A 46,244-nucleotide genomic window follows, 5' to 3' on the forward strand; every position below is an offset into this window, starting at 1 on the left:
ATCTACTACTGGTTCGCTATACTTTATCCCATCCTTTTTGGTATATACATATTGCAGCTTTGACGATTTAATGTCATCTTTATCAATTAGATTAAAGCTCGTATATTTGTCACATGCACTCCATCCCGGAAGATGTCCCAGTCCATATTCAACCTTAATTTTTTCATCAATGATATCTTGAACTATCCATTCTGTCGGAATGCTTGGTAAGTCTGTATCATATCCGACAATATACTCAATATAAAAAATATCCGAAAGACTCTGTTCATCAATTTTCATATACATTATGTCGTTTCGTTTAATGAATCCAGACAGTTGTTTTTCAAGTCTTCTGGTTGATAAATAGCTCTTCCCACAATTTATTGCCACATTATGATTCCAATCAATCTTCTCTTTCTCACAAGAATAGTTATAAAAATTCCCTTTGTATTTTGCTATCATCATCATTTCTAATCTTCCTTCTTAATTAAGGACCATAAAATGACCTTCTATATCGTCCCAGCAACCAATCATTATTTCTTTTCCGGAAGGTTCGATTCTAAAAATCGCTCCTCCGGATATTTCAATCCCAAGTTGATTAAGTGTCTCATCATATTTCATAGAGCAATTAAATTCCGGAATTAAATGCTCGCTACTTGCGGTGAATCCTGTTCCTGTACATGGAGGTTTATTATATTCATTAACCTTTGAATACATGTTATTAGTAAAAGATGCGTAGGTCGTAAACCTCAACACATACAAATCCTCGCCTTTCTCAATGGCCTTAACATAATCATTTCCATCATATGCCCCCGGTAAACTTTTGTTCTCTACATAGTAATCCAGTCTGACATTTTTAAAAGCCTCTTCCAGATTATTTGCAAAAGGAGCCAAATCAGCTGCCCTGTACACATCCCCCGTAACATTGGTTTTTCCTCTATAAAGGTATTCCTCAACTTGGTACGGTGATAAGACTTTTTGTAGAATTGTTTTACCATCAATCATTGGTATTGTTTTTCTGAAATTATATATTTTTTCACTAAGGCTTTGTTGATTCAAAGAATTATCAATATCCATTACATGTACCCCGCTTACTTTGGCTATTTAAAAAGACCTAAATTCATATGGAACAACTAAATATTATCCCTTAAATAATGATTATAAATACTAATCATTTCCTCTATATCAACCGCTCTTTCTTCTACATATGGTTCTTTAAGCATGTTTCCGTTCTTCTTGGTGTAAATAAACCTCACCTTTGGTGAAGATACTTCGTCTTTACCAAGTAGTTTACTGCACACATACTGATCAACACCATTCCACCCCGGCAACAACCCTAATCCATATTCAATTTCGATTTTTCCATCTATAATGTTATTTACTAGCCACTCGGTTGGAATTTTAGCCAATCCGGTGTCATAGTTTATAAAGCAGTTAACATAAAAAATATCGCTTAGCTCTTCTTCTGCTATTTTTTTTCCCATTTCCCCAAAGCTATCTGGTAGAAAATCTTCCTTACTTTTTCTTGCGTCGTTGGTAACTATTCGACTGAAATCAGCATGTTCAGCTCTGTAATACCTCCAATCTTGAGCAAATTTTAGATATTTACAGGTATAGCTGTATTCAACTCCCCTGTATATGGCTATCATATTCATTTTTCACCTTCTCCTTATGAAATAAGCTTAAAAGCCTTCTCTCCGCGGGACATATATCCCAGTAACGTTTCTGTCCCGTCCGGACTTATCTTATAGATAGCCCCTTCCGAAATCATCTGGCCAGCTGAATTATACGATAAATCAGGATTCATCGAAAGTGTATACTCTGGTATTATGTGTTCATTACTGCCAAGAACTCCAGTTCCGGTACACGGGTGACCGCTATGTATATCCTGTCTTACGTACATATCACTTGTCGGAGGATTATCTGTTTTAAATCTTATCACATACATATCCTCTCCATTTTCGATGGCCTCCATAAAATTATTACCATCATATATATCTGGGCTACCTGCGCAATAATCTAACCTTGCGCTCTCTACCGCCTGTTCAAGGTTATTACTATAAGGTGTGATATCCGCTGCTCGTGACACACAGCCTGTAACGTTTGTCTTTCCATCGTATAAATAATTATCCTTCTGCTTCGGATTTATTATCTTTTGCCAAACCGTGTCCGCATCCGTTTCTATTCCACTTCTTTGCTCTGCAAGGTCAGCAAGTATTTGTTTCTGTTCATATGAATTTGTATTATATCTTATGTCATCATATGCTATAGATCCATCTAAGTTTTCTTTAAACTTACATGTTGTTGCGCTGTTGGCTTTTAAATAGGCAGCACGCTCGTCTGCTGTAAATTGTCCCTCAAAACTATCCTTAGCAAGAAAATTGTCACCTCTGTAAATACTATTTATTTCTTGCGCTTCAGTTTCTAACTCCGCGCCGGATGAACTAAGCTCTGTATTATGAATAAATGTTCTGTTTGAATCACCAAGTGCTTTTGCGTCTTCAATTCTTCTCGCTTGGATAAGTGCTGCTCTATCTTCTCTAGCCATATCACCAAGAACATTTTGAGCATCCGATGTCTCCATCTTAAGAAGAATTTGTGCCGACTCGGTCAGGTCTCCTTCCGCGCTTCTTGGCAAGGATTTTACAAACCAATTTTTTATGACACTTTCTTGCTTAGCCACAGGCAAAGAATCATATACTTTTTCAGCCACACTATAGTCAAACCTTGACATAACTTCTGCAGCTTCGTCAGCATCCAATCCTTTTACCAGCAATTTTAATTCTTTTTCATCCAGATTCTTAAGATACATTGAAGTATCTTCAACCTCTCTAAACGCCCTGGCCATATCATCTGCCTGGCTGGACATCCTTGCCCCTTTACCAAGGTTATATAGTCTGGCAACCTCTCCCCTTCCTGATGCTGTAAGAAGCGTTTTTCCTGCCCTAAATCCGCATGAGAACAAAAGGTTTAGTCCAAACTCTTTTCCGGCCTCTTTCATGACATCTTCAAATGACATGCCATTAAGATAGTTTTCTGCTGCGTTGGGAATAATAAATAGTACTGTGGGCAGCACTTGCTCCATACTTATCTCTGCTATTGTTGTACCTATCTTGGTCGATATTTCATAAGCTACAAGTTCATCGCCAACGCACTGGGCAACAACAGGTGTTAGCTCCGAAGCTATTCCGTCAGCCATAGCTCCCGTAGCTCCTGCCGCTTCAAGCAACTCTCCGCCAACCCACATAAGAACCAGATCCATTCCGATCTTTCCCATGAGGTATCCGCCTTCAGAGAATCCCTCTGCCTGTGTATACTCTCTTGAAGTGTAACTGTGCTTGTAATCAATATACTCCTGATACGTTTCATCGCCCCAGTTAATCTTCTTTTCTATGATATATCCAATATCTCCAAACGCCTTAAATATGCTGGCCGCACCATGATATACTGCATCTAAAGTATGCAGTTCATTACTCCATGTCGACTGGTCAAGAACATATGCTGTATTCTTAGCTTCTTTTGCGGCTATATATAGCATGTCCTCTTCGTTTCCACGCTTGAAGGCTGCATAGTCAATATCCATGTTCTGATGTCTTGCACCGACTATATATGAAGTATTCTCATAGTATTTAATATAACACTTGGAAACCTCTGAAAGAGCTTCATATTCTTCCTGTGTCATTACCTGATTATAACAGTTTCTGGTTATATATTTCTGAACCTTTTGTTTCTCTTCTTCCGTGAGAGATTCATAAGCTTCTTTTCTGCCCTCAAAGAAATGGTCATCATCATATTTCTTTAGCTTGTCAGATATTCTGACCATTTCTTCATTAAAGCCTGTTGCTTCATCTATATAGTAGCTGGCTTCAGCCATGTTGGCTTCGCCAACCCTACCTATCATGTAGTTTCTATGGTCTTCATCAAGAACTATATTCAGCTTTCCGTATGACATATGCTGATCTTTACTCATATCCTGCCAATCAGCATAAAACAGATCGGGATGCTTTGCCTGCATGACCATTAAATAAGCCAACTGATGCTTCTCATCTTTAAACCATGCCTCCCTAACGCTGGAAGGAATAGAATTAGATCCATCCGCCATCTTCTCCGCCATATATAGATCGCTTTCGAAAGCGGGATCATAATCTTCGCTGTTCTGATATGAATAATAAAGAACTTTAGTAGAAAGCTCTTCCAGCGCATCTTCGCACAGAGGCCAGTATCCTGCAAGCATTTTTGAGTTTCCGGAGCCAAATGACGAATAGAGATTGATAAGCTCATTCATACATGCTGCATTACAAGGATTATATGCACTGTCAGCTTTTTTCTTAACCAGATCCACATACTCTTTGACATTATCTTTTGCATCTTGAGACAACAGATTAACATCAACAGAAAAAGCTCTATTATAATCACCATATGATGAAATCGTCTCATCAAGACATTCCATGTCATGAGTGTTCTTTGCATCACAAAGAAAAAGAGCAAGTCTTGCATGGCTCATGCCGAGCTCTTCCTGATGCTTATATAAACATGGATTCATCTCAGCGTTTTTATCTATATAATTAAGACACCTTTTATAATCAACCAGATATGCAAATGACTGTCCGGATACATACTCATTTATTGCATCAAACGAATCTTTATACTGGTCATAATAGTTTTGGTAACTCTTGGTCTGCTTTTCGTCTTTACCTTTAGCGCATGCTAAATTTAGCGACATCGAGGTCGCCGCTCTGTCATGCTCTACTCTTACTTTAAAATAGACTCCACTCTCTCGTGTCCCGTATACGAACTCAAAATCCTTGTTACCGTTCGGAGTATGGTTATCTGCAAGATCGTACAATTCATAGTTCATGCATGATAATCCAGAAATCATTTTTCCGGCATAGCTATCACTGCCCATCATCTTCTTCAGTTCTTTTCCTGCAGCCGACAATGTAAGCGTTCTTGTTCCCTTATCGTCCGGATTCTGTGTATCCATACTGGTGGCAACAGCCGCCCTATCTTCAATCGCAATACAACCGGTCAGTCCTCTCTCTACATGATCTCTGTACTGTCTAGCAAGGGGGCTTAAGTCGTCATCATAATATTCTTCCCAATGCCTCGCATTGTATTCTATAATATGCTTTACTGCCCACTTTTCATCATCTGAAAGATTCTCCCAATCTTCCATCTTATCTTCATATACGTATCTATCGGCAGCATCGCTATATACAGTAAATTCCCTTAAAAGAGTATCTTTAGTTGCATCTCCGGTAAAAAAGAAATCATCCTCTTCTCCAAACTCTGTTTTCCAGAGCCAGTCACATAGATGCTGAGGATCTGCTATGTTATACGGAAGATCAAACGGGGTTCCGAGATATGTGATGTTTAAGTCCGCATGATCTTTCATGCTCGTACTGAGAGCCTGAAGTTTTTGATAAAACGGCCTGTCTATATGCACCGCTACATCTTCTTGTACTGTTGATGTAAAGTCAACGAGGTTAGTTCTCCTTTCCTCCATATCTGTTACATCTGCTTCTGTATATGCCTTGTCTATATGCCCCAGATCAAGAAAATCTATACCTGAGCTGTCTATGTCATCATTTGCTTCGTCCACGATCTCCAAGATCCTATTGTAATAATCGTCAAGTCTCTGCATCCAATAGTTGTCATAGGCTTCGTTTCTTGTTGTCCACTCGTCTCTATGAGATTTAAAGATCTGAGATTCACATTCAATGGCAGCTGTGCTGGTACTACTTGTATATCCACCACTCTGGTATCCACTTCCATTATATCCACCGGGATGATATCCGGTTGCATATCCATTTCTTGAATGTCCTCCACCTACATCTGTTCCTTCTATATTCCCCATTGCATCTCCTTTTCCATGCTTCTTCTTTCTTAATGCCTAACATATATACATGAGCCATTTCTCACCCCATAGTCTTTTACTTGCTTCTCTCCGCGCAAAAGGACTATAGGGTTCTCAACTCTTAAAAAACATTCCTTTGGATCATCCATATTTATTCCCAGATCAAATCCTTTATTCAATCCGTAGATAAGCTCATTAGCAGAGATATTAAGAGGAATCTCTACATCCAGCCCCTTATCTTCTCTATTTCTTTTTAATATTACTATTGCTTTTTCATCACTATTCATGATAATTCCAGGCCTCGCTTTTATAACACTGCTTCCGCTGTTTTTCTGTAATGCCCTAATTTTCTCAGTTTCTTCAGATCATATGTACGATCATACTTTACAGTTTCCGAAACCGCGACATCTTCATACTCATTTACTTTTTCATCTGAATCATTGTGATGTACAATTATTTTCTCGGTATCAAGGCCATCCAAAACAGATAAAAACTGCGTAATTCTTGTATCATTTGGTGCATCCTGCGTCACGATCACTACCCTTTGCTCAGTAGAAATACTTTGTACTATACTGCTATTTATAACCGGTTCATGCTCCAAAACGATATAATCATAACCACCTCTTGAAGCAATTACCGTAGCAAGTTTACATAGTTCTTCCGGTTCAACATGGTAATAAAACAAACTCTTTTCAAATGCCGGTAAATAATCAAACTCTCCATGTACAATTTGTTCATTTACATAATCGTATGTAGATGTCGTAAGATTAACAAGTGCCTCAGCAAGCTTCTTATCCGCATACTCTGCGGACTCAAATAATCCACCCAATCTCTCATAAAAATTCTGTGTGTTTTCAGCATCGATATACAATACTTTTCTGTGGAGTTGAGACAGTTTTAATGCTATTCCCAAAGCAGCAATTGTTTTCCCGCATCCTCCAAAAGGAGATACTACTCCGACTATTTTACATTGTCTTTTCTTTGAATCATCGTTACGCTTGAGCACCTCATCACCAAGCACATTGATAATCGCCGTCGTGCCTTCATATTTCCTGATCGCATTACCTTTATTGGATTCATCGGATATAATAAAACATTTGTCAGCAATTCTTTCAGACGGATATTTATCCTGCATCTGCTCATCTATTATCAAAGTATCAATTCGTCTGGGCTTGGTTATTGACTCTTGGTAATATTTTTCATCGGTTATAAATTCTAAAAAAACATCATCATTCACTGCCGCCGCAAGCCTTCCGGCAATTCTATTTATATATTCAATGTCCATACATACTATTTGAATAACTTTTTTGGCCATGTTTTTGCTCCACCTATTACTTTATCTCTACCGTAAATTCCATATCTGAAAACATTACCCTGTCCCCGTTTGTAAGCGGTTTTAATTCATCCGGCGAAAGCCTCTGCCCGTTTAAAAAAGTTCCATTCGTACTATTTGTATCTTTTATATAGAATGCTCCTTTTATCAAGGATATAAGGCAGTGTTCTCTACTTATGGAAGAGTTAAAAGAAATCGTTCCCTCAAGCTCATTGCTACTACCAATACGATATTCATTAGCGCTATCATAAAGGCTAAAATGTCCGTATGTCCCATTGTACCTAAGAACAAGCTCCGTTGCATCGGTTCCGATATCTGATGTTTCATTCGTAACCTCGTTTTCTCTGGAGCCCAGAAAATCGTATATATTGTCGGATTTTACTTTTCCCACATTTCCGGTCAATCGCTCTACGAATTCAATACATCGTTTCATCCATGTTACATTACGCTCAGCAGTTTCTTTTGCTGTTTTTGACTCAAACGGCGCTACTATAAACTTCGCACCATGCTCTTTTGCGCTATAATAGATATAATTCTCATCAAGTACTATATAATTTCTCTCCAAGAATTCGCTATTATCGACTATCCTCAGTACTTCACCCAATGCACTTAAAATGAGTTTCTTGTTTTCTTCCAGTCTGTTTTCATCTACTCCATCTGTTAGTATCAGCTCTTCTGAAGGGTAGATTATCTGATTCTTCCCGTTCATGCTCACCGATACCGGCTTTATTAGATTTGTAGTTTCCGCATTCTTAAGTGCCTTTATTCCAAGCGAAGATTCTCTTTCTCCTTCTTGAGGCAAAATAACAATATACGACTCATAGGATTCGATTTTCATCTTATGCTTCCTTCCATATAGGGGTTCTTATCTTCATTAGCTCGCCTTCTTTGTTAAGATAAGCCTCTCCCGGTTTAAGTGCTTTTCTGTTGGCTCTCTGGAACGCTACAGGCACTTCAACGACCTTGAGGTTGCCAAGATTTTCATACATGAGAATGTTCTTATATCCTGTAACCAACTTAACCAATTCAGGAGCACCAAACATTATAGGAGAATTTGAAAGATCAGTAAGAATAATGGCCACCTTCATCCTGCTATACTTATTTACAATATCTCTGTACTTCTGAATATGTACAGTGTCTGCATTAAGCTGTCCATAATATTCCGATGATCCTATCATCATAACGATCATTGGCTCTTTATCTATAGCCGCTGCTCCTCCGGACATAACTCTTGATGCTCTTTCTTCCAATTTCGAAGCAATCAGCTCAACAGATCGATTCATTTCTCCGGAATCAATAGTATATGTCATAACACTCTTTAGGCTATTGCATCCATCAAGAAGTCTTTCATATGTATCCAGAATATGAATCTCAACAGGTGCATTCTTGCTATTTGCATCAAGCGTTCTGACTATATAATTCAAATAATTCTTTCTTCCCGTATGTCTCTGCCTTCCTGCTATCGCAACCATGTTGTCGACCATAAGATTCATGTATACAGGATAAGTATCTGCATAATTTAGACCAAACAGCAAACTATACGGCTTGGGCTCGTGTCCCATATAATTTTCCCAGACAAACGTCTCTTCATACTCGTCAGGAACAACAGGTATTCCACGCGTTTTCTTTTCTCCGTATTTTCCATTAACTTCTGTAATAAACGCTTTTATTTTCTCAATTCTTTCAAGTTCTCTTTCAGCCTCAAACGGTTGATAAACCTGACATTCATAGTAATCGCGATCGACCAGCACAACTGCTCTTCCCGAATTTGAATCAGGACGAAGCTTACACTTGTTTATCATTATGCTGTAATCCATATCCTCGTTACTATTCATCGCAACTCTTCTTGAACATGACGACAGAATCTTCATTCCATATGCAAGAGCCTGCTGAGCTGTAACTATCACACATATGCCCATGGAATTACCTTCTCTGCATATGTCGACAAACAGATCAACATATTCACTATACATCTCTTTGAAAGCTGCATAGTTCTCAAGCATAAGCACAATCTGTGGAAGATCTCTTTTTCCGGATTCTCTGTAAGAACTGTATGAACTTACACCCATCTCTGATAAAAGCTCTTTTCTCTTATTTATCTCCATGTAGAGCATCTTGAGAAGATTCTTTATCTTTTCCGGTTCATCTGCCGTTGCAACTCCTCCAACATGTTTCAGGTTGGTGAAATTGATCATAACCATAGATGCAAGATCCATAATATAAAAGATTACATCTTCCGGTGAATAATTCTGTGCAACACTTTTGATAATAGTTTGAAGAAGCGTTGTCTTTCCACTCTGTGATGCGCCGGATATAGCAACGTTCTCCTGCGTCAAGTTAATATATGATTTAGGTTGAGACTGCTTCGCAGGATTATCCATAACACCGATATTTACAACAATATCGCTTGTTTCATTCTCATCATTTGATGTTTCCGGAAACGGAATGACTTCAGCTAACGGAGGAAGACAAACCGGCGACAATTTAGCGATTCCTCTTTCTTCGCAGTGCTCTTCTATTCTCTTTACAAGAGCATCTAGCTGTGTCTCTCCACTATCCTCAACATCATATCCCTGTCTGTAAACAATTGCTCTAGCACCGTCCAGACCAACCATCTCTATTGAATATTTTGCACTTTCATCCATTCCCTCAATCTGAGTATGCGCTCCACTATATCCGGACTGAAAAAGCTCAAATATTTCATTGTTTCCAACCTGAAGATATGCTCTTCCCGGTTCTTTTATTTCAGCTGCCAAAGGAGACTTTAACACCTCATTACTGTCTCTCTTTTCTTGCACCTTAAGACAAAGCTTAAACCTTGAGTTACTCCAAATCTGATCATTTACGACTCCGGCAGGTTTCTGTGTTGCAAGAATAAGATGTACTCCGAGGCTTCGACCAATTCTCGCAGTACTGATAAGCTCTTTCATAAATTCAGGCTGCTCACTCTTTAACTCTGCAAACTCATCGACGATCAGTATCAAATGAGGAAGCGGAATCTCCGCTACGTTGTCCTTATATAACTTTATGTATTCATCTATATGATTTACTTCATACTTCGCAAACAGCTCCTGTCTCTTCAAGAGCTCCGCCTTAATAGAACTAAGAGATCTGTTGATCTGCTTACCATCAATATTGGTAATTGTTCCATTCATATGAGGAAGATTCTTAAACTGATTGGCCATTCCTCCGCCCTTAAAGTCAATAATGATAAATCCGACTTCATAAGGGTGAAAAAGAGTAGAAAGTGACAATATATATGACTGAATAATCTCCGATTTACCTGAACCTGTAGTTCCCGCTACAAGTCCATGCGGTCCGTGGGCTTTTTCGTGAATATCCAATGATATTAGGGACCCATCACACTTTACTCCTAAAGGCGCCGCCATACTTTCGTATATTCGTGAATTATTCCATCTCTCTTCCAGATTAAGATCATAAGCATTAAAAATATCCAATATTTCGTAAAGGCTTATATTCTTAACAAGTCTGTTCTCAAGACTCATCTCATCTACATATACGCCCGCAATCTTCTCAGCTGCTTTTCTTACTCTGTTATCATCAAGTTCCGTATAGACAAAGGTTTGCTTCTCTGTACCGTCTTCTGCTTTTTGCAAAAAACCGCTATTATTATTGGCATCAAGAAATACTCTCTCATTACAATCATGATTGAGCATCTCCTCATTTTCTTCAAAAAACACAAAACAAGCACCCAAGTTGCGTGCTTTTTTAACGTAATCATTAATAGGATGTCCGCTGATCATTTCGGATCTGTAAACCATGATTACTATGTCACTAAATCTTGAGTTCTTATCTTCGTTTTGTTCTCTTCTCGAGATAAGATTATACAAATATTCCTGACCGGTTTTCTTACTGTCCTCATCATAGATAAACAATCTTTTTCCGGATGCTTCGTCATAAGTGTTCTTGAACCATCTGATCCAAGAAATTTTCTCTACATCTTCAGAATCGGCTATAACAAATATTTGCACGTCTTTATAGAAATGTTGCGCCGCCAAACTTATAACCAGGTTTTTCATAAATGAATATAACCTGTCTCTTTTTCCTATGACACCAACGGCATTATCATCCCTTAGATTTAGCATGACCGGTATGTCTTCTATATATTCATAAGCATTATGGATCTTCTCGGGATAGTTCATAAACTCATCTTCTGTTTCAAAACACTCATTCTGGTTATATCCCACTTGATTGAGTGACTTAACTGTCCCCTGTCCAATATTTACACACATATAATCTTCATGCCCAATTTCTTTTTCAAAAAGGCGAGCATCAAAATTCTCTATGCATTCGAGGGATTCTTCCGAAGACAATTCCATTTTATTCAGAATAATCTTCTCCTCGGTTCTTGCTTCTTCAATCTTTTTTATTTTCTCATCAATATAATTGTTATATTTCTCTTCTCTTTCTTTTATATCTTTCTTATATTTTTTGCGCGCATTTATAAATCTAATAATTGATACGATAACGCCACTAAACATAAAAAAGATCATATAATAAATATAAAAAGAGTTGCTCCTCATAACGAGCCTAAGCACCATCATTCCACCCATGCTTATAAACATAGGAAGCATACTTAAAATATATGATTTTGTAGGCTCATTTGGCTTCTTGCTTGGAGGGATTACCTTTAATTGATTATTAGGAACCTTGTATCGAACCCTCATGCTACGTATAAATCTGGGAAATTCAAAAACGTTGTTAGATTCCCTGATTGCGTATTTTCTTAGTTTGGATTCAATTTTATCGTTATCGGATGTATAAAGATTATCCCCGTCAATAAAAAAAACGTGATTGCAAATCGAAAAGAAATCTCCGTTTTTAAGCGCCACCTTGGATTCTTTTATAAACGCACCGTTGACACATATTCCATATCTTGAATTGGAAGCATCGATATCATACATACCTTTTCTAAGATGTGAAAAAACAATATGGTCCTCTCCTATCATCTCATCTTCAATATGTATATCCGCATTCGAAACGCCACCTATTACATAGTTCTTTCCGATTGGTGTTTCAATGCATTCCAAATAGTTTTCACTATTATTCTCAAATTCAAAAGAAAAGTCCAGAAACAAAAAAGGAGTTCCGGTACTCTTATAATGCACTATGACTCTCTCGCCAGGCACAAGCACCGTTACTTCCTCTTTGATTCCAGGATTATCATCACATGAAAAATAAACATCGCCATCACATGAAGCGATGTACTTTTCTCCGGACTGCTTTATATCAATTTTAAAATCTGAAAAAAAACCTCTTCGTTTAAGAAATATCTGACAATCTTTCAGGGTTCCGACAGATATTCCATTAAGTTTTTCATTTAAAACTACTTCCTTATTTATCTTGTTGCCATATATCGATAACTTATAATCCATCTTCACTATCAATTAACCTCTGCCACACCGCTTTTTGCATCATCAGATGCTGAAGTATCTGAACTTTTAAACGTCGATGTCATTCGTTGCGTAAAAAGATCCAACGCGTTATAGACATACGCAAGATTTTTAGAGGCGTTATCAAAATCCGAAAATGCACCATAGATCATATACGTCCAATGTCCATCATATACTTGTTCCGTAAGACATTCTTTCATATTACCCATACTTGTGGTTATGGATTCAATAGCGCTCTTGCTATCAGCAAACTCTCCTCCAAGAGTAGTCATATCATTTTCATTAATTACTATATTCCCGCTGTTTGCCATTTTTACCTCACAATCTTATGAAAGCTTTTGTACTGCAGTCGATTCATCAACAAAAGCATCTGTATTGGAAATCAGGTCTTTTACAGCACTGTTAAGATTCATATAATCAAGAGAATAGTTTGCAAGATATGAATCTACCTGTGAAAGAATCAATTTACTTGCCTCGTATGCACTACCTTCCCAAGTCCCTTTATTCATGGTGGTATTAGCAGTTGACTTATGTTCTTCCAATTCCAAAAGTTTTTCCATAATACTCTTATGCTCAGTATTATATGTTTCCAATTGTGTTTCATCTACTTTTACAAGTTCAAACATTTTTTATTTACCATCCCTAATGTTGATAATCCTCTGCGTCCATAACAGTATATTCTTCTTCTTCATAGTAATATAGTTCGTTTTCAATAAGATAGTCTATATGTTCAGAAAGCTTATCTATTATCTCTCCTATCTTCTCTACTATTGTTTCTGCTCCGCTGTGTAGAGATTCTATCTTTTCAAATTCAGTATCTCTGTATGGCAGATATCTATCTTCATAGTATATCCCGGATAAATTTTCTGTTTCTACACTAACAATTTCATAGCAATCATCACTGCTTAGACCTGCAGCATCTTTCAGATTAACTATGCTTGCTTGCTTTTTGCCAAGCTTCTCCATTAGATTCTGGCATTTTGTTATTTTTTCTCTTACACTGGCATGTTCTTTTTTTACTGTTCTAGTTTCTGTATGCATAATCTGTTCTCTTTTTTAATCTGCCCCGGATATTGTCCGGGGCAGTATTCTGAATCATTGAACCGGACTCTGTACCTGTACCAAATCTGAAGATGCCTCGCTGAGAGCTGCATCTGTCTTTCCTAATCTCTCTGCCATCACATAAAGATTGGCTGAAGCTTCGTTGAGTTTTGATGAGTATGACTGCATTGCTGCATATACGCCCTGCTGATCACCGCCACCATTCCACAAATTAAGAAGTGTTGTAGGCGCTTCCTCACCCTTAACTCCTGAAGAAGCAAGCATCTCTATCCAGCCGCCTAATGTGTCAATGTTATTCTTAAGACTTGTAGCAAGTCCTGTGTACTCATCGCCAATTCCGACGAGACCTTCTCGGGTATAAATTATATCTGCCATTTTTTCTCTCTCCTTTCCTTATTACACCCCTGCACTATATCCTGACCACAACTCAGAATTCTGAGTATCGGTATTAGCGTATGTAGTTTCTACAAGCTCTACCCACTCTTTGAATTTCTGAACACAAAGTGATAGTGCGTTGGCATCCTCCGCAAAATTATCGATCTCAAGTCTGTAGGTATTGAGCGAATCAGATTCCCACACTCCTGATGTTCTTTCTTTTACATCGAGTATACCGTTTACTGTTGCTGTTAGATCTCCTGATACAGTTTCGAATTGTTCCTTAATTGAATTAAGAACGCCTGCATCAAATCCATACTGTCCTTCTGTTGGCATTTTTACTTTCTCCTTTTATTTTTTTATTACTAAAAACGCACCTGCGCTTTATAGCCTTGTTTTATTCTTGATAATGCTGTTGAACTACATTATCAGATTCTATATTCAAACTCTTCATCAGCAAGAACTATAGTGTCCCCATCAGAAAGTTTTACTGGATTACCTTCTATTACTCTTTTTCCGTTAACGACTGTTCCATTAGTTGAATTACAATCATCTATGTAAACTCCGTCTACTTTGGAAATAATCTTTGCATGCATCCTACTTATTGCACCATTATCGTTAATACAAAAATCAACATGAAGTGCATCTTTTCCGATAATGAATGGCGATTTCGAGATCAATTCGTTCTTTTTATTTGATTTCCTTATCAGGGATCCGGATATTATATTTGCTTTATTCATCTCTCCCGATCCAAGAACGGTTGTACCATCGCCTCCAATTGCACCAAGGACACTTGTTCCCATGCTGCCTGACGTACTTTTCTTTTCCGGCGCATGTGCCATTTTGCCCGAAGCAAATGATCTGACTTGTTGCTTTTCGATCTCTTTTTCTTTTTTAGCTTTTGATTGATTATCATTAAGCTTCTTCTTGTCCAAAGTGGTCTTTACTATATATGCAATTACTACAATAAATAAAACAACACATAGGATAATGGGAATAATCAGCAATAAACTGATTTTCTTTTCAGGCTGCACTGTCGGAGGTGTTACCGGTTCTACTGAAATCGCGGTACTTGCTTCCTCTGTTGCCGCTAAATCATCCTTTGTCAACTTAATATACTCAAGTCCTAATGCATCAAGAACTTTAATAAGAACCGTTGAATCGATTGCGCATGAATATGTTCCGTCTTTCTCAAGGTTGTTCATACCGATGACATTTCCATCGGCATTCACAAGCGGGCCTCCGCAGTTATTGGTTCCTACTTCTGCATCGTGCTGTATTCTTTGTATATCATTTATTGATGTCAGGTTAACTATATCGCCTGTGGACATCGCAACTCTATCGTTGGAATAATACTTCTCATTATCCTTGTAGATTACTGCATCCGGAAGTCCCAATGCATATACCTTATCTGCGACTGCATAAGGAAGGTCTCCTGTTTTACCATCCGAAGAAGTGTATATTGCAAGTGGTGTCCTTGTATGAATCGGCTGAGAGAGTTTTATTACGGTAAGATCAAGTTCTGAGCTTGTAGTTAATATAGTTGCATCAACTGTGACATCGCTTTCCGCAACAACTTGTACTTCAAATTTGGCGTTTTCATATTCCCCGTCTTTTTTCTTCTTTATTCCGAGATATTTATACGCATTTGCTTTTTCATCTTTACCAAGTGTAATGTTGCTTGCACAAGTTATAACGTATTCAGTCTTATCTTCGTATCCGATAAGAAATCCTGTTCCGCCTTTTACTATGTGTACATCTTCGTTATCATCTATGTACACGTAATTGACCTGGACAACACCATTTCTGGCACCGTCAACATCGCTTACATTGGAGGTGGGAACCTCTTTATCTTCTTCCTCTTCCTCTTCTGAATCAGCTGAATTTCCACTGTCCGCCGACCCTTCCAAAACAGATTCGATATCAATTTCTTCTGTTTCTTCCTCCGAAGCAACTGCAATGATCGGATTTACGAAGATCATGAGTGCTAATGCAATTGGCAAAAGTTTCAATAGTTTTTTCATTGTTCTCTCCCAGCTTATTTATTTCTTTGCTGTTTTATATTATTAATACAACTCAAATCTCAATTTTGTTGCACATCAATTTATTATTTAACAATACTTCGACCTTCTATCTTTCCTGTCTCTGCATTTATCTCAAAACTCCTTCCATAAAAATCGGAAGCGTATATTTTATCTTCCTTAAGTCCCATCTGTTCGTATGGTAGAAGATTCTTTAATTCCGGATATTTACAAGCAATATCCTCTGATCGCCAATTCACCTTTGCTTCTGCGTCCAAACAATAGATATTATTAATCTCTTTGCTATTAAAAGGTATTGTCAGTAATACAATATAGTTTTCTTTGTATTGAATCACTGTTCTGATTTCAAATTCAAACTCATATACATTACCATTGATTTCAATATGATTCTTTTTGTGTTGATACATTTTGCTCTCCTTCAAACACAGCTAATCGATTATTCTCTTATATATTTTGGAAGTATTTTATCAGCAAACCACACTTTTTCATTGCCATAATAAAAATTACACTCCTTCATTCCATGCTTGCTCAGCATCAATTTCTATCAATAACTCTATATATGGTACGGAGCTTATGATCGTGTCCTCTTGTATATGTACTACTATTTAACTCTCTTCAAATTTTGAAATAAAATTCTCCAGCATCATTTTTTCAATATTTCCAGCTTTTTTTATCCTATCTTTTGCCATCTGAATAATATACGGATTTTGTTTAATAAATGAATGCCCTATTTCATTGTCATAAGAACGTAATGTATCAACACACATTTCAAACAGTTCTTCGTCTTGCACTTGCAATAATTTACAGATAACATTTAATTCTTTTTCAATTAATTGATTGTCTATGCAATATATTAGCTTCTTTTGCCATTCTTTATCTTTAGCTTGGATTTCTTTAGTAAGTAATTCCCAATCTTTATCCGTAAAATCATTCAAAATATCTTGTGCAAGTAAATAGCCATCATCATTCCATGCATCATCTGTCGTACTTTGACCTAACAATTCATCTAATTCCTCGTACATATCATCCCTTCTTTCTCTTAAAATCCGCTTGGATAAGGGGCGTTAACTTTTCCAGTTGGATATCCGCTCGTAACATTATCTCCAATTTTAATCACTTCAACTTCAACACCATTTATAATTTGTCGATGAAGTGTAGCCCCATCTCTCATCCTTGTTGCTAACACAGGTGAATCTCCCGTAACCCTGACTGCATCAATGATCTCAGAGTCAGTCCATGTATCCGGAAAAATCGTACTTCTTTTGATTTTTGAAATATTTCCATCGGGAAAGGCTTTTATAAATTTAATACTTTTTGTCCCATCAGCATTCACTGATAATACTTCTACAGCAAAAGAAGGATTGTCATTACTTATCTTGGGTGAATGTCCCCCAATAACCTTGTTCTTAGCTGGATCAGCCCTCTGTCCTTCGAGTATTTTTTCTTCCATCTCTTTTGAGATAATAGTTGTATTTCCATTACTCTGTACTTCCAGCAATCTTTCATTGGTAAAGTTTCCAACCCTTTGTCCCATAAGATCATACTGGGTTCCGCCTCCGGCGCCCCAGCCCTCTAAAGGATTAGCTTCACCAACTCTTAGATGAGTACCAGCTTCAAGCTCAACATCGCATATATATTTAGGAGTATTAGGTAATGCAAATTTCTCCTGTATCTGAAGAGGCGTCAATCCTTCAATGTCCTCGGCTCTCATTATCCAGCCGCCACGCATTCCTGAACCACCGGGCATATTGTCGTATACCCTTACAAAAGTTGTATCTTCTGCAAGTTCTATTTCTTCAACTAGTGTTCCCGGCTTATACGGAGGTTTATAATTAGGATCAACATTCTCTACAAACCATTGATTTGTATTTTCTGCTTCGTATAAACGAACATCTCTATAACTATAAAGTGACTTTTCACTCTCAGATAATAATTTTACATTATTTACTAATTCTCCAGTCTCTTGGTTGAAATAGTTGGGATTGTCGAAGATTTCTTTATTGTTCAGATACATTGCTTCACTCGGAGGATTTTCCCAATGTGATAACTTTTCTCCGTCCCTCAAATATCCTTTTATATCTTCAACGTATTGCTCGTACTCGGGTATTGTTTCATACTGGCTTTCGTATAATTTCTCATAGAAATCATCTGTGTCATCTAATATGTTATCTAAATCATCAACCACTCTTAATGCATCATCAGCTTCGCCAGCCAATGAAGCCTCTTTTTCAAGAATAACAAACTCATCCTCAGCCATATTACCGAATAGTTTAGCTTGTCCTGCTTTTAAGGTAGAAGACAAAATGATATTAAATGCCTCTTGTTTGAACGCCTCTAACAATACATCTTTTAGCGGCATTCCATTAAGGTAATTATTGACACCATTAGGAATGACATAAAGAATAGTAGGCATAACCTGTTCCATTGCTACCCCTGCCACAAAAGCCGCTGCATTTTCAGACAATCCCAGTGACATGAGTCCTTCTGTGGTCGCTGCAGTAGCTCCGGCTGCCTCAAGTGCAGTTCCACCTGCCCACATTAGCACAAGATCCATACCAAATTGTCCGGCTACATATCCTAAAGGACAGAACTCTTTAGCCTGTTCGTATTCTCGAGTTTCAAGAGAATGCTTATAATCTAAGTATTCTTCATATGTTTCACATTCCTGATACAGATCACTACCTTTATCATCAATATTTTCCTTGACGCTACCAATAACCTTTTTTTCTAAAGCGTAATCAATATCATCAAAGTTCTTTTTGAGATTTGTTGCGCCATGATATACCGCATCCAATGTATGTACCACTTTGCCTGCCATCGACTCATCATGAACATACGCTGTGTTTTTTGCCTCTTTGGATACCAGATACAAGACATCATCTTCGTCTCTTCTTTTAAAAGCCCGATACTCAAGATAATCATGATCAAAAAATATATTAACTGCCAACAACGGATTTTCTGAAAGCTGCTTTGATTCATATTCCTGTTGAATCCTTGAAGAAAACGTTGCAAGCATTTCATACTGATCCTGCGTCATGATCTGAACTGTACTATAACGTGTTATATAATTCTTGACTATCTCTAGTTCCTCTTCTGTCAAGTAATTTTCTAACGGAACTTGTGTTACTCCCACATCGGAATCATTTATTGTGTGTGCTTCAATTTTTCTATGTATTGCACTTGCCTTAGCATTAAACCCTGATGACTCACCATAATAGTAATAGGCTTCTGCCCTATATTCTGCATCAACACTAGCCAGCATACTAAAGCTAACCTCTTCATTGACTGATGCACATATCCTACCAAAATGTCCACGCTGTTCATCACTCATGTCTTTCCAGTACGGATTAAACATGTCGGGATTCTTAATCTGCAACATTGCAAGATATGCCTGCTGATGTTTCTCGTCAGCAAGCCATGCTTCTCTGGCTTCTGTAGGAATAGATGTCTTTCCATCTATAAGCAATTCAGCCATTCTCAGCGCTGAGGCAAAATCAGGATCATAACCCTCGCTATTTTCATTTCCATAGTAATTATATACAAGATCTGTTCCTACATCTGTAAGCAGGTCCTTACATATAGGCCAGTACCCAGTAACCGACCTTGCACTTCCTTCCTGGAAATATGCATATAATCGAGTAATCTCCTGTCCGCAAGCAAGGTTATTGGGATCATATGGGCTGTAGGCCTTATTTTTTACTAGTTCCACATATTTTTGAATCTGTTCTTTTCCGGAATCTGAAAGCTTGGTTGCATCAACAGAAAACGCACTGCCGTAATATCCATTTGACGATATCATCTCGTCAATACATTCCATGTCCTCATGATTCTCAGATTCGACAAGAAAAAGCGCAAGCCTAGCATGAGTCATACCAAGCGCTTCTCCCTGATGGCTATATTTACCTGGGTGCATCTCCGCATTTTTATCTATATAGTTTAAGCACCTTCTATAGTCAGTATAAAACTGTGCATAGTCTTCAGATAACTTTGCGTTTATCTTATCAAAAGAATCTTTATTATTCTCATAAAAGATCTTTGCATTATCAGCCCCTACGCTAACCGGAGTAACAGCTACAGTCATGGTTGTTGCTGCTCTATCATGATCAAAAGTTATCGTTATATCCGCTCCGCTAAATCTATCACCGTAAGTAGCTTCATAGTTCCAAGCGTCTTCAAGGTCAACCTCTTCAGCCAGAGCTTTCAAATCAATTCTTACCACGGACGCTTTGTTTAATAGTTCCCATTCGTAGCTGTCCTTGTCGCACATTTCCATGAGCTCTGTTCCACCATCAGAGAATCTTTTGATTCTTTTTGCTTCAGTTTTAGGACTCCCATCCGGATAATACTCGGCCTGAACATTTTCAACTACAAAGCATGCGTTGATTATTCTGTTTGTATGGTTCTTATATTCCTGTGCGTACTTACTTGTCTCATTTCCATAGTATTCTTCCCAATGGCCGGCATTATATGACAAAAGATGCTTTATCGCCCACTTTTCATCATCTGAGAGATTCTCCCAGTCTTCCATCTTATCTTCATAGACGTATCTGTCGGCAGCATCGCTATATACAGTAAATTCTCTTAAAATAGTGTCTTTGGTAGCGTCTCCGGTAAAAAGGAAATCATCCTCTTCTCCAAACTCTGTTTTCCAGAGCCAGTCGCATAGATGCTGAGGGTCTGCTATGTTATACGGAAGATCAAACGGGGTTCCGAGATATGTGATGTTTAATTCCGCATGGTCTTTCATGCTAGTACTAAGAGCTTGAAGCTTTTGATAAAAAGGTCTGTCAATATGCGCTGCTACATCTTCTTGGACTGTTGATGTAAAATCAACGAGGTTAGTTCTCCTTTCCTCCATATCCGTTACATCAGCCGTTGAATATGCCTTGTCTATATGTCCAAGATCAAGAAAGTCTATACCTGAGCTATCTATGGCGTCATTTGCTTCGTCCACGATCTCCAAGATCCTATTGTAATAATCGTCAAGTCTCTGCATCCAATAGGAGTCATAGGCTTCGTTTCTTGTTGTCCACTCGTCTCTATGCGATTTAAAGGTCTGCGATTCACATTCAATGGCAGCTGTGCTGGTACTACTTGTATATCCACCACTCTGATATCCACTTCCATTATATCCACCGGGGTGATATCCAGTTGCATATCCGTTTCTTGAATGTCCTCCGCCTACATCTGTTCCTTCAACATTCCCCATTTATTTTATTCCTTCTGCTTTCCTTTTTGATGTTATAATTAGTTCTTCGTCTCGGCTTTTTGGGGCCTTATACTACTAAAACATCTCGCATCCTGTTTGTGTTGCACGTTTGCAACTTTTTTGTACTTTTGTACTATTATCTAATCTTCCTTCTGTAAAGCAATACGCTTGCTCCGGCAACTGATGCTACGGACGCACCCGCAAGGATGATGAACAAGATTGTTCGCATTGTGTCAGCTACAGGCTTGTGTGTCTTACCTCCAAGTCCGTTGCCTCCTCCAATGCCTTTAACATCGATAGGCTTTGTTGATACCAAAACTCCCGAAATAACTTTTACTTCTTTATTTCCGGCAAAGTCTTCTGCGATCATTGTAATTGTTCTTGTTTCTTCCGACTCATCGAGTGTGAAGCTCATGTCCTCGCCGCTGTCGATTGCGAGCTGATCGTAGTTTCCGACTACTTTTCCGTCTACGTATACCAAAAGGCTTTCAACACCCATGTTGTCATTAACGTCAACATTAAAGCTGTGTGATGTCTCTTCGTATATACCATTTTCTTCGATACCTGCTGCTACTACGCTGGGTGAAGTCATATCTACAGCGAAAGTAACATCCGCATCTCTTGACTTGTTGTCCTGCTTATTGGAAGCTCTGTCCTGAGTACTGATTGATATTGAGTAAACACCGTCTCTTTCAAAGTTGCTTCTTTTTATTGTGTATGTGAATGTCTTCCAGGATTCGTCGTCACCCTGCTTGCTTACTGTGTAATTCTTGCCTTCCTTGAGACTTATAACATCACTGTTATCTCTTGAAACTGATACATTTTTAGCCGTAAGATCGTCGATATTAATCTCTGTGATCTTGACATCCACAGGCTCTTTTACGTAAAACATCTCATTGAGCGCTCTTGTTCCTTCGTCAACAACAAAGACTGAACCGTGTCTGTTTACAGAGAATACAAGTTCTTCTTCTGCTGCGTTTCCGGCCTTGTCATACACATACGCTTTAAGAGTGTACATGTCATCCATTGACTTATCATGAGCAAAATCGCTGTAGTTAACGATGAATCCGTCTTCGGTCGGTGTGATGCTGTTGCCGACACTTATTACACCGTTATTTGCTCCGGTAAGAACGACGTTTGATTTCTCAAGGTCAATGTACTTATCGCCGTACTTTACGCTGGGAGCAACTTCTGCGTTGTTTGCAGATTTATTCTCTACGCCTGAGAAGGTAACCTCAGGTACGGTCTTATCAATAATAAATACATCTGAAATGTAATTCTCTGCTTTATTACCCGCAAGGTCGGTACAGTTGATCACGTAACCGTAAGTTCCGTCCTCATCAAAGGTGATACTTGCTATGTTCTGGTCATCCGATGAGCTGAATCCGCCGGTTGCAGGAAGTGTTCCGCCCTCGCTAAGAGGCTGCGTCGTGATCTCAACGAGCTTGTCGTCAAAAGACATCTCTTTTATATTTACAGATGCTATTCTTGTATCTTTATAGAAGTTGCCGTTCGCAGCTTCTGCGCCGTTATAATTTACCTGTATCTGAGGCGCTGTCTTATCGATAACAAATTCAGGTTCTGATTTTTCTTCTGACTTGTTATGCGCTTTATCCTCACTCTGGCAAGAAAGCTCGTACTGTCCGTCCTTTTCAAAGGTTACCGTACATGTATATGTGAACGGTCCGGACTGAGTCCATCCGCCGATCTCGGCTGTTCCGTATTTCTCCTCTACCTTAAGACCCGCAAGCTCCTCTGAGAATGTGAAGTCGGTAACGGTTACCGTTGCTGTTCTGGTTTCGTTGTAGTACTTCTCGTTCATGGGATCATTCTTGTCAAAAGAGATCTCTACTTCAGGAGTGGTTGCATCAATTGTAAATTTTGCTCCCGTTTTCTCGGAATGATTTCCTGACATATCGTAAGCTTCTACATAAACGTTGTATATGCCATCACCGTCCGTAGTAAATGAGAGTGTATGCTCCTCATCACCAAGATCACCGCTGAAATCATTCATTATTCCCATGTCTGACTCTGCGCCATATTGATCAACTTTCTTCACTTTAACAACTGACTTTTCCTCATCAAGCCACTTGTCATTAATCTTAACCGTCACTCCGACATTAGAATTGTAGAAATTCTCTCCGCCCTCAGAAGGCTCTGACTTGTCATAAGAAATGTCTATTTCAGGAGCAGTGTTGTCGAGAATTAAGTATTTAAAGAAAGCGGTTGTTTCATGGTTGGTTGGATAAGTCGTATCCCTGGCATATGTTTTTACGATGTACTCGCCGTCTTCACTTGTATTAAATTCATAGGTTACCTTATAATCCTGTTCCTCTTCTTGTATTAGTTTAGGTGTAAGATAGGTATACCCATCCTCTATCTCATTTTTCTCAGGTACAAACTTGATAGACTCTTTATCGAGCTGTCTATCTCTAATGGTTACTGTTCCGGAAATCTCACCTGAATAGAATTTAAAATCTCCGGCTTCTCTCTTTTTCCCGCTTGACGAATAGACAATCTGTGGTGCGCCCTTGTCAACGGTAGCCATGCCTTCTACTTGTTGTGAATCATTTGCAGTGTTTCCTGCTGCATCAGAAATGCTATCGACAGTAATCTCATATTCTACCTCTTGTCCTTCTTCTGCTGTTAAAGTCTGACTGAATACAATAAATTCTTCATCACTATTTCTTCTATCTCTCTCATGAATATCTTTTTCAAAAACCTGAGGACTATCATTCTCTGATGTTTTCACAGTATAAACAATCTTGTAGAATCCACTTACATCCTTTCCTTCTGCTTCTCCGTCGCACTTTGCAGGAACTTTGATGAGCATATCCACATCCTCGTTATAGCTGTGGTGGCCATGCTTGTTACTGCCGTCTTGAACTCTATCATCCACCTCAATCTTAATCTCTGCCGAAGGAGCCGTGTTATCAATCCATGCTGTCTTAGAATCAATCTCTATGGGGTCTGTATCTCCGTAAAACAGAACACTTACCTTATATTCTGTTTTACCTTCTTTATTAGTTGGAACCGGGATGTTTTGATCTATCTCAAACTTAGTGTTTTTTAATTCAGACTGCGCTGCTGTATTTCCATCAATACCTGTAACTATAACCGATTGAATCTTTCTTGAAGTGCTTCCGGCAACATTAATCATTAACTGACCATCAATTACTTCTGAATGCCATTCCTCATCCTTTGATTCACCCTTTCCTGTTTGAAGAGATACATCCAGATCATCCATTTCATCTGCTTCGTAATAGCATAATGCTTTCGGAGAAAATTCTGAAAACTCTGCAGTATTACCCGCACGGTCTTCCGCAATGACCTTTTTTATCTTGTAGTTTCCGTGATGATTGGGATTCCAAGTATAGGTATCTTCTGTACCGAGGCTCATCTCAAACAACTCTTCTTCGTCGTCATAATCTGCCACAACATATACAGAATCTATGCCTTTATCATCAGTAGCCTTTGCTGTTACGCTAAGATTTGAACTGCTGGTTGAAAACGCAGTAAGGCCTGTTTCATCGCAAGTGTAAGTAGGGGTTCCTTCTGCTACAGTAACACTTTCAATTACCGGATCAACTTCATCTATCTTTTTAACTGTTATATTAAGTGTATAGTTGTTCTCGCCTTTCTTCAGATCTTCGAAGTGGCACACTATTTTTTCATATTCCGAACTCGGATTATGTTCTACTTCTTTTGCTCCGTCGCATGATACTGAAGAGACTTCATAGTCATCGTCTATATCATAATAGAAGGAAACTCGAGCAGTAACTTTATCATCTTCTTTTTCTACATGAGAAGTAGTGTATGACCCTCCTCCGGGATAATATCTTTCATTATCCTTAGGCTCATACCTTCCCTCAAATAGTTCAAATTTTGATTCATTATTATTGGGATCTGTGATCTCAAAAGAAATGATGACTTCTTCAGGCTCGTTCATGCCAACGTTATCGTTTGAATTCATATTCTTAGCCTGAATATTTTTAGGGAGCAAAATAGAAGGATCTATAGGATTTCCGTTCTCATCAAGAAGAACACCTTCGCCTTCTTCAGCGCCCTCGGGCTTCTCGCCGTCAGCAAGCTGCGCATCGGGATTTTCCTCGTTTGCAGGGTTGCCTTCTGCGGGCAGAGTTTCTTCGTTCTGAACGGGATTATCAGACTTATTGTCAGAATTCACTTCTTTATTATTATCAGGATTATTTACATCGTCGCTGCTCTGATCGTCAGCGCCGTCTTCCTTGTCCGAATCATCATTCTGATCGTTATCTTCTGTGGGCTCCTGCGTGGGCTCTTCATCTACAATTGCGGGCTCCTCGCCGGGTTCACCTGCGCTTACTTGCAGAGAATCAAAATTAGCGATCAATAATGATAAACTTAAGATGATAGGAAGTAGTCTCTTAAGAGCAAGAGACCAAAGGCTAGTCTTTTTCATGCACTTCTCCTCCAACAAATACTATTCGAAAAACTATTACATAACTATTTTTAAACTACCGACTCGTTCCCCTCAAAACTTATCGGTAATTCACATTATAGACACACTTAACAAATATTGCAATAGTTTTTAACAATTTTATTAAAGATTATCAAATATTTTTTTGACCGGTCGTCAGATTGTTAATTTTAGGATTCTTTGGGTCGCGCAAGAAGGTGCATGGTTATGGCAAAAAATAAAGGCTATAGCTGTGAAGTTCAGCTATAACCTTGCCTTTTATTACGGTGTCATTATTATTTGTTGAAATTATCGGGAACATGGGAGAACAGTCCGCCTGATGTAACAGATTGATCTGTATTATCGTCGGTTTTTGTGCTGTTTTCCGTGTTTTCAGTCTTGTCGGATGAAGGCGCCGCCTCATTTTTTTCGTTTTCGGAAACCAAATCTTCTTTTTTAGTTTCTTCCTTTGTCTTAACAGGAATGTCTTCTCCGACCTTTGCTGATTCAGGTCTCGTTGCATAGAGTCTTTTACTCTTATTGGCTTCCTTCTCTTCTTCCGTAGGTTCGGGAATATTCTCGGCCTCACGGTATATCTTCATGAATTCCGCACCTGTGATGGTTTCTTTTTCAATAAGGAACTGTGCAATCTTATCCATTGTATCAAGGTGCTGACTGAGAATTTCTTTTGCCTTGTCATAGGCCTTTGCCAAAATGTTCTTTACTTCTTCATCGATGAGTGTAGCTGTCTCATCACTGCACTGAAGAACTCTGTTTCCATCAAGATATCTGTTCTGGATTGATTCAAGCTGCATAAGTCCGAATCTCTCGCTCATACCGTAGAGTGTGATCATATTTCTGGCAGTGCTTGTTGCATCCTCAATATCCTGCATTGCACCTGTTGTAACGGTATTAAATATAAGTTCCTCTGCAGCACGTCCGCCCATCGCGATAATGATATCATCCATAAGCTCTTCTTTGGTCTTAAGATGATTCTCATCTTCGGGAAGCTGAAGAACATATCCAAGAGATCCTTTTGTTCTGGGAACAATTGTAATCTTCTGAACAGGCTCTGTGTTGTTGAGTACCGCGCTGACAAGAGCGTGACCGACTTCATGGTAGCTGACGCTCTTTCTTTCCTCTTTGCTGAGGATTGAGCTCTTCTTTTCTTTACCTGCAATAACCTGTTCAAAGGCTTCCATGAGGTCTTTCTGGTTAACGCACTCTCTTCCTGCCTTAACTGCGTTGATGGCAGCTTCATTGATCATGTTGGCAAGATCGGAACCTACGGCTCCGCCTGTTGCAAGTGCAAGTTCTTTAAGATCAACGGTCTCATCCATCTTGACGTCTTTGGAATGAACCTTAAGGATCTCTTCTCTACCCTTAAGATCGGGTCTGTCAACGATGATTCTTCTGTCGAAACGTCCGGGTCTAAGGAGCGCTTTATCAAGGATCTCGGGTCTGTTGGTCGCACCCAGGATAAGCACACCCTTGGATGAATCAAATCCGTCCATCTCGGAAAGGAGCTGGTTAAGTGTCTGCTCACGCTCTTCGTTACCGCCGCCGTACTTGCTGTCACGGCTACGTCCGATCGCGTCTATCTCATCTATGAAAATGATGCAAGGTGCATTCTTACTTGCTTCGTTAAAGAGGTCTCTTACACGGCTTGCTCCGACACCGACATAAAGCTCGATGAAATCAGAACCTGCAAGTGAATAGAAAGGAACATGTGCTTCTCCGGCAACAGCCTTGGCAAGAAGTGTCTTACCTGTTCCGGGAGGTCCCACAAGAAGCGCTCCCTTGGGGAGCTTCGCTCCGATCTTGACGTACTTGGAAGGGTTATGAAGGAAATCAACAACCTCTACCAAGGACTCTTTTGCCTCATCCTCACCTGCAACATCCTTGAATGTTACTCCGGTTTCTTTCTGTACGTAAACCTTGGCGTTGCTCTTACCGACGCTGAGCGGTCCGCCGCCTCTTCCCATTCTTCTGAAGATAATGGAAAGTATAAGCCACATAAGAAGGATCGGTACAACATACTGTAATATAACGGAAAGGATTATTCCGGAATTGTCCGGAACTTTGCTGCTGACTTCTACACCGGCCTTCAGCATTCTTTCCGTAAGGACGCTGTCTTCCTCCGCTTTACCTGTGTAGTAGGTAACGGTTGAATTACCTGTCCAATATGAATATCCTGCGCCAAGCTTATCCTCGTCTTTGGATTCCTTGGGATATATGTCTATCTTGTCATAATCAATGACGATCTTCTCCACCTTACCGTCATCAACCATTTGGATGAATTCGCTATAGGTTATTTCTTTGTTGGTATTATCTGAGAATGCCCTGAGGAAATAGGACATGCAGACCATCGTGACAAGAGCTGCCACCAAAAGAAGAATTATGTTCTGTCTTCTCGGTGAATTGGATCCGCCTCCGAGCGGATTGTTATTTCTTTGATTCTGATTATTATCCATTGTATTTATTCCTTATATTAATATGCTATACTATGTATTGTATAGTGTACAATTTGATATTTCAATTGCAGAACCTAAAAGTTTTATTAAATAATTTGGATTAGCATCTAGATTTTCACCCGTTAAATCTATATAATAATAACTTGTTTTTATATATAAATATTGTCTCGTCAAGAAATCAGGAGGAAGTTAAGAAATGGCTGTAAAGTATATTTTTGTGACAGGTGGTGTCGTATCAGGACTCGGTAAGGGAATCACCGCCGCATCACTCGGAAGATTGTTGAAGGCTCGTGGTTACAAGGTGACCATGCAGAAGTTTGACCCCTATATCAACATCGACCCCGGAACGATGAACCCCGTTCAGCACGGTGAGGTTTTCGTAACCGAAGACGGCACTGAAACTGACCTCGACCTTGGTCACTACGAAAGATTTATTGACGAGAATCTTGATAAAAATTCAAACGTTACAACCGGTAAGATTTACTGGTCTGTTCTTCAGAAGGAGCGTCGCGGCGACTATGGCGGACGCACTGTACAGGTTATCCCGCACATTACCAATGAGATAAAGAGTAAGTTCTACAGGAACTTTACAGATGATGAGACGCATATCGCGATCATCGAGGTCGGCGGAACAGTCGGAGATATCGAGAGCCAGCCTTTCCTTGAGGCGATCAGACAGTTCCAGCATGAAGTAGGACGCGAGAATGCAATGCTCATCCTCGTTTCACTTATCCCTTATCTTCGAGTTTCTCAGGAGATCAAGACCAAGCCCACACAGTCAGCTGTTAAGACTATGCAGGGAATGGGTCTTCAGCCCGATGTTATCGTATGTCGTTCCGAGATTGCTCTTGACCAGGATACCAAGGACAAGATTGCTCTTTTCTGTAACGTACCCAGCAATCACGTTCTTCAGAATCTCGATCTTGAGTACCTCTACGAGGCACCTCTTGCTATGGAAAAAGAGCGTTTGGCTCACGTTGCATGTGAATGCCTGAACCTTGATTGTCCCGAGCCCGATCTTACCGATTGGAAGGCAATGGTTGATACTCTTTACTCATTAAGTCATGAGGTTAAGATCGCACTTGTAGGTAAATACACTCAGCTCCACGATGCTTACATCAGTGTTGTTGAAGCTCTTAAGCACGGCGGTATTTCCAATCAGACTGCTGTTGATATTAAGTGGGTAGATTCAGAAGAGGTTACGGAAGAGAATGTTGCTTCCATTCTTTCGGATGTAGACGGTATCCTTGTTCCCGGTGGTTTCGGAGACCGCGGTATCGAGGGTATGATCCACGCCATCAAGTATGCCCGTGAGAACAATGTTCCTTACCTTGGTCTTTGCCTTGGTATGCAGCTTGCTATTATTGAATTTGCCAGAAATGTTATTGGTTACAAGGATGCTCATTCAATTGAGTTTGATCCCAACACAACACATCCTATGATAGCTCTTTTACCCGATCAGAACGGTGTTGAAGATATCGGCGGAACACTTCGTCTCGGTTCATATCCTTGCGTACTCGATAAGGATTCCAAGGCGTTTGAGCTCTTTGGTTCAACTGATATCACAGAGCGTCACCGTCACAGATATGAGGTTAACAACGACTACAGAAACGTACTTGTTTCAAACGGCATGAAGCTTTGCGGTATGTCACCCGACGGAAGGATCGTTGAGATGATCGAGCTTCCTTCCAACGATTTCCATATGGCAACACAGGCTCATCCGGAGCTTAAGTCTCGTCCCAACAGACCTCATCCTCTTTTCTCAGGATTTGTTAAGGCATCTCTTGAGCACGAGAAAAAGCGCTAATTGATTATTGCCTGCACGCCTTCATTCATTGCTGTAATGGCTTCATCGATGCCTGTTTCTTCATTCATAAGCAGATCGTGTTGCTTATTAAGAACCGCTTCGATCTCTGAGGATTTGTCGATCGCAGGCATTTCGAGATATGTGTGACTTGTTACAAGAGCTTCTTTTGAAGCTTCATCATTAGGAAAACCATCCATCCCTGCTATGAGTTCAGCGATTTTTTCGCCTCTCATCGCGGGGATGTTTCCTGTCCGGGCCATTATTTCTGCGCCCTTTTCTCCGCTTACAAATCTGACAAAATCCCAGGCTGCTTCTTTGTTGTCTGCTGCCTTTGGGATTGCGAGCGCGGTTATCGTAGACAGAGTCGAACCGGGCTCAACGCCTTCTGCGTGAGGATACTTCACTATTCCCCAGTTCGCGCACTGTGTATATTCTCCCTCTTTTATCTTATTAATAAGTGTTGATATGAACCAGGAACCCATATTCATCGTCGCAACATTCCCTTGCGCAAATGCCGCGGAATAATGAAGTCCTCTGGTTTTGAGCGTAGCGTAGTCCATGCAAACTTTGTCTTTTTGCTGCGAAAGGACCATCTCGTAATAGGGTTTTGTAAACTCGTAATGACCGTCTACAATAGTGTTTTTTCCGTCAAGAATCCCGTCAAGCTGTACCGTGGATCTCCATGTGTGATAATGAGCACCGTAAATCTGTCTTCCTTCGTAGGTTCCCGCCACCTTCCTGCAAAGCTTGTCGTACTGTTTCCAAGTCATATCGTTGGTCGGATACGGAACTCCGGCAAGGTCAAAAATATCCTTGTTGTAGTAGATTATCCATATATCTGAGCGAAACGGTAGCTCATAAAGCCAACCGTTCATCATAAGCTGATCTGTCACTCCGCTGTAACACGAAAGATCGATCCCGTCTTTTTCAATAAAACTATCCAACGGTTCGAGGACGCCCTTTTTTACAAGGGTCACATAGCCCGGAACGTCTTTTATCGTAACAACATCATAGTCCGCATTTTCTCCGGCAAGCTGAGTTCCTAGAGCAGTGCTGTAATCTGCAGATCCAAGGTCTACCATTTCTATGTTTACTTCGGGATGTTCATCCATAAACGCATCAGCAAGTACTTTATAGCACTCGTTGTTTGAAGCATCCCAAAGTGCCCACTTAAGTGTGATCTTATCTTCCGACTTGTTGTCACTTTCCTGCGCCGTATTATTAAGTTGTTCGGTGCTTTCGTTTGTACCCTTTGCGCCGGTACATCCCGTCATCTCGAGAATTATCAATGTAACAGTAAGCAATAACCCTAAGACTTTGTTTCTCATGTCTTGCCTCCACCCTCTAAGTTCCCCATAAACATGCTGCTTTAGATATCGCTTTTACTTCTTATGTATTCACGCGGGCTGTGTCCATCCACTTTTTTAAAGACTTTTGAAAAATAATAGGCTGATTCAAAACCAAGTGCATCGGCGACTTCGTAGATCTTCATGTCCCCCGAAAGAAGCATCTCTTTTGCCTTTTCAATCTTCTTAGTATATACATATTCGGAAAAGCCGGTCTCCATTGTCTTTTTAAAGAGCACCGACAGATATGCGGGCGAGAGCCCGAATGCTTCCGCAACTTCGTTTAGCTGCACTCTTCCGTTAAGATTATCATCGATGTATTCCTGGATTGTCTGAATGAGCTTATCTTTGCCGGATCTTCTGTTGTTTCCGACTATTATGTCATATCGGCTTATCGGTGTTTCTTCGTCTGCAGAAGAAAGAGCTGTCATCGCCTCATCACAAGATACCGCTATGTCGGTGACCTTCGAAACGGCAGATCCTATTCCGAAGGTCATTGCGCTCTTAAAGTAACCCGACACCATCGTCCTGGCGTTTTCAAGCGCATCTGCGATCTCGTCCATTGTAGTTGAGACATCAGTGTCTTCCGCAAAAAAGAAAACGACAACAAAATGTCTTAGATCAACCGATACCACTCGGCATTGGTTATTATATTTTGAAAGAATCTCTTTTGCCATGTTTAGACTTGAAGTATAAATATCCAAGGTGTCGGTCGAAGCCTCTCCCTGCGCAGCGTCTACCGCTATCTCACCGTAAACAACTGTGTATTTTTTAAATTCCAGATCGACTCCGAGCTCTTTAGCTTCTTTTTTGATATCATCTTCCCCAAGATGAGAGCTGTTAAATATAAGTCTTAAAAGAAACTTCTGCCTGAGGTCGTCGAGCGAAGATGTCGCTCCAACGTCAGCTCTTTTGGGCGCAGGCGCAGAGCCTTCTATTCTCTTTATTGCTTTGGAAAGAGCTGCGTTTAGTGTCTTGGGTGTAAGTTCTATTTTGACAAGATAGTCTACCGCATCTCCCGACAGCGCTTCTCTTACCATGTCGAATTCTTCATATGCGGTAAGGATGATAAATGCCGGAATGTTCCCGAATTTCTCGTATGATTTTTGAAGCAGCTCAAGACCTGTCATGACGGGCATTCTTATATCCGCTATGACAATATCGGGTTTTTCTTTTTCAATTATCTCCCATGCTTCCTTGCCGTTGGACGCCGTCGCGATTATCTCGATGTCATTTGAATGCTCTTTTGAAAGCATTGTTTTAAGTCCTATCTGCACGAGCGGTTCATCGTCCACTATCAGTAATCTGTACATTTATCGCATCTCCTTCGAAACGATAGTTACTTTTTATCCTCTTCGTAGTCCATGGGAAGTACGAATCTCATTGTCGTGTATTCCCCAAGCTTACTGGTTATTTCTATTCCATACTCTTCACCGAAGGTGTACTTGATCCTTTGGTTAACGTTATAGGTTCCCACCTGTTTAAAGAATTCCGTCGAAGTATTGCTCTCGCCGTTTAAGACGGATTTTATGGCTTCTTCACTCATTCCGACTCCGTTGTCGGTCACCTCGATAATGAGCTTATCTTCTTTTTGATAGGTATGGATCACGATCTTTCCCGAAGTTCCCTTGGGCTCTATACCATGAAATATCGCATTCTCAACTATGGGCTGAAGTGAGAATCTATTGATCTTTTTATCTAAAAGAGCTTCATCATCAGTTATGTATTCCAGTGATATCGTTCCGCCGTATCTGTATTTCATGATGGTAAAATAGTCATCTACAAGCGCAAATTCATCCCTTAGTGTAATGAGATTCTCCGTGCCCTTTGCTATGTTTTTCATTAGTCTTGAAAGCGCGGTCGACATGTCTGCGATTCCGTCTGAACCTTGTATTGTCGCCATCCATTTGATGGTATTAAGCGTGTTATAAAGAAAGTGCGGATTGATCTGAGATTGCAGAACTCTGTATTCCAGATCCTGTTTGGCCTTCTCATCGAGGAGTCTTTTTTCCATGAGTGCGGAAACATTGGCGGCGAGATTATTGATTCCCGTTCCTATATCACCAAGCTCATTGTCCCACTCTATCTTTTCATCTCTGGAAAAATCTCCGGCGCCGATCAGATCAAGTCTGTCTACAATCTGTGAAACGGGTCCCGTTATTGTCTTGTGAAGGATGACCGAGAGCAACGCTCCTGCAAGCACAATGATCTGCACGATCATAAAGATCACAAGACCGTAATAATTCATTCTATTTTGGAGCGCTTTCGCTGACGGAAGATAAGATATTTCCCATCCGGAGTTTGGAAGAATATAAGAGATCACATCTCCCTGTTTGTCTGCTCTGACAAGGTTTTCGCCGTCAAATTTAAAAGTGTTTCCTTCGCTAAAGGTGATAAAAAGAGCTTCATCTTCTTCCATGTTAAAGCTCTTAATCTTAGAAGTTAAGCGGCTTACCGGAATATCCATATAGATCCATCCGATCATCTCATATGATGAAGCGCTCTGCACACTCTTTATGATTGGAATAATAAGCTCGTTTCCGCTTTTCATAAGCGGGTTCTGTATCGGACCGATCCATGTATAGCCTTTTCCGTTTAACAGTTCCGAGAAATGTTCGGATTCCATTATCTTGTGGCTTATATCCGCTACACTCTGAGTATCGCCTCCCGATAAGGACTGCAGATACTGATCTCCGCTTGGCGTTGACACAATAACTCTGTTGACGATATCTCTTATTCCTACGATATTGTATTCGTTGTTAAGGTGATCCCATGTTGTGACAGAGAGCCTACGACCGGCCTGTTCGTTGGTATTGTAGTAGTTCTCAACATTTTGAAGATATCCTCCGAGCGTAGTATCCAGACAGATCCAGTTGGTAAAAGTCATTGCCGTTTTGATCTCATCGTCTATCTCGCTTCCGAGGAGCTGTATATTTGTCATGGCGGATTGATGCTGATTACGTTTAAGATAACGAAAAGAAAGGCTGAAACTAGCCGCAGCAACAGCCAGCGCAAGAATCAGCGCGAATCCAAGTGCCCATATAATTATCTTATTTCTAAGTGTATGTTTTTTCGTGCGCATATAAGCATTATAACACGTCAATAGCGAGCTTTACAGCGCCCATGATTCCCTGGTCACCGTTAAGTGATGCGGGAACTATATATGTTTCTATGTTCTCAAGTTCTTTGGTCTTTATATATCCCGAAAGCTGCTCAAGTGTCTTCTTTCTTATAAGTGGAAAGAGCTGTTCCTGGTTCATAACACCGCCCCCGAGTATGATGATCTCAGGGCTTAGCGTAACTATGAAATCGCAGAGTGCCTGTGCTATATAATAACTTTCAAGTTCCCATACTTCTTCCTTGTTCGCCAATTCAATTGCTTTTTTGCCCCAACGATCTTCTATCGCAGGACCCGATGCCATTCCCTCAAAGCAGGTTCCGTGGTAAGGGCATTTTCCTTTATAAGCGTCACCTTCCGCAGGCTGCAGCTTAATATGCCCAAGCTCGGGATGAAGCATTCCGTGAAGGAGCTGTCCGTTTGTCATTACACCGCCGCCTATGCCGGTTCCGATGGTGATGTATAGTGCGTTTTTCTTATCGCGCGCGCATCCCCAGGTTATCTCACCAAGGAGCGAACCGTTTACATCGGTATCAAAACCTATGGGAATATTGAGCTCTTTTTTGAAAGCTCCGACAATATCATAATTTCTCCACTCGAGCTTTGGTGTGGAAGTGATAAAGCCGTAGGTTTTGGATTCTTTATTTAGATCTATAGGCCCAAAGCAAGCTATTCCGAGCGATGCAATGTCTTTTCCTTTAAAAAAATCTACCATTGCCGGAATTGTTTCTTCAGGACTTTTTGTTGGTATCGTAACCCTTTCAAGGATCTCGCCGTTCTCGTTTCCGACAACGCAGATCATCTTGGTTCCGCCCGCTTCTATTCCTCCGTATAACATATGCTTACCCCTTATTGTGTTATTTCTTTATATTATAGCACTTACCTCGGCAAGTGCTCTGCTCAAAAAAACGGCGCCGAGATCTCTCTCGACGCCGTGTATATCTTTATTGTAGCTTCAAACTTCAGATTAAAGCTGAGGGCCTGCAGCAACAAGTGCCTTGCCGTCTGCGTTTCCTTCGTACTTCTTGAAGTTCTTGTTGAATCTCTGTGCAAGATCCTTAGCCTTAGCTTCCCACTCAGAAGCATCAGCGTATGTGTCTCTGGGATCAAGGATTGCAGGATCAACTCCGGGAAGTGATGTAGGAACTTCGAAATCGAAGATCGGGATCTTCTTAGTCTCAGCCTTGTTTACATCACCGTTAAGGATAGCATCGATGATTCCACGAGTATCCTTGATGGAGATTCTCTTGCCTGTTCCGTTCCAACCTGTGTTTACGAGGTAAGCCTTAGCTCCGCTCTTCTGCATCTTCTTAACGAGCTCCTGAGCGTACTTTGTAGGATGAAGCTCAAGGAATGCCTGTCCGAAGCAAGCTGAGAATGTAGGTGTAGGCTCTGTGATTCCTCTCTCTGTTCCTGCAAGCTTAGCTGTGAAGCCTGAAAGGAAGTAGTACTGAGTCTGCTCAGGTGTGAGGATTGATACAGGAGGAAGTACTCCGAAAGCGTCAGCTGAAAGGAAGATAACGTTCTTCGCATCAGGACCTGCAGAGATCTTGTTAACCTTCTGTACGATGTTGTCGATGTGGTTGATAGGATAAGATACACGAGTATTCTCTGTAACGCTCTTATCTTCGAAATCAATCTTACCATCAGCAGCAACAGTTACGTTCTCAAGAAGAGCATCTCTCTTGATAGCGTTGTAGATATCAGGCTCAGACTCCTTATCAAGTCCGATAACCTTAGCATAGCAACCACCTTCGAAGTTGAATACGCCGTTGTCGTCCCAACCGTGCTCGTCATCACCGATGAGGAGTCTCTTAGGATCTGTTGAAAGTGTTGTCTTACCTGTTCCTGAAAGACCGAAGAAGATAGCTGTGTTCTTACCTTCCATATCTGTGTTAGCTGAGCAGTGCATAGAAGCCATGCCCTTAAGAGGAAGATAGTAGTTCATCATTGAGAACATACCCTTCTTCATCTCTCCGCCGTACCATGTGTTGATGATAACCTGCTCACGGCTTGTGATGTTGAATGCTACGCATGTCTCAGAGTTAAGGCCAAGTGCCTTGTAATCGTCAACCTTAGCAAGTGAAGCGTTGTAAACTACGAAGTCAGGCTTGAAGTCTGCAAGCTCTGCATCTGTAGGCTGAATGAACATGTTCTTAATGAAGTGAGCCTGCCAAGCAACCTCTACGATGAAACGAACTGCCATACGAGAATCCTTGTTAGCGCCGCAGAAAGCGTCAACAACGAAAAGTCTCTTGTTGCAAAGCTCGTTCTTAGCGATCTCCTTAACCTTAGCCCATGTCTCTTCTGTCATAGGGTGGTTGTCGTTAGGATACTCTTCTGATGTCCACCAAACAGTGTCCTTAGAATTCTGGTCCATAACGATGTACTTGTCTTTAGGAGAACGTCCTGTGTAGATACCTGTCATAACGTTGACAGCACCAAGCTCTGTGTCCTGACCTTTCTCATAACCTGTAAGCTCAGGCTTCTTCTCCTCTTCATACAACATCTCATATGAAGGATTATGAACTATCTCAGTTGTTCCTGTGATGCCATACTGACTTAAATTGATTTCTGCCATCTGATTCGACCTCTTTTCTTTATAATATTATCTTTGGTATAAAAAACCAAAATTTGCGACCGTTACTTCATTTATACTACAAAGTCAAATTTTTATCAAGCGCATACTCGTTACTTTTCATCAAGTAAAGCCTGATAAATTTCACGTTTTCCGACCCCTCTGTCCGCCGCAACTTTTTTCATTGCATCTTTATGCGAAACACCCGCATCCTCATAGAATTTCATGTGCTCTTCTATGCTCATTTCCTGCCAGGATTTCCTCTTTTCCTCGTCCTGTTCTTCAAGGCTCTTTCCCTCAATGACAAGTACGTACTCCCCTCTCGGGTCGTTTTCCTTGTAAAAAGAGATTGCTCCTTCCAGCGTAGTCGGTGTTATATCTTCAAACTTCTTGGTAAGTTCCCTGCAAAGAGTGATCTTCCTATCTCCCAAAGTCTCGTAAAGGTCATCAAGAGCCGCCTTTAAATGGTGCGGAGCCTCATACAATATGATCGTTCTGCTCTCATCCTTGAGGTCTTCGAGGATTCTTTTCCTTGCTTTCTTATCATCAAGTGAAGGAAGAAAGCCTTCAAAGCAAAATCTCCTTGTAGATAATCCGGAAAGCGTAAGCGCAGTAATACAAGCCGCCGGTCCGGGGAGCGATGTCACCTTGATCCCTGCCTTTTGACACTCTCTTACAAGCACCTCTCCGGGATCCGATATGGCGGGCGTTCCCGCATCCGTTATAAGAGCAACGTTCTGTCCTTGCTGCATCTTTTCTATAAGGAAAAGAGCTTTATCATATTTGTTGTACTCGTGATAACTGGTCATTTCGGTGTGAATATCGAAATGATTGAGGAGTTTAATGCTGTTTCTGGTATCCTCCGCAGCTATCAGGTCAACGTTTTTTAATGTCTCAAGCACCCTAAAGGTCATATCATCGAGATTTCCTATGGGTGTCGCGCATAGATATAACATTCCCTGCATAATTAGTACCCGTATATGTCGTATATTTCCTGTGTGTATTTGCCGGGCGCATCATAAATGATGAGCGGCTTTTCTACCGTAAGTCTTGATCTTCCGCCTCTGGCTCCTTCTATGAGGACCATATTGGGCTCTTTGTCCACATATGGATACACAAGCTTCATTCTCTTTGGCTCAAGCTTGTAATCATGCATCATTACCATGATCTCGGCGAGTCTGAAGGGTCTGTGCACCATGTAGAACTTTCCTCCGGGTTTAAGGCACTTTGCTGCTGCCTTTATCACATCCTCGAGGTCGCAAAGGACTTCATGCCTTGCGATCGCCTTGGGCGCATCGGGATTTTTAAGTCCGTGCCCGCCTATCATGTACGGAGGATTACTCGTAACAACATCAAAGGAGGCAGCCTCAAATAGATGCTCTGCCTCCTTAATATCACCTTGAACTATTTTCACGCGCTCTTGGAGGTCATTTAGGATTACACTGCGATCGGCCATGTCTGCGCTCTCGGGCTGTATCTCAAGTCCTATCAGCTCTTTTGCCTTAGTCTTAGCCGCCATCAGTATCGGGATTATTCCGGTTCCGGTGCCAAGGTCAAGTACTCTGGCTCCTTCCTGTGCCGTCGCAAATCCGGACAAAAGAACTGCATCCATGCCGAAGCAAAATCTCTCCGGATCTTGTATTATCCTATAGTTGTTCCTCTGGAGCTCATCCAGTCTTTCACCGGGTTTTAGATCAATTGTCCCCAAGCTTTGACTTTCCTTCCTGTTTCTCGATCTTCTCAAGCTTCTCGAGCTCTTTCATTTCTTCTTCATCTTGAGAATTTTTCTTATTATTGTTGTTCTTTTTCTTAGGTTTCTTCTTAATATTGGTTATCTCATCGAGCTTGTACTCGTGAACTTCCTTCTCATCGTCGATATCAACAAGGATCTTGATGGTCTGACGAAGAATGTTAACGCTTGATACCTCGCCTTCATATCCGTCGTTGGCTGTACAGATATCGCCTACGCCTGGCATCATACGGTTGAGTTCTTCGTATACGTCCTCTTCGTTCTTGAGGCAGCACATAAGTCTTCCGCAAACACCCGAGATCTTGGTCGGATTAAGTGAAAGGCTCTGCTCCTTGGCCATCTTGATGGATACAGGAACGAAGTCTGCAAGATATGAATGACAACAGAGCGGTCTTCCGCAGATTCCGTAGCCACCGATTATCTTGGTCTCATCTCTTACACCGATCTGTCTGAGCTCAATCCTTGTCTTGAATACAGCCGCAAGGTCTTTTACCAGCTCTCTGAAATCGATCCTGCCGTCGGCAGTAAAGTAAAAGAGGATCTTGTTGTTGTCGAATGTATACTCTGCATCTATGAGTTTCATCTCAAGGTTGTGCTTCTTGATCTTCTCAAGGCAGACCTTAAATGCTTCTTTTTCTTTTTTACGGTTTTCTTTTTCCTGTTCGTCATCCTTGGTGCTGGATGTTCTAAGGACGGTCTTTAAAGGCTTGACCACATCTTCGTCGGGTATTTCCTTGGGCTCTGAAACAACGGTTCCGTATTCTACTCCTCTTGCTGTCTCAACAATTACGTGATCACCTTTTTTGATCAAATATTTTCCGGGTGAAAAGAAATATATCTTTCCGGCAGTTCTGAATCTAACGCCGATTACTCTTGTCATAAATACTCCTTTATGCCGATAAGCATAAGCTCAAGGGCAAGTTCTATATTAACATTGGATTTAATGCGATTTTTCGCAGTCTCCATGATTTTAATAATTTTATCAATATCTTGATAACTACATTTTGATGTAACACTACTAATATACGCTATTTTATCTGTGAAAATCAAGTGTTCCTCGTTGTCCGTAGCCTTGTAGACAAGCATGTCTCTGAACAGAAAGTAGAGTACATCAAGGAAATCTTCGAGGTTTTTGTCATCTATTCCCTTCTTGGAAGTTTTTTCTTCCTCTTCGGAAGGGGCGAGGATAGTTCTGACTCTTTCGAGCATATCATGTATCTCAAGGTGCGGAAGCTTACCGATCAGCTCAATGGTGCTGTTCTTAAGGCTCTCAAATCTCTCATTTGATGCAAGCTCCAGCGCTTTTCCGACGTTTCCTCTTGCAAAAGAAGCGCAAAGCATGGCCTTATAATCCACAACATGGCACTCTTCCATTAGGAACTTCATTATGGTGTCGTCCTGTGCGGGTTTCATAGGTAAAACTATGCATCTGCTTGTGATTGTCGGGAGAAATGCATTGATATTACTTGTAAGAATGATGATAACTATGTATGCGGGCGGCTCTTCAAGCGTCTTAAGAAGCGCATTCTGAGCTGCGACCGTCATTTTTTCTCCCTCGGGAATGATATATATTTTGTATTTGCTTTCGTACGGCTTAATTACCACGTCGTCGCGGAGCTTAAGTCTAATGTCGTCTACACCGATACTTCCGGGCTTTTCATGCGTTATCGTGATAATGTCAGGATGTGAATCGGACATTGCTTTTATACAGGACGGACACTTGTTGCAAGCTTCAATATATCCGTCTTTTTCGGCCCTGTCCTCGCACTGTAGAGCTTTGGCAAAGATTCGTGCGATATACTCTTTTCCCGAATTATTTTCTCCGGAAATTATATACGCATGTGATATCTTGTCTGTCAAAAGCGCATTTTGCATGTGCTCTTTCATCTGAACTTGATCTATGATATCGGCAAAATCCGCCATTTTAGCTCCCTACTCATGTAAAAATATCCAAAAGCAGCCCTTCTATCTGTCCAATCTTGGCAAGGATGCTTATGTTGTCTTTTTCATCTTTAACCAGTTCCTGTGCAAGCGCATCAAGCTCATCATCCACCTGTCTGATGATGCCGTAAACTCTGTGTCTTCCCTTTCTGTCAAGAAAGTTCTCTCTTGAGAATTCGTGTGATCTTGATACTACTTCATTTAAGAAATCTTTGATCAGAAGTCTGTATCTCTGCATATCTTTGATATCGTTTCTCTTGGATATACGTTTTCCCTGCTGAACGATATCCTGCAGCATCAGATTAAGGCGCTCCGCAAGCCCCGTATCTTCGAGCTTACTTGTAAGCACAAATTTAAAATCCCCATTCGCCTCTTTAACCTGCTCGGGCTCCGGGATCTGAGTTGTCGGGCTGATATTATTAACTTTAATATCCATGCTTCGCACCTCGTTACAACTTTACTTCATTTCTCTATATAATATATTTTATCGTATTTCTCGATTTATGTATTCAGTTATTTCTTTTATACAGGTTTCGATGGCTTCGTTGTTCTTAAAGAGCTTACTTACGCCTGCTTCCTTAAGCTTATCTTCGGCAAAATCTTCTTCGTCGGCAAGAAATCTTCTGCACATCTCATCATATCTGGGGTGTTCTTGCTTATCTTCTCTGTGCATAGCTCTTGTAAGACGTATCTTGGCATCCACATCAATAAGAAGCGGTACCACATTTTCTTTTCCGAAATAATCCCTTATGTAGCAGTAGGACTCAAGCGTTCCTATCATCAGATAATTGCCGCCATCAAGGTCTATCCGGCCGTCGTCAACGGTAAAATATCGCCACTCGCCGTAATTGGTATGATAGGTTCTCTCTTCAATTATCTTTCCTGCGTTTTTGAGGTTAAGATATCCGTTCTCATCCTTAAAAAAATACTGAACTCCGTCTTTCTCGCCGTCTCTCATGGGACGAGTTGTATAAGGAATGACTTTATTAAGCTTAAGATCCCCGTTTTTTATGAGCTCTCGGTAAATTGTGTCCTTGCCCGATGTGCTTTTTCCCATCAAAAGAAATATCTTACCCATTAAAGCTCCTCAACACGAATCATATTGGTTCTTCCGGGTATTCCGAGAGGAACTCCGGCTGTAAGTACGACTTTGTCGCCGTCTTTGAGATATCCGTAGCGTTTAGCTGAGCTTACGGCCTCTTTGAAAAGTTCGTCCGCTGTATCTTCCTGTCTGATATGAAGCGGTGTTACGCCCCACATAAGGTTAAGCTGTCTGCATGTAGTCGGATTGATAGTGCATGCGATGATCTGGCAGTTGGGTTTGTACCTTGAAACCATAGCCGCGGTAAATCCTGACATAGTGACTGTAATGATAGCATCTGCATTAAGTTCAGCCGCTATATTACAGGTTGCATGTGAGATCGCAGTCGTTGAATCACCGGGTGCGTAATCTCTTTTTCGAAGTCTTCCAACGTAGTCGATATCGGCCTCTGTACGCTCCGCGATCCTGGCCATTGTCTTAACGGCTTCAACAGGATAATCGCCTGATGCGGTCTCTCCTGAAAGCATTATTGCTGTGGTTCCGTCGTAAATAGCGTTGGCAACGTCTGTAACCTCGGCTCTTGTCGGACGTGGATGATGGATCATAGAATCAAGCATCTGTGTTGCTGTAATAACATATTTTCCTTCAGCCTCTGCCAGCTTGATCATCTCTTTCTGAATAACGGGAACGTCCTCAAAAGGCACCTCAACACCCATATCGCCTCTGGCAACCATGATTCCGTCCGCCACCTTAAGGATTTCCTTGAGATTATTGATTCCCTGAGTACTCTCTATCTTAGCTATAATCTTCATGTGGCTGTTCTTGGCATCAAGGATTTCTCTTATCGCAAGTACATCCGCTGCTGTCCTGACAAAAGAAGCAGCTACAAAATCAAAGCCCTGATCGCAGCCGAACTCGATATCGCCTCTGTCCTGTTCGCTAAGATATGGCATTGTAAGCTCTGCTCCGGGCACATTGACTCCCTTTTTATCGGAAATCGGTCCGCCGTTAACAACAGTGCAAACTATATCTGTATCCGTCACGTCATCAACCGCAAGCTCAATAAGACCATCATCCAAAAGAATTGTCATTCCTTTTTTACAGTCATTAGTGAGCTCTTTGTATGTAATGGAAACCTCGTCCTTGGTTCCCTGTATATCTCTTGAAGTAAGTGTGAATTTCTGACCGGCTTCAAGCTCTTCTTTGCCGTTTGCAAAGTCCTTAAGTCTTATCTCGGGACCTTTTGTATCAAGCATAACAGCAATAGGAAGATCAAGCTCCTCGCGAAGCTTCTTGATCCTGTCATACTTTCTTTTATGCTCTTCATGTGAACCGTGTGAAAAATTAAAACGAGCCACATTCATACCCGCAAGCATTATCTCACGAAGCTTCTCTTCGCTCTCGCTTGAAGGACCAATTGTGCATATAATCTTGGTTTTTCTCATACTTATCCTCTCTAACTAACGTATTACCTTTAAAAATCTACCATAACCTTAACGCCGATTTCGGCGCTCTGTTTTTTATCTATATTTATTATACCTTGAAGATTGAGATTCTTATCATTGCAGTTCTTAATCTCCGAAACAATTTCTTCCGTGAGCACTTCCCCCGGAACAATTATCGGAATTCCCGGTGGATACAAGTTGATAAATTCTGCAGAGATTCTTCCGCATGCCTTATCAATACTTACTACCTCCGACTTTGCATTCCAGGCCTTTGAAAGCTTCATTTTATATGGTGGAATATCACGTATCCTGACAATTTCCGCTATATTAGAATTCTTAAAGAGGTTGCCTGATTTTCCTTCTATATTGCTCTTTTTAACCTCTTCTATCTTTTTATCTATATTTTTTAAGGCTTCTATAAGCCTTTCTATTCCTTCTTTCGTGTCGCTTCCCGTTATAATGGCAAGAGCAGTTCTCGTACCCGCCATTTCAAGCTGTAAAGCATATTCCGTACGAAGTATATCATATATCTGCTGTCCTGTCATTGTGCCGGAAGCGTCTGTAATAAGCACTTTACAGGGGTCATCAATTTCATCAGGACCGGGTAAATTGATATTTTTAAGTGCTGAGGTCTCTTCAGATATATAATTCCTGTAATTTAGGAGCTTATCTATATATTCAGTTCCATTCTTCTCCATTTCTTCCATGCATTGTTCAATTGAAGCCATGAGTATATATGAAGGACTGCTGGACTGATAGATTCTCAGATATCTTTTTACAAGCTCTTTATCAATAAGTTCTCCGTTTATATGAATAAGCGCTGTCTGTGTCATGGAAGGAAGAGTCTTGTGAACGCTGTGGATCACAATATCCGCCCCCTGTGCTACTGCACTTTCGGGAACAGAAGCATAATCTTTGCTTGTTTTTTCGCTTCTATTGATACCAGATGCGCTACCAAAACCAAAATGCGCTCCGTGAGCCGCATCTACAATAAGCGGAATGTTTTTTTCATGGCAGAGCGCCGCAATTTCTGCAATATCGCTGCACTTTCCCTCATATGTAGGGGAAGTGATAAATAATGCCGCAATATCTTTTGGCAGATATGGACGAATGTCCTCAGCAGTGTATGCCTCAGGGATTTCATATTTGGAATTCATCTTGTAAGGAAGATATTTAATATCAAGATTTCTGATATAAGCAGCGTGATATAAGGCTTTATGGCTACCTCTGGCAGCCAGTATCGTTTCTCCCATCGAGGCCGCAGCGGACACAGCACTTAACACTCCACATGTGCTACCGTTTACAAGAAAATACGTCTCTTTGGCGCCATAAAGCTTGTTTGCTCTTCTTTCTGCATCAAGAATAAGACCTGTTTCGTCGTGTAGATTGTCGAATCCATCTATTTCTGTGATATCACAACGAAAAGCACCCTCAAATGGGGTGCTCGTAGTATTTCTCTTATGTCCCGGCATATGGAAAGGATAATTATCACTTTCTGCCAACTTTTTCAGCTCATGATATAAATCATGCATAATTGATTCCGATTTTTCCTTTTCTGATTTTAAGCGTTTCCAAAGTAGAACTATATTTATCGGCAAGGCAGATTACCCAGGCCTCTCTGCATCTTGGCGGCTTAACGGTAAGCGGCCACATATGCTTAGCAATTATATCTTTCTCACGCTCAGTAAGAGGATAGTCTTTTACTGCATTCTTAAGGGCAATTCCGGGATGATAAAAGCCGTGAAGCTTGGGATGAGTATTGACCGGAGCCTCGGCATCATGCCAATCGTACAAGAAATAATCATGCAAAAGAGCTCCTCTTACAAGATCTCTCTCCTTACAGCCAAGGCCGAGTTTTCGGTTGATCCTGATAGAAAGAAGCGCAACATGAATACAATGCTCATATACAGTGACATTCCCATGCTGAATATAGTTCTTAAGAGTATTATATTTCTCACAGGATAATATCTCTTCGCCATACATATGAAGGATACTCCTGTATGTCTCATTTGTTTCAATTTCAGAAAGTAAACTATCTTTAATCATGCCATTATATTATCACATCATGCCAAAAAAAGAATAAAAATCATAAAAAAACTCAGTAAACAATTTGTTCACTGAGCAAGTAATCTGTCCTATAAAATAAAAAAGATGCCTAGAGTCGGAATCGAACCAACGACACGAGGATTTTCAGTCCTCTGCTCTACCAACTGAGCTATCTAGGCATATAGTAGCGGGGACAGGATTTGAACCTATGACCTTCGGGTTATGAGCCCGACGAGCTTCCAGACTGCTCCACCCCGCGTCATTATAAATCCGCACCTCGTACGAATTATTAAATTGGGATTTCCACATCATGTGGTCACCCATAACTCGCACTAAACTCGTAACCTCGTTAAGTGCTCTGCATAAAAATGGATGGCGGTGGATTCGAACCACCGAAGCAATTTGCAGCAGATTTACAGTCTGTCCCCTTTGGCCACTCGGGAAGCCATCCATATAGAGCCGATGAGCGGACTCGAACCGTTAACCTGCTGATTACAAATCAGCTGCTCTGCCAATTGAGCCACATCGGCTTACACTCGAATAGTGTAAGAAGAAAAATGGGACCTACAGGGCTCGAACCTGTGACCCTCTGCTTGTAAGGCAGATGCTCTCCCAGCTGAGCTAAGATCCCGTTCAAATAAAACAAACATTATGAAATTGAGCGACCCGAAGGGGGTTCGAACCCCTGACCTCCGCCGTGACAGGGCGGCGCTCTAACCAGCTGAGCCACCGGGCCATATTAAAGGTTTTTGTACCTTCAAAACCGAACACTGAATATTTCCAGATAATTTCTATACAGGTGAAGTTCTGCTCTCGACTATTTCATAGTCTCGCCAGAACAACACTCGAACTAGATTCGGCCATGCCTCATCAAGTTCTCCTAGTTTGGATAAGCCCTCGACCTATTAGTACACATCAGCTGAACATGTTACCATGCTTACACCTTGTGCCTATCTAACCTCGTACTCTCCAAGGGGTCTTACTGCAT

34 protein-coding genes, 6 tRNA genes and 1 rRNA gene (1 of these 41 only partly in view) are annotated in these 46,244 nt (G+C 40.7%); 1 reads left to right on the forward strand and 40 read right to left on the reverse strand.

Annotated elements, in window-relative coordinates:
• From BM377_RS08200 to ftsH, 19 genes are all read right to left on the reverse strand, one after another.
• On the reverse strand, nt 1-447 hold the 5' portion of the coding sequence (locus tag BM377_RS08200) for a hypothetical protein (protein WP_092246540.1). It extends 66 nt beyond the left edge of the window; only the first 447 of its 513 coding nucleotides appear in the window; its start codon is at nt 445-447; its stop codon lies off the left edge, out of view.
• Between the two features lie 15 nt (nt 448-462).
• Complete coding sequence (locus BM377_RS08205) at nt 463-1,056, reverse strand: hypothetical protein (protein ID WP_092246543.1); 594 nt, start codon at nt 1,054-1,056, stop codon at nt 463-465.
• A gap of 56 nt (nt 1,057-1,112) precedes the next feature.
• A complete protein-coding gene (locus BM377_RS08210) occupies nt 1,113-1,634 on the reverse strand; it encodes a hypothetical protein (RefSeq protein WP_092246546.1) in 522 nt (173 codons plus the stop codon).
• A gap of 14 nt (nt 1,635-1,648) precedes the next feature.
• A complete protein-coding gene (locus BM377_RS08215; RefSeq protein ID WP_092246549.1) occupies nt 1,649-5,836 on the reverse strand; it encodes a magnesium and cobalt transport protein CorA in 4,188 nt (1,395 codons plus the stop codon).
• Between the two features lie 29 nt (nt 5,837-5,865).
• On the reverse strand, nt 5,866-6,123 hold the full coding sequence (locus BM377_RS08220; protein ID WP_092246552.1) for an EsaB/YukD family protein: 258 nt from the start codon (nt 6,121-6,123) through the stop codon (nt 5,866-5,868).
• 20 nt (nt 6,124-6,143) lie between these two features.
• Nucleotides 6,144-7,151, reverse strand: coding sequence for an AAA family ATPase (locus tag BM377_RS08225; protein WP_092246555.1), 1,008 nt, complete (start codon nt 7,149-7,151; stop codon nt 6,144-6,146).
• Between the two features lie 16 nt (nt 7,152-7,167).
• Nucleotides 7,168-8,007: an FHA domain-containing protein gene (locus BM377_RS08230; protein WP_092246558.1), complete on the reverse strand. Its 840-nt coding sequence runs from the start codon at nt 8,005-8,007 to the stop codon at nt 7,168-7,170.
• Between the two features lies 1 nt (nt 8,008).
• Nucleotides 8,009-12,571: a type VII secretion protein EssC gene (gene essC, locus BM377_RS08235; protein WP_092246561.1), complete on the reverse strand. Its 4,563-nt coding sequence runs from the start codon at nt 12,569-12,571 to the stop codon at nt 8,009-8,011.
• A gap of 2 nt (nt 12,572-12,573) precedes the next feature.
• Complete coding sequence (locus BM377_RS08240) at nt 12,574-12,894, reverse strand: hypothetical protein (RefSeq protein WP_092246564.1); 321 nt, start codon at nt 12,892-12,894, stop codon at nt 12,574-12,576.
• 15 nt (nt 12,895-12,909) lie between these two features.
• Nucleotides 12,910-13,143 carry a hypothetical protein gene (locus tag BM377_RS08245; protein ID WP_143104486.1) on the reverse strand — a complete coding sequence of 78 codons (234 nt, stop codon included), beginning with the start codon at nt 13,141-13,143 and terminating at the stop codon, nt 12,910-12,912.
• 82 nt (nt 13,144-13,225) lie between these two features.
• Nucleotides 13,226-13,624 (reverse strand): hypothetical protein, encoded by a 399-nt coding sequence (locus BM377_RS08250; protein WP_092246569.1) that lies wholly within the window; start codon nt 13,622-13,624, stop codon nt 13,226-13,228.
• Nucleotides 13,625-13,678: 54 nt separating this feature from the next.
• Nucleotides 13,679-14,020: a hypothetical protein gene (locus BM377_RS08255; protein WP_092246571.1), complete on the reverse strand. Its 342-nt coding sequence runs from the start codon at nt 14,018-14,020 to the stop codon at nt 13,679-13,681.
• A gap of 21 nt (nt 14,021-14,041) precedes the next feature.
• Nucleotides 14,042-14,356, reverse strand: a complete 315-nt coding sequence (locus BM377_RS08260) for a WXG100 family type VII secretion target (RefSeq protein ID WP_092246573.1) — start codon at nt 14,354-14,356, stop codon at nt 14,042-14,044.
• Nucleotides 14,357-14,448: 92 nt separating this feature from the next.
• Nucleotides 14,449-16,044: an FHA domain-containing protein gene (locus tag BM377_RS08265; RefSeq protein WP_092246575.1), complete on the reverse strand. Its 1,596-nt coding sequence runs from the start codon at nt 16,042-16,044 to the stop codon at nt 14,449-14,451.
• 83 nt (nt 16,045-16,127) lie between these two features.
• Nucleotides 16,128-16,469 carry a DUF7957 family protein gene (locus BM377_RS08270; RefSeq protein ID WP_092246577.1) on the reverse strand — a complete coding sequence of 114 codons (342 nt, stop codon included), beginning with the start codon at nt 16,467-16,469 and terminating at the stop codon, nt 16,128-16,130.
• Between the two features lie 198 nt (nt 16,470-16,667).
• On the reverse strand, nt 16,668-17,084 hold the full coding sequence (locus BM377_RS08275) for a hypothetical protein (protein ID WP_092246579.1): 417 nt from the start codon (nt 17,082-17,084) through the stop codon (nt 16,668-16,670).
• Between the two features lie 17 nt (nt 17,085-17,101).
• Nucleotides 17,102-21,271, reverse strand: a complete 4,170-nt coding sequence (locus tag BM377_RS16520; protein WP_242948129.1) for an EndoU domain-containing protein — start codon at nt 21,269-21,271, stop codon at nt 17,102-17,104.
• Nucleotides 21,272-21,407: 136 nt separating this feature from the next.
• Entirely contained in the window at nt 21,408-25,712 is a 4,305-nt protein-coding gene (locus BM377_RS08285; protein WP_092246581.1) for an Ig-like domain-containing protein, read from the reverse strand.
• A gap of 293 nt (nt 25,713-26,005) precedes the next feature.
• On the reverse strand, nt 26,006-28,183 hold the full coding sequence (gene ftsH, locus BM377_RS08290) for an ATP-dependent zinc metalloprotease FtsH (RefSeq protein ID WP_092246583.1): 2,178 nt from the start codon (nt 28,181-28,183) through the stop codon (nt 26,006-26,008).
• A gap of 196 nt (nt 28,184-28,379) precedes the next feature.
• Here ftsH and BM377_RS08295 point away from each other — a divergent pair, with 196 nt between their 5' ends.
• Nucleotides 28,380-29,990, forward strand: coding sequence for a CTP synthase (locus BM377_RS08295; RefSeq protein ID WP_092246585.1), 1,611 nt, complete (start codon nt 28,380-28,382; stop codon nt 29,988-29,990).
• Here the strand turns inward: BM377_RS08295 and BM377_RS08300 are convergent.
• From BM377_RS08300 to BM377_RS08400, 21 genes are all read right to left on the reverse strand, one after another.
• On the reverse strand, nt 29,987-31,318 hold the full coding sequence (locus BM377_RS08300; protein WP_092246587.1) for an ABC transporter substrate-binding protein: 1,332 nt from the start codon (nt 31,316-31,318) through the stop codon (nt 29,987-29,989). The genes BM377_RS08295 and BM377_RS08300 overlap by 4 nt on opposite strands.
• Nucleotides 31,319-31,359: 41 nt before the next feature.
• The gene (locus tag BM377_RS08305; RefSeq protein WP_092246589.1) at nt 31,360-32,649 is read right to left on the reverse strand and encodes a response regulator; all 1,290 of its coding nucleotides are present in this window, start codon (nt 32,647-32,649) and stop codon (nt 31,360-31,362) included.
• 26 nt (nt 32,650-32,675) lie between these two features.
• On the reverse strand, nt 32,676-34,418 hold the full coding sequence (locus tag BM377_RS08310) for a sensor histidine kinase (protein WP_143104487.1): 1,743 nt from the start codon (nt 34,416-34,418) through the stop codon (nt 32,676-32,678).
• 7 nt (nt 34,419-34,425) lie between these two features.
• On the reverse strand, nt 34,426-35,292 hold the full coding sequence (locus tag BM377_RS08315; protein WP_092246594.1) for an ROK family protein: 867 nt from the start codon (nt 35,290-35,292) through the stop codon (nt 34,426-34,428).
• Nucleotides 35,293-35,421: 129 nt separating this feature from the next.
• Entirely contained in the window at nt 35,422-37,035 is a 1,614-nt protein-coding gene (pckA, locus tag BM377_RS08320; protein ID WP_092246597.1) for a phosphoenolpyruvate carboxykinase (ATP), read from the reverse strand.
• 110 nt (nt 37,036-37,145) lie between these two features.
• Nucleotides 37,146-37,997 carry a 16S rRNA (cytidine(1402)-2'-O)-methyltransferase gene (gene rsmI / locus BM377_RS08325; RefSeq protein WP_092246600.1) on the reverse strand — a complete coding sequence of 284 codons (852 nt, stop codon included), beginning with the start codon at nt 37,995-37,997 and terminating at the stop codon, nt 37,146-37,148.
• Nucleotides 37,998-37,999: 2 nt separating this feature from the next.
• Nucleotides 38,000-38,740: a tRNA1(Val) (adenine(37)-N6)-methyltransferase gene (locus BM377_RS08330; protein ID WP_330392964.1), complete on the reverse strand. Its 741-nt coding sequence runs from the start codon at nt 38,738-38,740 to the stop codon at nt 38,000-38,002.
• Nucleotides 38,727-39,662, reverse strand: coding sequence for a PSP1 domain-containing protein (locus BM377_RS08335; RefSeq protein WP_092246604.1), 936 nt, complete (start codon nt 39,660-39,662; stop codon nt 38,727-38,729). The genes BM377_RS08330 and BM377_RS08335 overlap by 14 nt, the downstream gene beginning before the upstream one ends.
• Nucleotides 39,659-40,705: a DNA polymerase III subunit gene (locus tag BM377_RS08340; RefSeq protein ID WP_092246607.1), complete on the reverse strand. Its 1,047-nt coding sequence runs from the start codon at nt 40,703-40,705 to the stop codon at nt 39,659-39,661. Before BM377_RS08340 ends, BM377_RS08335 begins: the two co-directional genes overlap by 4 nt.
• 13 nt (nt 40,706-40,718) lie before the next feature.
• Nucleotides 40,719-41,159 (reverse strand): YaaR family protein, encoded by a 441-nt coding sequence (locus BM377_RS08345; RefSeq protein WP_092246611.1) that lies wholly within the window; start codon nt 41,157-41,159, stop codon nt 40,719-40,721.
• A gap of 48 nt (nt 41,160-41,207) precedes the next feature.
• The gene (locus BM377_RS08350) at nt 41,208-41,801 is read right to left on the reverse strand and encodes a nucleoside/nucleotide kinase family protein (RefSeq protein ID WP_092246614.1); all 594 of its coding nucleotides are present in this window, start codon (nt 41,799-41,801) and stop codon (nt 41,208-41,210) included.
• Nucleotides 41,801-43,210 carry a pyruvate kinase gene (gene pyk, locus BM377_RS08355; RefSeq protein WP_092246617.1) on the reverse strand — a complete coding sequence of 470 codons (1,410 nt, stop codon included), beginning with the start codon at nt 43,208-43,210 and terminating at the stop codon, nt 41,801-41,803. Before pyk ends, BM377_RS08350 begins: the two co-directional genes overlap by 1 nt.
• Nucleotides 43,211-43,239: 29 nt before the next feature.
• Nucleotides 43,240-44,742, reverse strand: a complete 1,503-nt coding sequence (locus BM377_RS08360) for an aminotransferase class I/II-fold pyridoxal phosphate-dependent enzyme (protein ID WP_092246620.1) — start codon at nt 44,740-44,742, stop codon at nt 43,240-43,242.
• A complete protein-coding gene (locus BM377_RS08365; RefSeq protein WP_242948130.1) occupies nt 44,735-45,193 on the reverse strand; it encodes an HD domain-containing protein in 459 nt (152 codons plus the stop codon). Before BM377_RS08365 ends, BM377_RS08360 begins: the two co-directional genes overlap by 8 nt.
• Nucleotides 45,194-45,362: 169 nt before the next feature.
• Nucleotides 45,363-45,435: transfer RNA gene (locus BM377_RS08370), tRNA-Phe, on the reverse strand.
• Nucleotides 45,436-45,441: 6 nt separating this feature from the next.
• Nucleotides 45,442-45,515 (reverse strand) — tRNA-Met (locus BM377_RS08375).
• A gap of 110 nt (nt 45,516-45,625) precedes the next feature.
• Nucleotides 45,626-45,707: transfer RNA gene (locus BM377_RS08380), tRNA-Tyr, on the reverse strand.
• 6 nt (nt 45,708-45,713) lie between these two features.
• Nucleotides 45,714-45,786, reverse strand: a tRNA-Thr gene (locus BM377_RS08385).
• Nucleotides 45,787-45,814: 28 nt separating this feature from the next.
• Nucleotides 45,815-45,887: transfer RNA gene (locus BM377_RS08390), tRNA-Val, on the reverse strand.
• A gap of 31 nt (nt 45,888-45,918) precedes the next feature.
• Nucleotides 45,919-45,992: transfer RNA gene (locus BM377_RS08395), tRNA-Asp, on the reverse strand.
• A gap of 149 nt (nt 45,993-46,141) precedes the next feature.
• Nucleotides 46,142-46,244, reverse strand: a 23S ribosomal RNA gene (locus BM377_RS08400); the annotation flags it as partial.

Origin of the sequence: Butyrivibrio sp. INlla21, from assembly GCF_900116875.1 — a bacterium.
In the GTDB taxonomy this organism is placed as follows: Bacteria; Bacillota; Clostridia; order Lachnospirales; family Lachnospiraceae; genus Butyrivibrio.

Bases quoted from the DNA above. Each gene is read 5' to 3' on its own strand.
- BM377_RS08360 (WP_092246620.1), bottom strand. From the start codon at position 44,742: ATGCATGATTTATATCATGAGCTGAAAAAGTTGGCAGAAAGTGATAAT.
- BM377_RS08240 (WP_092246564.1), bottom strand. From the start codon at position 12,894: ATGGCAAACAGCGGGAATATAGTAATTAATGAAAATGATATGACTACT.
- BM377_RS08270 (WP_092246577.1), bottom strand. From the start codon at position 16,469: ATGTATCAACACAAAAAGAATCATATTGAAATCAATGGTAATGTATAT.
- BM377_RS08305 (WP_092246589.1), bottom strand. From the start codon at position 32,649: ATGTACAGATTACTGATAGTGGACGATGAACCGCTCGTGCAGATAGGA.
- BM377_RS08310 (WP_143104487.1), bottom strand. From the start codon at position 34,418: ATGCGCACGAAAAAACATACACTTAGAAATAAGATAATTATATGGGCA.
- BM377_RS08205 (WP_092246543.1), bottom strand. From the start codon at position 1,056: ATGGATATTGATAATTCTTTGAATCAACAAAGCCTTAGTGAAAAAATA.
- BM377_RS16520 (WP_242948129.1), bottom strand. From the start codon at position 21,271: ATGGGGAATGTTGAAGGAACAGATGTAGGCGGAGGACATTCAAGAAAC.
- BM377_RS08215 (WP_092246549.1), bottom strand. From the start codon at position 5,836: ATGGGGAATATAGAAGGAACAGATGTAGGTGGAGGACATTCAAGAAAT.
- BM377_RS08260 (WP_092246573.1), bottom strand. From the start codon at position 14,356: ATGCCAACAGAAGGACAGTATGGATTTGATGCAGGCGTTCTTAATTCA.
- pckA (WP_092246597.1), bottom strand. From the start codon at position 37,035: ATGGCAGAAATCAATTTAAGTCAGTATGGCATCACAGGAACAACTGAG.
- BM377_RS08220 (WP_092246552.1), bottom strand. From the start codon at position 6,123: ATGAATAGTGATGAAAAAGCAATAGTAATATTAAAAAGAAATAGAGAA.
- BM377_RS08275 (WP_092246579.1), bottom strand. From the start codon at position 17,084: ATGTACGAGGAATTAGATGAATTGTTAGGTCAAAGTACGACAGATGAT.
- BM377_RS08210 (WP_092246546.1), bottom strand. From the start codon at position 1,634: ATGAATATGATAGCCATATACAGGGGAGTTGAATACAGCTATACCTGT.
- BM377_RS08350 (WP_092246614.1), bottom strand. From the start codon at position 41,801: ATGGGTAAGATATTTCTTTTGATGGGAAAAAGCACATCGGGCAAGGAC.
- BM377_RS08345 (WP_092246611.1), bottom strand. From the start codon at position 41,159: ATGGATATTAAAGTTAATAATATCAGCCCGACAACTCAGATCCCGGAG.
- BM377_RS08250 (WP_092246569.1), bottom strand. From the start codon at position 13,624: ATGCATACAGAAACTAGAACAGTAAAAAAAGAACATGCCAGTGTAAGA.
- BM377_RS08230 (WP_092246558.1), bottom strand. From the start codon at position 8,007: ATGAAAATCGAATCCTATGAGTCGTATATTGTTATTTTGCCTCAAGAA.
- BM377_RS08340 (WP_092246607.1), bottom strand. From the start codon at position 40,705: ATGGCGGATTTTGCCGATATCATAGATCAAGTTCAGATGAAAGAGCAC.
- BM377_RS08295 (WP_092246585.1), top strand. From the start codon at position 28,380: ATGGCTGTAAAGTATATTTTTGTGACAGGTGGTGTCGTATCAGGACTC.
- rsmI (WP_092246600.1), bottom strand. From the start codon at position 37,997: ATGCAGGGAATGTTATATCTATGCGCGACACCCATAGGAAATCTCGAT.
- BM377_RS08255 (WP_092246571.1), bottom strand. From the start codon at position 14,020: ATGGCAGATATAATTTATACCCGAGAAGGTCTCGTCGGAATTGGCGAT.
- BM377_RS08335 (WP_092246604.1), bottom strand. From the start codon at position 39,662: ATGACAAGAGTAATCGGCGTTAGATTCAGAACTGCCGGAAAGATATAT.
- BM377_RS08300 (WP_092246587.1), bottom strand. From the start codon at position 31,318: ATGAGAAACAAAGTCTTAGGGTTATTGCTTACTGTTACATTGATAATT.
- pyk (WP_092246617.1), bottom strand. From the start codon at position 43,210: ATGAGAAAAACCAAGATTATATGCACAATTGGTCCTTCAAGCGAGAGC.
- BM377_RS08285 (WP_092246581.1), bottom strand. From the start codon at position 25,712: ATGAAAAAGACTAGCCTTTGGTCTCTTGCTCTTAAGAGACTACTTCCT.
- BM377_RS08225 (WP_092246555.1), bottom strand. From the start codon at position 7,151: ATGGCCAAAAAAGTTATTCAAATAGTATGTATGGACATTGAATATATA.
- ftsH (WP_092246583.1), bottom strand. From the start codon at position 28,183: ATGGATAATAATCAGAATCAAAGAAATAACAATCCGCTCGGAGGCGGA.
- BM377_RS08315 (WP_092246594.1), bottom strand. From the start codon at position 35,292: ATGTTATACGGAGGAATAGAAGCGGGCGGAACCAAGATGATCTGCGTT.
- BM377_RS08245 (WP_143104486.1), bottom strand. From the start codon at position 13,143: ATGGAAAAACTTTTGGAATTGGAAGAACATAAGTCAACTGCTAATACC.
- BM377_RS08265 (WP_092246575.1), bottom strand. From the start codon at position 16,044: ATGAAAAAACTATTGAAACTTTTGCCAATTGCATTAGCACTCATGATC.
- BM377_RS08365 (WP_242948130.1), bottom strand. From the start codon at position 45,193: ATGTATGGCGAAGAGATATTATCCTGTGAGAAATATAATACTCTTAAG.